Here is a 57,671-nt window from a genome sequence, read left to right on the forward strand (position 1 = left end):
CGTCGCCACCACGCTGATCGGTGTCGGCGGCTGACACCCGCCGCGTCAGGCCTGGGGCCGGCCGCAGAGGCGCTCCACCGCGAACGCCCGCGCCTCGGCCTGCAACTCCCGCTCCGCGTCCAGCTGCCGCAGCAGCAGATCGAGCAGCCGGTCGTCGCCGGGCGCCTGGAGGAACTCCAGGACCGCCCGCTGGAAGGCCCCGCGCAGGGTCGACGGCATCGCGTCCGACGCGTCGAAGCAGAGGGCCCCGGCCCCGTCGAACAGATCCATGATCTTCTCGGTGGCCGGGGTCGGCCGGCCGCCGGAGCGGCGGGCGCCGGGAAAGAGCGGACGCTCCGCCGGGCGCGCGGCCCGGGCCCAGTGCGCGCGGGTCCGCGCCGAGGTCAGCTCGTCCAGCAGCGTCCACGCCTGGGGGCTGGGCGCGAAGACGGCGGCCATGTCCCCCGAGACCTCGAACACCTCCCGCTCCGGCAGCCCCGGGACGAACGCGGCGGTGCGATAGGGCAGCACCTCCCGCCCGTAGTGCCGCTGGATGAAGGAGCCCTGGTGCTCCTGGGCGCAGCCGCCGCCGTTCAGCAGCCCGCGTCCCCCCTTGCCCTGGAAGTGGGTCGAGACCGCCGCCGGGCCGGTGTCCGGGCCCTGCCGCAGCAGCAGCTCCCGCCAGTCCCGCCACGCCCGCCGCACCCGGGGATCGGTCCAGGCCAGCGAGCCGCCCGCCCACTCCTCGTACACCCGGGGGCCCTGCCGCTGGAGCAGCAGATCCTCGATCCAGTCGGTCCCCGGCCAGCCGGAGGTGGGCCCGGAGGCCATGCCCAGGCACCAGCGCCGGGTGTTGGCGTCCGGCCTGCTCCACACCAGGGACTTGAGGTCCACCCGGACCGGCACCCAGTACGAGCGCTGCCGGGGCTCGCCGTCCACGCCCCGGAGGGCGAGCCGGGGCGCCCAGGGGTCGATGGCCTTGGACGCCAGCCGCTCCGGCAGGGGGTGCGCGGAGCCGTCGCGGGCGTACTCGGCCAGCTCGCCCATGCCGTTGAGGATCGCCACGTCCGGCGGCGAGTCGGTGCGCAACTGGGCCACCAGCGTCTCCCGGAGGGACCGGGTGCCCTCGTACACATACGGGACCCCGGTCCGCCGCTCGATCCGGGCGAGCGCCGCCAGGAACGGCTTCTCCTCACCACCGGTCCAGGGGCCCAGGACCACCAGGGCCCGTTCCCGGCCGCCGGGGGAACAGCCCGTCGGCAGCAGCGCGGCGCCGGCGAACAGGGCGCAGGCCAGCACGGTACGGAGGACAGCGCGCGCGTTTCTCACATGCTCCGCCAGAGGATCGTGAGGTGTCTGCGGTTGTAGAGGAAGAGGGTGATGCCACAGCCCAGGGCCCCCGCGGCGCCGGGCACCAGGGCCAGTGCGGTGGTACGGGACCAGGCCGGGGAGAGGGCGGCGTCCCGCCGGAGCGCCAGCCGGTGCCGCTCGCCCTCGATGGTGCGTTCGGCGCGGATCCCGAGGTCGATCTCGCTCCGGATGCCGCCCGTCGCCCGGCCGCCCGCCCCGTCGGCCCCCGGCGTCGAGGTGTTCCCCGGTGTCGAGGCGTCCCCGCCCTCCCGGTCGGCCGAGACCGCCGAGAGGACCGTCATCGCCTCGCCCGCGTACCGCTGGGCGCGCAGCTCCCCGGCCACGCCGTGGCCGAGCATCGCGGCCACGACCAGGACGGGCAGGCCGCACACCGCCAGCTGCACGCTGTGGAGCCGGAGCCGGCGGCGCAGAAAGTCCAGGGTGCCGGCGAGGACCAGGACGAAGGCCACGGTCAGGGCCAGTGCGGCGAGCCCGGCCGTCGCCGTCGTGGTGCTCCAGCCGGACAGCTCGGCGGCGTCCGCGCGCAGCTCCCGCTCCAGTTCCCTGATGCGGTTGAGGACGGCGGTGGGGTCGCCGTCCGCCCGGCCGTCGCCCAGCAGGCCCGAGGCGTACTCCAGACCGGCCCGGCGCAGCCCGTCCCGCTCCTGCTGCCCATTGGCCCAGTTGATCCACTCGTTGTACGAGACGACCAGGCCGGCGACCACCCGGATCTCCTGCTCCTGGGAGGTGCGCAGGGCGCCGGTCTGGGCTGCGTTGCTCAGGCTCTGGGAGGCCTCGGTGAGCAGGGAGGGGTAGCGCTCGCCCAGCCCGACGAGGGCGGTCTGGCGCAGCGGCCGTCCATCGCCCGCGCCGAGCCGCCGCTCGGCCTCGTACCGGGCCAGCGGCAGGGCGACCCGGGCATGGGTGAGTTCGGCCAGGGCGGGGGCGTAGCGCTCATGGAGCCGCTCGGTGCGCTGGTGGAGCGCGAAGTGGGCGAGGGAGCCGAGGGCCAGCAGGGCGAGGGCGAACAGGGGGAGCAGTACGGTACGGGCGAGCAGGAAGCGGCCGGTGGGGCGGCGGTGGCCGGGCGCGTGCCCGGCGGAGCGGTGCCATACGGCGCGTGCGGCGCGGGTCCAGGGCCGGGCGCGGCGCCCGGGCTCGGCGGACGGCGGGGGAGGAACACCGCCCACCGGTGCCGCCCGCTCCGGTGCCGCCTGCTCCGGTGAGGTCCGCTCCGGCGCCGGTCCGTTCGGCGGCTCCCCGTCCGGCGGTGACCCGGAGGCCGGTCCGGCGTCGGTCCCGCCGGAGCCGGAGCCGGAGCCGGAGCCGGAGCCGGAGCCGGAGCTGTTGCCGTTGGCGCTGGTGTTGGCGGGGCCGTCGGCCCGGCCGGCGGATGATTCCTGGGCCTCGCTCATGCCCGCTCCTCCCGCCGCGCCCCGCTCGCCCCGCCGAACGGCCGGCGTCGGCGGCGCTCGCCGCGCCGGTGGTGGCGGATACCGGCGGGCCGGGTCAGATACGCGTTGTCCACCAGGGCCTCGGCCAGCCGCCGCCGCTCCCCGCCCGAGGAGAGCGCCACCTGTTCGTACAGGCGGAGGTAGCAGACGGCGAGCTGCTCGCGCAGCTCACGCTCCGACCCCGGAGCGGTGGCCGGTTCGGGCGACTCGGCCAGCTCCCGCTGGAGCCGCTCCAGCGGTCCGGGCCCGGCGGGCGCCGCCGCCCGCTCCCCGGCCCCGTGCTTCCCGGCACCCCGTTCCCCGGCTCCGGACTCCCCGGCACCCGGTCTTCCGGCACCCGGCGCACCGGGGAGCGCGAACCGCCCGGTGAGCCGGCGCCGCCACGGCCGCCGCGGCGCCGGGGGCACCAGCCGCAGCAGCAGCTCCAGCAGATCGGCGCGGAGCCGGTCCTGGGCGAGACGGTCCGTCAGCCCCTCCCGCGCGCAGAGCCGGTGGAGCGCGCCCCAGGCCGCCGCGACCGCAGCCACCGCCGGCGGGGACCCGTCGGCAGGCGGGTCGGCGAGGATCCGCACCATGGCCGTCCGTGCCGCCGTACGGTGCCGTGAGTCCGGCGGCACCGCCCGCAGCCGCTCCAGCGCCTCCCCGGTCTCACCGGCGGCCAGATGGATCCGGGCCAGCCCGAACGCGGCGCCCCCGAGGGCGCGGTTGCGCTGCCACACCGCCTCGTACTGGAGCCGTGCCGCGTCCGCCCCGTCCAGCATCTCGTGGCAGTAGCCGAGGGCGAGTTTGGGCGCGTACTCACCCGGGAGCGCCCGGTCCACCCGGTCGAAGCGGGTCAGGGCGGCCGCCACATCGCCACGGACCAGCAGGAGCAGCCCATGGTGCCAGTCCAGCCGCCAGTCGTACGGGGCCAGCCGCCCCAGCGTCTCCTCGGCCCGGCCCAGCTCCCGCTCGGCCGCCGCGCACTCCTTCTCCGGTCCGGCGCCCCCGGGGTGTTCGCAGGCGAGCCCCAGATGGAGCCGGCAGCGCAGCAGCGACCGCTCGGGGGAGTCCCCCCAGTCGCCGCTGAGCTGGAGCAGCCCGGCCGGGTCGTCGTAGGAGGTGCGCTGGAGCTTGGTGCAGTTGGCGTCGTCGGGGTCGGGGTGGGGGACCGGCAGCCCCATCGCCACCTCCACCGGGCTCGGCGGCCGGGCCGTCAGCCGGCGTTTGGCGGTTCCCCCGGAGCGCCACTGCTCCAGCGGCGGGGCCTTGCCCAGGTCCCCGTCGAGGGCCGCGGGGGCGGTCGCGAAGAGCTGGGACGGTTCGAAGGTCTCCTCGCCGACGCGCCGTGAGCGCAGCTCCCGCAGCACACCCCAGAGCTGGAGCCGCATCTCCGCCGCGGTGGCGAAGCGCCGCTCCGCCGTGTCCGCCCCGGCCCGTTCGAGGACCCGGCGCAGCGCGGTCGGCTTGCCCTCCGCCGGGCCGGGCACCCGGGCGAAGAGGGCCCGCAGCACCTCCCCGACCGCGTAGAGATCGGCGGCCACCGTCACCCGGCCGAACTCCTCCTCGGGCGCCGGGTGGGTCACCGGCCCGTACTCCCCGATGGGGCGCACCCCGGCGACGTCGATCAGCTTGATGCCGTCGCCGCAGTGGACCACATTGGTGAGCGAGAGATCCCCGTAGACCAGCTCCCGTTCGACATGGAGATAGGTGAGGGCGTCGAGGATCCGCAGACCGTAGGCGGCGATGAACTCGTACACCCGTTCGTCGCCGAAGGGGGGTACCCGCCGTGCGATCTGCTCCGCGACCCAGGCGAGGGTCGCCCCGTCCGCGAACTCCATGACGATGAACATCGCCGTGTTCCGGGGGTGGTCGGGGTGACGGGCGTAGTTGAAGACCTTGATGATCGAGGGGTGGTTCAGTCCGACCAGCCGCAGCCGCTCCCGCAGCGCGGTCTCGGTGGCGTGCGGGTCCGCCGGGTGGCGCACCCCCTTGAGGGCGACCGCCCGGTCCTCCAGCATCTGGTCACGGGCGAGATACACCTGTCCGTAACTGCCCTGGGCCAGCCATCCGATCACCCGGTACTGCTGGTGGAGCTTGTCGCCGGGGCGCAGCGGGGACTCCGTGCCGTCGCCGGGCGGCGCCCCGGCCGGGACCAGGCCGTCGGGGTTGTCCGCGGTGACCTTGGGGAGGTCGGTGAGGCCGTCCCCCGGGTCCAGCACCACATACCGCCGGCCGCGCCGGGAGCCGCCCGCACCCGTGTGCCGGTACTCCGCCGTGGCGGGCGCCTCCTCGATCCCGGTGTGCAGCCGGCAGAGCGTGACCAGGGACGGCACATCGATCGGCCGCCCGTGCCGGCGGACCCCGGCCAGGAGCCGCCGCCGGTCCCGGGAGAGCCGAGGGTCGCGGGGGTCCAGGGCCCGCAGCCGCTCCTCCACGCTCCACAGCAGACGGTCCGGCCACTCGGGGTCGAGGAGTTCCGCGGTGACCCGGTCCAGGAGCGGGGAGTCCGGGTCGCGCAGGACGAGCAGCAGTCTGCCGCCCCGGCCGTGCAGCAGCGCCGTGAAGAGGGGCAGCAGTCCGGCCCCGGCCCCGGCGGCGCGGTCGGCCGAGAGGAAGACCGCGGTGAGCGGCGGGGCCTCGGCGCTGATCCGGGCCAGCAGCGCCCCGGTGTCCCCGTCCGGCCCACCGGTGTCCCCGCCCGGCGCGCCGGATCCCTTCGCCGCGGTACGGGTGTCCGGACCGCTGTCCAGACCGCACCGGGCGGCGGTGAGGACGGCCAGCTCCCCGAGGGTCCGGCCGGTGGCGTCGACCGCGAGATCGATCGAACCGACGCGTGGCCCCGGCCCGGTGGCCGGTACGGTCCGGTCCGGGGCGCGTTCCCGGTCGGCGAGGTTGACGGCGGCGTGGACGGCGGCCAGCGCGTCCCGGTCGTCGTCGGGGGCGAACAGCAGCTCCACATCCTCCGTGCCCCGGCCGGGAAGCCCCCCGGTGTCACCGCCGGACCAGTCGGCCAGCGCCCGCAGCAGCCCCAGGGCGCCCCGGGCCCCCGGGGCGGCGGTGAGCGGCGGGATGGTGTCCGAGACCGCCACCACCCCCGCCACCAGCGTCTCGCGTGCCCCGGCGGGCAGCCGGCGCACCAGGCTCTCGGCCGGGATCAGCCAGGAGTCCTCCCGGTCGGCGCGCGGCCCGCCGTCCCGGGGGTGGGCCAGGATGCCGATGACCCGGCCGGTCCGGCCGTGGACCACCCCGCCGCCGCCGAAGCCCCGCCGGAAGGGGCCGGCGCCGACCTCCGGGTCGATCCGCACCCAGCCGGGTGCCCCGCCGGTCCCGTCGGGGCCCCGGAGACGGCCCGGGATCTCCTCGCCCTCCGGCAGCTCCCGCGGATGGCCCACCACCCGGACCGGCTCCCCGGGGGCGGGTGCCTGACGGTGCAGCACCACGGGGGGTACGGGGGCGGGGGCGGCCAGCCGCAGCAGTACCGCGCCGTCGCCGTCCGGGCCGGGGACCACATCGGCGGCCAGCGGCTCCAGGGCGCCTGGCAGGGCCGGGAAGTCCGCGTACACCCGGGAGAGCCGGCGGCGCTCCGGGCCCCGCGCGGCGGGCGGCACCGGCTCCGGCGCCAGGACCCGGGCACAGGTGAGCACCAGGCCGCCGGGCAGCAGCACACCCGTCCCGATCGGCGCCCCCCGCTCGCTGCCGCGGAACAGCCGTACCCGCCAACTCCCGTACCCAGGCGATGAGTCAGCAGTTCCCCCGTGCTCCCTCATGGCCCAGAACCATAGCGCCGTCCGGGGGTGTTCCGTCCCCCTTCGGCCGGAATGGGGAGGGGCATCCCGGGGCCATTTCCCGGTGATGGGCGGAACCGGCCCCGACGGCGGTACCCCTGGGGCCGCCGAGGCTCCGGGGGTACCGGGATGCCGTCCGTCGGCGCCGGGGACGCCGTCCGGAGGTGGCGCCCGGACCGGCTGTACGGAGCGGGCTGTACGGAGCGGGCGTCCGAGGGCGCCGTCCGGGGGCGGACTGCGCCCGTACCGGTCCGTCCGGGAAGACATGAACGCCCGGCGAACCCGCTGAACAGCCTCGTACATGTAGAAATGACGCATGGCGGGAATCCAGGGTTCCTCTGCACGGCCGTCGGGCGATCCACGGCGGCCGTCCACCGACCGGCGCACGGGCGCACGCGCCCTGCTGGGGCTGCGCAGCGTGGTGGGGCAGCTGTTCGTCCTGCAACTCGCCGTGGTGCTGCTGCTCGCCGCGGGCGCCGTCGCGCTGCTGCTGGTCATGGCCCGGCAGGAGGCCGTCCAGGAGGCCGGGAGCCGCTCCCTCGCCCTCGCCCAGGGTCTGGCGGTCGCCCCCGGGAACGCGGCGGCCCTCCAGGTGCCCGACCCCACCGCCGTCCTGCAACCCATCGCCGAGGAGGCCCGCAAGGGCGCCCATGTCGACTTCGTCGTCTTCCTGAACCGCCGGGGCATCCGCCTCACCCATCCCCTGCCCGACCGGATCGGCAAGCACACCTCCACCCGGATGGCCCCCATCCTCGCCGGGCGGACCGTGGTGGAGGAGTGGCGCGGCAGCCTCGGCCCCCAGGTCCGCGCCTATGTCCCCATCGAGGACCGGAGCGGCCGGGTCGTCGGCGCGGTCGGCGCCGGGGTCACCATCGCCAGCGTCCACTCCGCCGCCGCCGAGAGCCTGCCCCTCGTCCTCGGGGTGACCGGCGGCGCGGTCCTCCTCACCACCGGCGGCGCGGCCCTGCTCAGCCGGCGGCTGCTGCGCCAGACCCATGGCCTCGGACCCACCGAGATCACCCGGTTGTACGAACACCATGACGCGGTCCTCCACTCGGTACGGGAGGGCGTCCTCATCGTCGACCCCGCCGGACGGCTGCTGCTCGCCAACGACGAGGCCCGGCGGCTGCTGGACCTCCCCCCGGACGCCGAGGGCCGCGAGGTGACCGCCCTCGGCCTGCCGCCCGGCATCACCGACCTGCTGGCCTCCGGCCGGGAGGCGACCGACGAACCCCACAGCGCCCGGGACCGCACCCTCGTCATGAGCCAGCGGCCCACCAAGGGCCCCGCCGGACCGGCCGGCCGGGTCGCCACCGTCCGCGACACCACCGAACTCCTCGCCGAGGCCGACCGCGCGGACGCCGCCCAGCGGCGCCTCGACGTCCTCTACGACGCGGGCGTCCGCATCGGGACCACCCTGGAAGTACCGCGCACCGCCCGCGAACTGGCCGAGACCACCGTCGGCCGGTTCGCCGACTTCGTCACCGTCGACCTGGTCGAGGCGGTCCTGCGCGGCGAGGAACTGCCCGGCACCGAACAGGAGGTCCGCCGGGTCTGTGTCGTCGGCATCCGCGAGGGCGCACCCCTCTACCCGGAGGGCGAACTGATCCGGCTGGTCCCCTCCACCCCCCAGGCCCGGGGCCTGGCCACCGGCGCGACCGTACTCGAACCCGATCTGCGGCACGCCCCCGGCTGGAGCGCCCAGGAACCCGACCGGGCCCGGCAGATCGTCGCGTACGGCATCCACTCCCTGATCACCGCCCCGCTCACGGCCCGCGGGGTCCTGCTCGGCGTCGCCAGCTTCTGGCGCTCCGACCGGCCCGAACCCTTCGACGCCGACGACATGGCCCTCGCCGACGAGGTGGTGGCGCGCGCCGCCGTCTGCCTTGACAACGCCCGCCGCTACACCCGCGAGCACACCATGGCCGTCACCCTCCAGCACAGCCTGATGCCGCGCTATCTGCCGGTGCAGGAGGCCGTGGAGGTCGCCTACCGCTATCTGCCCGCCCAGGCCGGTGTCAGCGGCGACTGGTTCGACGTCATCCCGCTGCCCGGGGCCCGGGTCGCCCTGGTCGTCGGCGATGTCGTCGGCCACGGACTGCACGCCGCCGCCACCATGGGACGGCTGCGCACGGCGGTCCACAACTTCTCCGCCCTCGATCTGCCGCCCGACGACATCCTCGGCCATCTCGACGAACTCGTGGGCCGGATGGACCAGGAGCACACCGCCGACGAGGACGGTCCCGATGTCACCGGAGCCACCTGTCTGTACGCCATCTACGACCCGGTCGCCGGGGAGTGCGCGCTGGCCCGCGCGGGCCACCCGCCGCCCGCCGTGGTCCACCCCGACGGCCGGGTGGAGATCCCCGACGTACCCGTCTCGCCACCGCTGGGCACCGGCAGCGGACTGCCCATCGAGACCGTGACCCTGCGGCTGCCCGAGGGCGCCCGGCTGGTCCTCTACACCGACGGCCTGGTCGAGAGCCGCGAGCGGGACATCGACACCGGGATCGCGCTGCTGCGCACCGCCCTCTCCGGAACGGCCGGCCAGGACCCCGAGGAGACCTGCCGTGCCGTGCTCGCCGCCCTCCCCGGCAGCCAGCCCCGCGACGACGTCGCCCTGCTGGTGGCCCGTACCCGCCGGCTCGACCCCTCCCGGATCGCCAGCTGGCGGGTCCCCTCCGACACCGCCGCCGTCGCGCCCGTACGCGCCGAGTGCGCCCGTACCCTCCAGCGCTGGGGTCTTGAGGAGATCTCCTTCACCAGCGAGCTGATCCTCAGCGAACTCATCACCAACGCCGTCCGGTACGCCACCCAGCCCATCACCGTACGGCTCATCCACAGCACCTCGCTGATCTGCGAGGTCTTCGACGGCAGCAGTACCTCGCCCCATCTGCGCCGGGCCGCCACCACCGACGAGGGCGGCCGTGGGCTCTTCCTCGTCGCCCAGCTCGCCGAACGGTGGGGCACCCGCTACACCTCACGGGGCAAGGTGATCTGGACCGAACAGACCCTGGACGGGGCGCCCGCGCCCGGCGGGCCCGACCTCACGGACGCGCTGCTCGACCAGTGGAACCTCTGACCCGGCCCGGACCGTTTCCGACCGTGCCCCGGGGCCGGGCCTCCGGTCGCGGGCCGGACGACCCCGGAGAAGAATGGTGCCGGTACGCACGGTAACGACAGCGGCGGGTGGCGGGCGGTGTACGGCCGTGCCGCGCACGCCGAAGGGATGATCGCGGTGACGACTTCGCCCTTCGGGTCCGGCGACCCGTTCTCTGATCTTTTCAACCGTTTCTTCGGCATGAGCCCGGCGGCATCGCCGCCCGCCGTCCAGCGGGTGCCCATCGGACGGCTGCTCAGCGACTCCGCCCAGGAACTCCTGGCGACCGCCGGGGCCCGCGCCGCCGAGGACGGTTCCGACCTCGACACCCCCCATCTGCTCTGGGCCGCCACCCGGGTCCCGGCCGGCCGGCAGGCGCTCCAGCGGGCCGGGGTCGACCCCGACCGGCTCGCCGAACAGGTCGGCCCCGGCCTGCCCGGCGGCACCGGCGACGGCGAGCCCGCGCTGACCCCCGCCGCCAAACGCGCCCTGCTCGCCGCTCATGCCCGCTCCCAGGCCGTCGGCGCCTCCTACATCGGGCCCGAACACATCCTCGCCGCCCTCGCCGACGACCCCGCCGCCGGACCCGCGGGCGGTCTGCGCCCCGCCGCCCCCGGCCCGGGAGCCCGGAGCCAGGGAGGCCGGGGCGCGGCGCCGGGCGCCCCCGACCGCACCGCCGGCGGCGAAACACCCACCCTGGACGAGTACGGCCGCGACCTCACCGACGAGGCCCGCGCCGGCCGGCTCGACCCCGTCGTCGGCCGCGCCCAGGAGATCGAACAGACCGTCGAGGTGCTCTCCCGGCGGACCAAGAACAACCCCGTCCTCATCGGCGACCCCGGCGTCGGCAAGACCGCCATCGTGGAGGGGCTCGCCCAGCGGATCGTCGCCGGAGAGGTCCCCCGGGCCCTGCGCGACCGGCGGGTGGTCTCCCTCGACCTCGCCGGGCTCGTCGCCGGCTCCAAGTACCGGGGGGAGTTCGAGGAACGGCTCAAGAAGGTCATCGACGAGGTCACCGCCGCCGAGAAGAGCGTCGTCCTCTTCATCGACGAACTCCACACCGTCGTCGGCGCGGGCGGCGGCGGGGAGGGCGCCATGGACGCCGGGAACATCCTCAAACCCGCGCTCGCCCGGGGCGACCTCAGCGTCGTCGGCGCCACCACCATCGACGAGTACCGCCGGTACATCGAGAAGGACGCCGCCCTCGAACGCCGCTTCCAGCCGGTCATGGTCCCCGAACCCACCGTGGCGGAGACCGTCGAGATCCTCAGCGGACTGCGCGACTCCTACGAGGCCCACCACCAGGTCCGCTTCACCGACGAGGCGCTCGACGCCGCCGCCGCCCTCTCCGACCGCTATGTCAGCGACCGCTTCCTCCCCGACAAGGCCATCGACCTCATGGACCAGGCCGGGGCCCGGGTGGGCCTGCGGAGCGTCGGCACCCCCGCCGGAACCGTCGACCTGGAGGACCGGCTCACCCGGCTGCGCCGGGAGAAGGACCAGGCGGTCGGCTCCGAGGAGTACGGGCGCGCCGCCGAACTCAAGGACCGGATCGCCGGCCTGGAGGAGGAGCTGGACCGCTCCGGCGGGGAACGGGAACAGAGCGCGAGCGTCACCGCCGAGGACATCGCCGAAGTGCTCTCCGCCCGTACCGGCATCCCCGTCTCCCAGCTCACCGAGACCGAGCGCCACCGGCTGATGAAACTGGAGGACGCCCTCCACGAGCGGGTGATCGGCCAGGACGAGGCCGTGGTCGCCGTCTCCCAGGCGGTCCGCCGGGGCCGGGCCGGGATGGGCGACCCCGACCGCCCCACCGGCAGCTTCCTCTTCCTCGGCCCCACCGGCGTGGGCAAGACCGAACTCGCCAAGGCCCTCGCCGAACTCCTCTTCGGCGACGCCGACCGCATGGTCCGCTTCGACATGAGCGAGTTCCAGGAGAAGCACACCGTCTCCCGGCTGGTCGGCTCGCCCCCCGGATACATCGGGTACGAGGAGGCCGGCCAGCTCACCGAGGCGGTGCGCCGCAAACCGTACAGCGTCGTCCTCTTCGACGAGGTCGAGAAGGCCCACCCCGATGTCTTCAACCTGCTGCTCCAGGTCCTCGACGACGGACGGCTCACCGACGCCCAGGGCCGGACGGTCGACTTCCGCCACACCGTCGTCATCATGACCAGCAATATCGGCTCCCAGCGCATCCTCGCCCACCACGGCGAGGTGGACGAGATCAGGGACGACCTGATGGGCGATCTGCGGGCGCACTTCCGGCCGGAGTTCCTCAACCGGGTGGACGAGGTCATCGTCTTCCACGCCCTCACCCGGGCCGACCTCATCCATATCGTGGACCTGCTGCTGGAGGGGACCCGGCGCCGGCTCCACGCCCAGCACGTCGGCTTCGAGATCACCGAGGAGGCCAAGGAACGGCTGGCCAACCTCGGCTACCAGCCGGAGTTCGGGGCCCGCCCGCTGCGCCGCACCATCCAGAGCGAGCTGGACAACCGGCTCTCCACCATGCTGCTCGACGGGACGCTGAGCCCCGGTGACACGGTGCTCGCCGAGGTACGGGACGGTGAGCTGGCGGTGTCGCTGAAACCCGGCACGGAGACCGCCACCTCCGGGACCTCCGGCACTGCCGATGGCTCCGACACCTCCGACGCGCCCGAGGGGGAGCCGCCGGGCACCTGACCGCCGGTCAGCGGGGCGCGGGACGGGCGGTCAGCGGGGCGCGAGACGGGCGGTGAACCACTCCTCGGCCGCGCGGGCCACCCGCTCCAGGGCGCCGGGCTCCGCGAAGAGATGACCGGCACCCTCGACCACCAGCAGCCGGCCCCCACCGCCCAGCCGGGCCAGCGCCCGGCGGTTGAGGTCCAGCACCTCGGGGTCGGCGCCCCCGACCACCAGCAGCGTGGGGGCCCGCACGGCGGCCAGCCGATCGGCGGCGAGATCGGGCCGCCCGCCCCGGGAGACCACGGCGGCACAGGGGGAGCCGGGCTCGGCCGCCGCCCGGAGCGCGGCGGCGGCCCCGGTACTGGCGCCGAAGTACCCGACCGCCAGGGAACCGAGGCCCGGCCGGGCGAGCAGCCACCGGGTGGCCTCCGTCAGCCGGTCGGCCAGCGTCGCCACGTCGAAGACCAGGGCCCGGTCGGCCGCCTCCGCCTCGGAGAGCAGATCGAACAGCAGGGTGCCGAGACCGGCCCGGTTGAGCCCGTCGGCCACCGCCCGGTTGCGCGGACTGAACCGGCCGCTGCCCGTGCCATGGGCGAAGAGCACCACCCCGGACGCGCCCGGAGGCAGCGCCAGGGTCCCGGCGAGGCGCGCCGCCCCGGCGGGGATCAGCACCTCCGTCCGCACCGCTCCGCCGCCCGGGTCCCGCTCCGGGCCGCCGGCCGCCGCCCTGCGCAGCGCGGCGACCACCTCGTCGTCCCCGGTCTGGGTGAAGTCCGTGTAGAACTGGCCCACCGCCGCGAACTCCGCCGGGGTCTCCAGCGCGATCAGCTCATCGGCCTCACCCGCGAGCCGGTCCGTCCACTCCGGCGGGGCGACCGGCACCGCGAGCACCACCCGCCCGGCGCCCCGGGCGCGGACGATCCGGCAGGCGGCCCGCGCGGTCGACCCCGTCGCCACCCCGTCGTCCACCACGATCACCGTCCGGCCCGCCAGCGGTTCGGGGGGCCGCTCGCCCCGGTAGCGGTCGGCGCGCCCGGCGAGGACCGCCCGCTCCCGCTCCTCCACCGCCGCCACCTCGGCCCGGGTGACCCCGGCCCGCCGGACCACCGGGTCGTTGATGACCCGTACCCCGTCCTCACCGATGGCGCCCATGCCCAGCTCGGGCCGGGAGGGCACCCCCAGCTTGCGCACCAGGCAGATGTCCAGCGGGGCGCCCAGCGCCTCGGCCACCCGGGCCGCGACCGGGACACCGCCCCGGGGCAGCCCCAGCACGACCGGGCGCAGCTCCCGCAGACCGGCGAGGCGCTCGGCCAGCCGCCGGCCGGCCTCGTCCCGGTCCGCGAAGAACGGAGGGTCGGTGTGATGCATGGGCCGCCTCCACGCGGGGGCGGCCCGCGGGATCCGCCGCCCGTGACGCCGTCCCCCGCGATCATTGTCCCCCAGCGGCCCCGGGCAGGCAGCCCGGAGCGGCCGGGCCGGACTGCCCGACCGGGGCCGGTGGGACGGCGGGGCGGGTCCGAGCCTGTGACCGCCGGTCACAGGATCAACGGATGACTGGTTCCCGGCCGGTGCCCCGCCCACGATGGACCCATCGCGCGGGATGGCGACCACCCAGCCCAGGAGCCGCCCCGGAGCCATCTCCCTCCCGCCCTCACCATCGGTCCGCGGCTCCTCACCCATGCCCGAAAGGCAGTGAAACCCCCGTGACCGCTCCACCGGAACCCGCCGCACCCGAGACCTTCGACCGTCTGCGGTACGCCGGGGTCTTCGCACTGCTCTTCCTCTTCGGCACCGAGACCTTCCTGGTCTCCCCGCTGCTGCCGTCCATCGCCGACGACATCGACGTCAGCGAGGCCGCCGCCGCCTCCAGCGTCACCGCGTACGTCCTGGTCTACGCCGTGTGCGCGCCCTTCCTCGGGCTGCTCAGCGACCGCTTCGGCCGCCGCCGCACGCTGATCGCCGGAGCCGTGCTCTTCCTGCTCTCCAACGCCATCGCCGCCGTCTCCACCGGGCTCACCCTGCTCGTGGTCTCCCGCGCCGTCGCCGGACTCGCCGCCGCGGCGGCCGGACCCGCGATCTGGGCCCATATCGCCGAGACCGCCCCCGACGCGGTCCGCGGCCGGGCCCTCGGCCTCGGCATGGCCCTTTTCTCCTGCGGCCAGGTCATCGGCGTCCCGCTGGGCGCGCTCCTCGCCGACGCGGCGGGCTGGCGCTCCGCCTTCCTCGCCATGGCCGTCGCCACCGGGGCCGCCCTGCCGCTGCTGCTCCGTCAGATCCCCGCGAGCCGCCCCTCGCCCGCCCGCGCCGGCGCCGCCCGGTCCGTGCTCGCCGCCTGGGGCGATCCGGCGCTGCGCCGCGCCCTGATCGTCAACACCGTCTTCCACACCGCCAACCTGGGTGCCTATACCTTCCTGGGCGCCCTGCTCGACGACCGCTTCGGGCTCTCGGTCACCGAACTCGGCCTGGTCGGTGTGCTGGTGGGAGTGGGCAGCGTGGCCGGCTCCCTGCTCGGCGGACGGCTCGGGGACCGTGCCCGGGCCCGGGGTGCCGGGGCGGGATCGGTCCCCCTGCTGCCGCTGTGGGCGGCGATCATGGCGGCGGGCATCGCCCTCACCGCGTACGGGCCCACCCTGGTGGTCGCGCTCGCCGGTGTGGTGCTCTGGTTCGTCGCGAGCGGTGGCTTCGTCACCGATCAGCAGACCCTCGCGGGCACGGTCGACCCCGAACTGCGTGCCACCTCCAGCGCCTGGCTGACCTCCACCATGTACGCGGGGACCGGCGTCGGCGCCTGGACGATCGGGCTCTTCGCGGATGTCGCCGCCGGCACCCTGGTCGTCGGTACCGGTTTCGCGCTGCTCGCGGCCGTGGGCGCGCTCGCCGTCACGGTGGGCGGCCGCCGGGCCGCTGCCGCCGCTCCGGTGACCGGCGGCCCGGCGGCCGATGAGCGTGCCGGTGAACCCGTCGGTGGGCGACAGGTGGCCGACGGACCGCAGGCGGACCGGCCCGTCGACCACGGCTGACACCACTGACCGACCGGGTCAGCCCGCCCGCCGGTCCCCCGCCCGCCGTACCGGCCGCAGCGGGCGGGTGGCCAGCCCGGTCATCCGCTCCCGGTCCGCCTCCCCGACCGGGGTGAAGAGCAGCACCAGCGCGCTGGGGTCGTCCACCGGGTGGAACGACGACAGCGCCAGCTCCACCCGTCCCGTACCGGCCGGTTCCACCGTCACCGCACGGGCCGTCAGTTCCGCCACCGAATGGCATCCCCACCAGTGGCGGAACTCCGGCGCGTCCCGGTCCAGATGCCCGTACACCTCACTGGTCCGGGGATCGGTGAGGGCCCGTCCGGCCTGGGCGCGGAAGTGCTGGAAGACATTCATCGCCAGCGGCTCCCAGTCGTGGAGCACCGTCCGCAGCCGCCGGTCGGCCACCATCAGCCACATCAGATTGCGCCGGTCGGCCGGGACCGAGGCGGGGTTGCCCCAGAGCGCGCTCCAGGCGGCGTTCCAGCAGACCAGGTCGAAATGACGGTCGAGCAGCGCCGCCGGGCTCGCGGGCCAGGAGTCCAGCACCGGGCGGACCGCGGCGGCCAGGGTGCCGCCGTCACCGTCGCCGGGTCCCGTCGCGGGGTCGTGGTACCCCGCCAGCCGCATGGCGTGGCGCTGGCCCGCGGCGTCCAGCCGCAGTGCCCTGCTCACCGCCGCCAGCACCTGCCGGGAGGCGGTCACCCGGCCCTGCTCCAGCCAGGTGTACCAGGCCAGACCCACGCCGGAGAGGGAGGCGACCTCCTCCCGGCGCAGCCCCGGGGTGCGTCTGCGGGCGGTCGCCACCAGCCCCACATCGGAGGGTTTCAGCAGCTCGCGGTGGGCCCGCAGAAAGGCGCCCAGCTCGGTGCTGGGGGCGGGAGTTGAGGTCATCGGACACGTCTCCTCGATGGCCGGTGGGGAGCGGACATGGGGCGGGGGCGGGACGCCGGGCCAGCGTAGCCCGGCGTCCCGCCCCCGCGGTACGGACAGCGCCCCGCCGGCCACGGCCGGCGGGGCTCGCGTCAGCCGCCCGTGCGCGGGGTCAGCCGCCAGAGGCGGACCGGCATCTCACTCACCCGGCCCCGTTCCCGCTGCCGCCGCCAGGCGCTCTCGCCCACCGCGGTGAAGAACTCCGCCCGCCGCTCCGGGGCGACCAGCCGGGCGTAGTAGTCGCCGAAGGTGGCCGCGTGGAAGTGCTCGTACTGGCCGGCGTCCGCCACCGTGACCCGGGCGGAGCGCTGGACCCCGGACTCGATCCGGAAGTGACGGCCCAGCAGTTCTTCCAGCTCACCGGGGGTGCGGGTGCGGACCGCGATCGGCAGGACCCCGCCCTTCGCGAAGAGTTCCGGCACCGCTTCCGGCGCGGTGCCGAGCGCCGTGAGCGTCTCCCGTACGATCTCGTCCTCCCCGCCGAGCCCGTCGCCGTCCCGGGCCGGGTGGTACGTCGTCAGCAGAAAGCTCCCGCCGGGGGCGAGGCGGTCGGCGATCCAGGCGAAGATCCGCTCCTCGTCCGGGTAGAGCCAGTGCAGCACCGAGGTCATCGTGATCACATCGGCCCGCTCCGGCACGGCGGGCGGGTCGGTGAGATCCGCCGGGAGCAGCCGGACCCTGGGGCCGTGGGCGGCGAGGCGGGTGCCCGCCTCCGCGATCCGGTGCTCGGAGCGTTCCAGCCCCACGGCCAGCCGCAGCGAGGGGAAACGGGCCAGGGCCTCCTGGAGCAACTGCCCGATGCCGCTGCCCAGATCGAAGAGGACGGCGGGCTCCCCGTCGACCGCGTCGAGCACCCAGTCGCGGTCGAGGACCTGCCGCAGGGTGCTGGCACGGTCGTAGCCGGCGAGGGTACGGGCCTGGTCCTCGGTGGCGGGGGCCTGAACGGAACTGCCGGTCACGGGCGGTCCTCCTGAGCGGGAGCGGGGGCGGGAGCGGATTCGGTACGGGCGGGGGCCGCGGTGCCGGGCTCCGCGGGGGCGGTGGCGGGGGCGCCGATGAGGGACTGGATCCGTTCCCGCGCCTCCCGCTGGTCGTAGCGCTTGTAGAGATTGATGCGGTTACGGGTGAGGTCGCCGCGGTGGACCTCCTCGTAGAGGTGCTGCCGCTGGCCGAAGGCGTCCCCGGTGAGTTCCCAGGCGAGCCGGAACAGCCGCGACTTGTGGTCGGCCCCGATGTCCTTGCCGCGCATATAGCGGTCGAGATGGGGCCGGAGCCGGGGGTGGGCCAGATCGTTCTCGGTGGGCTGCATCAGCAGCCCCGACGCCCCGATCCGGCGCACGATGTCGACGGCGCTCCCGGCGACCTCCGCCGACCAGACCCGTCCGGCGGCGGTGTCCCCGGGCGCCAGCAGCCCGCTGTCGGTGACCCGGGCCCGCGCCTCGGCCGCGTCAAGGAGCAGTTCGGTCAGTTCCGCGTACCCCGCGAGCCGCCCCAGGTCCTCCTGGACATTGCGGAAGCCGTCCACCCCGATGGACTCGGCGACCAGGGTGGCCGTCGCCAGCAGCGCCCGCAGCCGCTCCCGGTAGCGGACATGCCCGATGTACGCGCTCCACGCGTTGATCCGGCCGAGCCCCTCCCGGGCGAGCAGCCCGTCCCGCAGCAGGAAGACGCGGTCCCAGGGCACGGTCACATCGTCGAAGAAGAGCATGGCGTCCTGCTCGTCGAAGCGGGCGCCGATGGGATGGGAGTGGCCCCAGGGTTCGCCGCCGAGCGGCTCCCGGCACAGGGTGATCAGCCCGGGGGTGTTCAGCGGCAGCGCGAACCACACCACGAACTGTTCGCCGCGCCGCTGGGTGAAGGAGGCGGAGAGATAGACCAGCACCTCATGGGCGAGCGGGGCCAGGGTGGTGAGCTGTTTGGCGCCGCGCACCACCACGCCCCGGTCGTTCTCCTCGACCACCCGCAGGGCGAGATCGGGGTCGTCCACGGGGTCGGCCGACCGGTCGATCTGCGGGTCGCCCAGGGCGTGCGAGAGCACCAGGTCATGGGTGGCGCAATGGCGGTACCAGGCCTCCGCGTTGGCCCCCGCGCCGGGCCTGGCCCGCTCCAGCCGGTGGCGGAAGTCATGCACCCCGACGGCGATGGAGGCCATGAAGGCGGGGGAGCGGCCGTGCTGGCCCAGCGACTGGGCGTGCCAGAACTCGGCGCTGCGGCGCTGGGTCCGCAGCTCCTCCAGGGTGCGCGGCGGCTGGTAGCCCCGGGCGAGCCGCAGCCCGCTGTCGGGGTCCTTCCAGGTGAGCAGGGAGCGGTGGGCGGGGTCGTGCTGGAGGTCCAGCAGCCGGGCGATCTCATCGACGGCGGGCCGGAAGGCGGGGTGGTCCGCCGGGTCGGTGATCCGCTTGCCGTCGAGGTACAGCTCGCGTCCGTCGGAGAGCGAGGCACGGTAGCGGTCACCGGTGAGCAGCCCTTCACCGAGCAGGGATGCGGGCGGTTCCGGTCGGGTCATTCACGGGCTCCTGTCGGGGTCATGGGCGGGTGGTGCAGTCGGCGGTAGCCGCCGTCGTGGTAGAGCAGGGGGTCGCCGGGGCCGCCGCCGGAGCCGATGACCCGTCCGACGAGGACGGCGTGGTCACCGCCGGGGAGCACGGTGTGCAGCCGGCAGTCGAACCAGGCGAGGCTCTCCTCCAGGACCGGCGCCCCGGTGTCGTCGCGCATCGGCGCGTGGGTGAAGAACCCCAGGGCGTGGCCGGCCCCGGGGGATGCGAACCGCCGGGCGAGCGCCTCCTGTCCGGCGCCGAGCACCGATACCGCGTACCGGCCGCTGGCGCGGGCCGCGACGGCGAGCGGGCTGCGGGCGGCGACGGCCACACTGATCAGCAGGGGGTCGAGCGAGAGGGTGCAGAGCGAGGACACGGTCTTGGCGTAGACGTCCTCGCCGGACCGGGTGGTGAGCACCCCGACCCCGGTGGTCCAGCGGCGGGCGGCCTCCCGGTAGGCGTCCGCCCCGGGCCGCTCGGCCGTACCTCCCCGGGGCCGGGCGGCGGCGATGGTCCCCGGGGGCGGTGTCGCCCCGCTCATCGCAGCCCCACCCGGTAGGCGCGCAGCCACTCGTCCACCTGGACGAGATGGTCGAGACCGCCGACCGGATTGGGCGCGGTGCGCGGGCTCGGCAGCGGGCGGCCCTCGGCGAGCGCGGTGCGGACCAGCTCCCGGTCCACCAGCTCGAAGACGGGCGCCTGCCGGTCGGCCAGCAGCTCCTGGGCGCGGGCGGCCAGCACCTCGCCGTAGCGGACGGCGGGTGTCGAGGGATAGCCGCTCTTGGGCCGGTCGGTGACCTGGGGCGGCAGCAGATCGCGGACGGCGTCCCGCAGCAGTCCCTTGGGACGGCCGCCCGGGGTCCGCAGCGCCCAGGGCACCTGGGTCACGTACTCCACCAGGCGGTGGTCGCAGAAGGGGACCCGGACCTCCAGGCCGACCGCCATGCTCACCCGGTCGACCCGCTCCAGCAGCGGTGGCAGCCAGCGGGTGAGCGCCAGATGGAAGACCTCGCGCAGCCGCCGCGCCCCGTCGTCCTCGCCCGCCAGCCGGGGGGCGCCGGCGAGGGTGCGGCGGTACTGCTCGGCGGTGTACTCGGCGGGCCGCACCTCGGCGGCCACCTCCGGCCGGAGCAGGGCCGCCGGTGTGGTGCGGCCGTGCAGCCAGGGGAAGGTGCCGGAGGCCAGGGCCGCCGGGTCGTGGAAGTAGGGGTAGCCGCCGAAGATCTCGTCGGCCGCCTCGCCGGAGAGCGCCACCGTCGAACGGCGCCGCACCTCCCGGAAGAGCAGATACAGCGAGGCGTCCATCTCGCCCCAGCCGGGCCGGTCGCGGGCGCGCAGCACGGCGTCCCGGGCGTCCAGCAGATCGTCGTCGGGGATCACCACCGAGGTGTGCAGGGTGCCGATGTGGTCGGCCGCCGCCCGGACGAACGGGGCGTCGGCCCCGGTGCGCCAGGCGTCGGGGGCCCGGTCCGCGCTGCCGGGGAAGTCCACCGAGAAGCTGGTGATCTTGGACTGCCCGGTGCGTTCCGCGGCCAGTGCGGCGAGGGCGGTGATCGCGCTGGAGTCCACTCCTCCGGAGAGCAGGGAGCAGAGCGGTACATCGGCGATGAGCTGGCGTTCCACGGTGTCGGCGAGGAGTTCCCGTACGGTCCGCAGGGTGGTGGCCGGATCGTCGGTGTGCGGCCGGGCCCCCGGGGACCAGTAGCGGGTGGTCCGGGTGGCGCCCCGGGTCACCGTGACGATCTCGCCGGGCAGCACCTCGTACAGCCCCCGGAAGAGCCCGTGCCCCGGTGTGGGCGCGGCGGGCAGCGCGAACAGCTCCGCGATCCCCTCGGTGTCGAGTTCGGCCCGGAAGCGGGGGTGGGCGAGGACCGCCTTGGGCTCGGAACCGAAGAGCACCCCGGTGGCGTGCGGATGCCAGAACAGCGGTTTGACGCCGAGCCGGTCCCGTACCAGCGACAGTTCCTGGCGCGCGGTGTCCCACAGGGCGTAGGCGAAGATGCCGTTGAGCCGGCCCGGTGCGTCGGCGCCCCACTGGAGGTGGGCCCGGAGCACCACCTCGGTGTCGGAGCGGGTACGGAAGACATGGCCCAGGGCGGTCAGCTCCCGGCGCAGCTCGGGGTGGTTGTACAGCTCCCCGTTGTACGAGAGGACCGCGCGCGGCCCGGTGCCGGCGGTGTCCGGGGTGTCGGCGAGGGGCTGGGCGCCGCTGTCGGGGGCGATGACGGCGAGTCGGCGGTGGCCCAGGGCGGCGTGCCGGGAGAGCCAGATGCCCGAGTCGTCCGGACCCCGGCAGGCCAGGGTCGCGGTCATCGCCCGCAGGGTCGCCTCCCGGTGCCGGTCGTCGGGGCCGTCCGGCGCCCAGTCGGTCCAGCCGGTGACTCCGCACATCAGGACTCCTCGGGTGTGTCGGGGGCGGTGGCCTCCCAGCGGCAGCCGTGGCCGGTGGGGCCGGTGCGCAGCTGGTGGACGGGGAGATAGCCCTTGGCGCGGATATTGGAGCCGATCGCCTCGGTGCAGTAGGTGCAGGGGGAGGCGAGGGTGAGCCGGACCCCGGCACGGCGGGCCTGCTCCCGGTAGTCCCAGATGGCGCAGTGGGTGATGGTGAGCGCGGCGTGGCGCACGGGGCCGGTGGGGGCGGCGGTGCCGTCGAACTCGTACTCCGAGCCGTAGAGTTCGGCCTGGCGGGCGATGCGGTGGACGGGGTCGGCGGCGCCCCGGCCGTGGTCGGGCTCGACCCGGCGGTGCACCTCCGCGTTGGACCGGGCCCAGTCGGCGAGGACGGACTCACCGAAGCGGGCTATGAGGAAACGTTCCATCAGGGCCTGGCCCCGGAAGAAGAGGCGCTGCCACTCGCTCGCGGGGGCGGAGCGGGGATCGGGCAGATCGGCGAAGAGTTCGGCCTGGAGCGCGAACCACTCGATGAGGTGCTCCTCGTCGCCGACGGAGCCGAGGAGGGCGGTGAGGCCCGCCTCGGCCTCGTGCAGCCGCCGGCGCCAGAGCGCGGAGCGCTCGGTGTCCGGCATGGCGCGGTAGACGTTCCGGGACGGCTCCTCCGGCTGCGGGGACCCGGGCCCGGGGGCGCCGGGAGGAGCCAGCAGCGAGGTGCGGACGCCGGGTGCGGCGGGCGGTTTCCGGGGCTCCGGCGGCGGTGCGGCGGGCCCGGGCCCGGACCCGGGGCCGGGTCTGGACCCGCTCTCCGGCGCGGAGCGGGAGGACCCTCCTTCGGGCGGTTCGTTCATGGGGTCTCCTGGTGCGCGTGAGGGTGCGGCGGATGCGGGAACGGGCGGCCCCCCGGTCCCGTCGTCCACGCTAGGAGGCGGGTCCCGCGCCCCAGAAGCCACGAACGGAGTCGGTGGCGGAGACCATCAGCCCACCCCGGATGCTCCGAAGGTCGCCCCGGGCGCGGTGCGTTCCCCGGGGTGTACGGGGCCTGCGCATCCGCCGTGTCGGTGTCGGGCCTCGGTGGCACGGCCGGTGCGTGGTGCGGGAGCCGAGCGCGCCCGCCGGGGACGGCGCCCGCGGACCGTGGCCGAGGGAGGTCGACCGCCCCGGTCGATGGCGGTCCGCCGGGCGACGGCCCGGACCCGTGCCGGTACGGGAGCCTCGGACGGGGTACGACACCTGGGCCCTCGGGGCCGGTCCTGAGCCCTTGCCCGGAGTGCCCGGCCGCCCGAGCGGTCGGGATTGTGGACCCCGGCCGCTGACGGACATCGGTACGGGCGGGGCCGCCCACGGGTGTGTGCCGTTTGCGCGGGTCCCTTCCACCGGGCGGGGCGGACTTCCGTCGCACGGGCGCCGGGCGACGCGCCCGGGAACCGCCCCGGAGCTGCGCTTTTCCGGCCGGGGCCGATGACCTCCGGGGGAGTGGGGACCGGCGCTGCCCTCCCGGGGAGGGCAGCCGTCCACGCGGGCGTCCACCGCGTGGAGCCGCCCGCACGAGGGCCGGGCCGCTATCGGGCCGGCCCGGGTCGTCCCCGGGGGGTCGCGCCCGGGCACGGGCTCTTCCGCCCGGGGCCGGGGCACGCCGGGTTCGGGTCCGTGGTGTGGTGCTGTCCGGACGGGGGCGGGCGACACGGGACCCGGGCCGGGCCCCTCCGGCTGCGGGCACCGGGCCGGAGCGCGGGATCGGGTCGGCAAGGGATGCCCCCGGGTCCCGGCGCCGGGTCTTCCCGCTCCGGGCGGCGGGGCGCGCGGTGTTCGGACGGATGCGGGCGACCCGGGTCTGGGCCGGAGTGCGGGAGCCGGGTGCGGTGGCGGGTGGTGCGGGCTCACGTTGGCGGGGCCCGGGTCCCGGCGCCGGGTCTTGCCGCCCCGGGGCGGTACGTGGTCCTGGGACGGAGGATGGGGCCGACCCAGGGGCGGCGGCCGGTGGTGTGCGCGGGAGTTGGGGGCCCCGGGCTCCGGCGCCGGGTCCTCCCGCTCCAGGTGCGGGGCGTGCGGGGCCCGGGTGTCTGCCGTGGAGCGCCCGGGCGGGTGTGCGGGCGCCCGGGGCCGTGCCGGGGCCGTGCCGGGGTGCGGTCCGGCACGGCTCTCCCGGCGCGGGCAGGCCCCGGGCCCGGGTGGGCCCGGGGTGGGGTCAGGGTCTTCCGTTCGGAGCAGGCTGGATCGGGGAGCGGGGTCGGGTCAGCCCGCCAGGCCGTGGCGGTGGGCGTAGAGCGCCGCCCGCAGGCGGTCCGACTGCCCCGTCTTCCGCATCGCCTGCGTCAGATGTTTCTTCACCGTCGCCTCGGCCAGCGCCAGCTCCCGCCCGATCTCCGCATTGCTCAGCCCCCGCGCCAGCTGCGCCAGCACCTCCCGCTCCCGCTCCGTCAGCCCGCAGTGCTGCGGCGGTGGCTCCGCCGCCTGCCCCGCCAGGCTGGCCGCGTGCACCGGCGCGGGCGGCGGCGCGGGCAGGAAGACGGTGCCCCCGCCCGCCGCCAGCGATACCGCGCCGATGATGTGGTCCTCCGGCAGATCGAGCGGAAAGCAGCCACTCGCCCCGGCGAGCAGCATCCGGCTGGCCTCCGTGGTGCTCTCGGCCCGCCGCAGCAGCAGGACCCGCGCTCCCGCGTGCCCCTGCGGCCCCCGCAGCCGTACCACCGAGGCGAGATCGTCCGCCAGCGGCGCCCGCCCGCCGAGCAGCACCACATCCGGCCGGACCCGCCGTACCGCCTCCATCGCCCGGTCCGGGTCGCCGGAGCTGCCCACCACACTGATCCCCGGCACCGGAGCGAGCACCCCGCGCAGCCCCGCACGGGCCACCGGATGCCGCTCCACCAGCAGGACCCGGGTGGTGGACACGGCCCGGGGCCCCGCGTCCGGGCAGAGCGGATGACCGCAGACGCACCCCACCGGGGCGGGCAGACGGTAGCGGCCGGCCGGCCCCGGCTGCCGCTCGTCGGCGAGCAGCTGATGACCGGCTATCAGATCCAGCGGATTGTCTATCTCACTGTGCAGGGCGCGGGCGTCCCCGGCCGGATCGATCAAGCCGCACGACGGATTTCCGCTCGCTGTCCCGGCCGGCGGACGGGGCAGCGGCAGCGGGACGGCGGCGGTCCCGGAGACGGGTTCTCGGAAGCGGTACGGCATCGCGTGGTTCCCCTCGGACACGATGGTGACACCGGACTCCTCCGCGTATCCCTGACCTGCCATCAGGCCGTCGTGACCTGGGCGTTCTGGGGGAGGGGACAGGCCCGGCAGGAAAGGAGGAGAAGGCGCTGCTGTCCGATGGTGAAGGTCAGCCGGTGGAGGTCAGCGCCCGGCGATGGCGGGACAGGTCTCGTCGAAGCACCTGCGGTGCCACGAGCCACAGATACCGACCAGTGTGAAGTCGGTTCTTCGCCAAAGAGCCATAAGCCCAGCTTAGTGAGGGCTTCAGGGGACGGTCAACGCCGGTCGCCGTACAACTGTCCGCCCCGACGTGCTACCCGGCCGTGCGGATCCTATGACCGGAAGTATCCCCCAGGAACGCCTGCCTGGCTCCGGCCGGGCGCCGTACCCCATCCTTCGACTCACCGCCCGGACCGGCCCGCCGGGAAAGGTTCCGTGCCGCTGGACCGCCCCCGGCGGCTCCCCGTGGCACCGGAGCACCGGCCGTTCCCGCGCCGGGGCCCACCGCGCACCGCGACGCCGAGGCACCGCCCGGCCCCCACGGCCCCGCGCCTCCCGGACCACCCCCTCCCGTTCCATGGAAGGAACCCGACCATGCCCCGCCCCCCGAGCCCGCCCACCGCCGCCCGCCCCGGCGCGGCCCCGTGCAGGCCCGGCGCATGACGCGCTATCTGCTCCGCCGGCTGCTGCTCGCGGTGCCCACCGTGCTCGGGGTCACGCTGGTCGTCTTCCTCGCCGCCACCCTGGTCCCCGGCGACCCGGTCACCGCCTTCCTCGGCCCCGGCGCCCCGCCCGCGGCGCGGTCGGAACTCACCGAACGGCTCGGCCTCGGCGAGCCCGCCCCCGTCCGGTACGCCCGCTGGCTCGGCCATCTCCTCCGTCTCGACCTCGGCTTCTCCGTCTCCGCCCAGCGGCCCGTCGCCGAACTCCTGCTGCCCGCGGCGGGACAGACCCTGCTGCTGGCCGCCGCCGCGTTCACCCTGGTCGTCATCGGCGGAGTGCTCCTCGGCACCGTCGCCGCGCTGCGCCCCACCGGTCTGCGGGGCAGGTTCGCGGGCGGCCTCTCCACCCTCGCCGTCTCCGCGCCGCAGTACTCCGTCGCCCTGTTGCTGATCGCCGTCTTCGCGGTCGAGCTGCGCTGGTTCCCGGCGGGCGGCACCCACAATGTGCTCGGCCCCGGCGGCACCGGGGACCGGCTCGCCCATCTCGTGCTGCCCGCCGTCGCCGCCGCCCTGGTCCCGCTCGGCCTCACCGCCCGGGTCTTCGGCGCCGCGCTCGCCACCGTCCACACCTCGGACCTCGCCGACGGACTGCGCGCCCGCGGACTGAGCCGTACCGCCGTACTGCGGCACTCGCTCCACAACGCGTCTCCCGCCCTGCTCACCATCGGCGGACTCCAACTCGCCTATCTGCTGGAGGGAGTCGTCTTCGTGGAGACCCTCTTCTCCTGGCCCGGACTGGGACGGCTGCTGTACGACGCGCTGGCCGCCCGGGATCTCGCCCTCGTCCAGGGCGGGGTGCTGCTCATCGCCGTCGCCTTCGTCGGCATCAACCTCGCCGTCGACACGGCCCACGCCCTGATCGACCCGAGGATCAGGAGCGCCCGGTGAAGCCCTCCACCGCCCCGGCGGCGCTCCCCGACCCCGGAAAAGCCCCCGAAAAGGCCCCCGGAGAAGCCCCCGGCAACACCACCGCAAGGCGCTCCCGTGGCGGCCTCGTGCCCGCCGCGCTGGCCGTACTGCTCTGCCTGATCGCGCTCGTCGGACCCTGGCTGCCGCTGCCCGACCCCACCGCCGGCACCCTCGACGACCGGCTGCTGGACCCCGGCAGCCCGGGACACCCGCTCGGCACCGACAGCCAGGGCCGGGACATGGTCGCCCGGCTGATCGCGGGCGCCCGCCCCTCGCTCCTCGGCGGGATCGTCCCGGTCGCCGTCGCCGCCCTCGTGGGCACCGCCCTGGGCGCCGTCGCCGGACTCGGCGGACGCCTCACCGAACACGCCGTGCTCCGCACCCTCGATGTGCTCTACGCCTTCCCCGGCGTGCTGCTCGCCCTCACCGTCGCCACCGTGCTGGAGCCCGGACTGACCACCACCGTCATCGCCCTCTCCCTCGTCCTCACCCCCGCCGTCGCCCGGGTCGTCCTCACCGAGGTGCGCCGCATCCGTACCGCCGAATACCTGGAGGCCGCCCGGGTCAGCGGAGCCTCCCGTACCGCCGTCCTCCTCTTCCAGGTCGCCCCGGTGATCGCCCCGGTCGTCCTGGTCCACTGCTCGTCCCTCATCGGACTCTCCGTGGTCTACGCCGCCGGCCTCTCCTTCCTCGGCCTCGGCACCCCGCCCCCGGCCGCCGAATGGGGCGCCATGCTGGACGAACTCCGGCCCGTCCTCCTCACCCACCCCGAGGTCGCGGTGCTGCCCGCGCTCACCGTCCTGTTCGTGTCGGTGGTCTTCAACACCCTCGGGGACGCGCTGCGGCGCCGCACCGGGGACCACGCCACCCCGGCCCCGGAGACCGTCCGATGACCGCCCGCCCCCTTCCCCGGACCACCCCCGCGTCCACGGCCGGAACCGGGCCCGGCGGCCCGCCCGCGCTGGAGATCACCGGCCTCACCGTCCAGCACGCCGGCCCCGCCGGAGCGCCCCCCGCCGTCGACGGAGTCTCCCTGCGGATCGACCCCGGAGCCGCCTTCACCCTCGTCGGCGAGTCCGGCAGCGGCAAGACCACCGTCGCCCGTACCGTCCTCGGGCTCACCGCCCCCGGGGCCACCGTCACCGGCAGCGTCCGCGCCGACGGCACCGAACTCCTCGGACAGGACGAACGGAGCCTCTCCCGCATCCGGGGCCGCCGCATCGGCTATGTCCCCCAGGACCCCACCGGCTCCCTCGACCCGCTCCGCCGTATCGGCCCCCAGCTCACCGAGGTCCTGCTGCGCCATGGCGCGGCCCCCGGACGGCGCGCCGCCCGCGACGCCGTCCCCGCCCTGCTGGCCCGCGCCCAGATCACCGACCCCGAACGCGTCGCCCGCAGCCGGCCCCATGAACTCTCCGGCGGACAGCGGCAGCGTGCCGCCATCGCCCTCGCCGTCTGCTGCGGGCCCGCGCTGCTCGTCGCCGACGAACCCACCACCGCCCTCGACCCCCTGCTGCGCGCCCGGATCCTCGACCTCTTCACCGCCCTGCGCACCGGGACCGGCCTCGCCCTGCTCTTCATCACCCACGATCTGACCGCCGCCCGGCGCATCGGCGGCCGGGTCGCCGTCCTGCGGGCGGGCCGGATCGTGGAGACCGGCGACACCGCCGATGTCCTGCGCGACCCCGGCCACCCCTACACCGCCGAACTCGTGGCCGCCGCCGCACCCGGCGCGGTCCGGCGGAAGGCGTCCGCCGCACCCGGAGCCGGCCGATGACCGCCCTGACTCCGCTGACTCCGCTGACCGAGCCGACCGTAACCCCCCGTCCCCGTACCGGGAGCGAGCCCATGACCGCACCCCTTCCCGCCGGGGACGAGCGCCCCCTGCTCGCCCTCACCGATGTCACCCAGGAGTACCCCGGCACCGGCTCCGCCCCCGCCCGGACCGCCCTGCGCGACATCCGGCTGGAGGTCCGCCCCGCCGAGACCGTCGGCCTGGTCGGCGAGTCCGGCTCCGGCAAGTCCACCCTCGCCCGGATCGCCCTCGGACTGATCCCGCCCACCCGGGGCACGGTCCGCTTCGACGGTGAGGACCCCTACCGGTGGCGGGGCCGCCGCGCCCGCCCCGCCCGCGCCCGCCTCCAGTACGTGCCCCAGCACCCCTACGGCTCCCTCAACCCGGCGCTCCCCTGCGGCCACGCCGTCTCCTTCGCCCTGCGCGCCCGGGGGGTTCCCCGCCGGGACCGCCCCGAGGAGACCGCGCGACTGCTGCGGCTCGCCGGACTCGACCCCGCGCTCGCCACCCGCCGCCCGCGCGAGCTGTCCGGCGGACAGCTCCAGCGGGTCGCCCTCGCCCGCGCCCTCGCCACCGGCCCCGCCCTGCTGATCTGCGACGAACCCACCTCGGCGCTGGACCCCCGGGTCCAGGCCCGCCTCCTCGACCTGCTCGGCTCCCTCCAGGAGAGCCAGGGCCTCGCCTATCTCCTCATCTCCCACGATCTGGCGGTGGTCCGGCGGCTGGCCCACCGGGTCGTCGTCCTCCGCGACGGCCGGATCGTCGAACACGGCCCCGCCGACCGGATCTGGGAGACCCCCCGACATCCGTACACCCGCGCCCTGCTGGCCGCCGGGGACCCGGACCGTTCCCCTGTCCCTGGTGACCCAGAAGACCCGGAGGCACTGGAGGCCCCGGAGGCACTGGGGACACCGGAAACCCCAGAGCACCCGAAGGCCCTGAAAACCCCGGGGAACACCCCCGTACCGCTTCCCACCATCTGACCCACCCCGCGCCCCGCGCACCCAGAGGACACCCATGACGCACCGCCCCGAGCACCCCACCGCACCCGGCCACCGGCCCCGGCGCGCCCTCCCGCGCCGCCGGGCCGCCGCGCTCGTCGCCGCAGCCGCACTGCTGCTCACCGCCCCCGGCTGCGCCACCGACCCCGGGACCCGGCCCGCGAGCGGCAAGGGCGGCACCCTCGTCATCGGCTCGACCGGGAAGCTCCCCAACACCGACACCCTCCTCGGCGGCGCCGGATTCGAGGGGAAGCGGCTGGTCAGTTTTCAGCTGTACGAGGGCCTCACCCGCTACGACCTCTCCCGCACCGACGCCGCCCCCGAGATCACCGGCGCCCTCGCCACCTCCTGGAAGGTCGCCCCCGACCGCCGCACCTGGACCTTCCAGCTCCGCAAGGGCGTCACCTTCCACGACGGCACCCCCTTCGACGCCCAGGCGGTCGTCTTCAACCTCGACCGCTACCTCGACAAGAAGAGCCCCCACCACACCGACGCCCTCGGCGCCGCCGCCCAGGAGTACGCGGGCAGCATCGCCTCCTGGCGCGCCCGCGGCACCCACCGCGTCGAACTGGTCACCAAGAAGCCCAACGGCCACTTCCCGGACGACCTCGCCCATGTACTGATCGCCAGCCCCTCCGCCGTACGCTCCGCCGGAACCACCGGACTCACCCGCCGGCCCGTCGGCACCGGGCCGTTCTCCTTCGCCTCCCAGCGGCCCGGCGAGGAGATCCAGCTCACCCCCTACCGGCGCCACTGGCGCGGCGCCCCCCGGCTGGAGCGGCTGATCGTCAAGGCCCTCCCGGACGCCGCCGCCCGTACCGCCGCCCTGCGCTCCGGCTCCGTCAACTGGATCGAGTACCCCCACCCCGACGACCTCGCCGCCCTCAAGGCCGACGGGGCCCGGATCCTCACCAACCACTACGACCACCTCTGGTACTGGATCCTCGACACCGAAAGCGGACCGTGGAAGGACCCCCGGGTCCGCCGCGCCGCCAACTACGCCATCAACCGCGAGGCCATCGCCGAGAAGCTGCTCCACGGCACCGCCGACCCCGCCTACCAGGCCGCGCCCCGCTCCACCCTCGCCTACGACAAGGCCGGCGACCGCTACGGCTACGACCCCGCCAAGGCCCGCCGACTCCTCGCCGAGGCGGGCCGGAAGGACGGCTTCCGCGCCTCGGTCACCGTCCCCACCGCGGGCTCGGGCAATCTGCTCCCGGTGCCCATCGCCGAAGCGCTCCAGCGCGACCTCGCCGCCGTCGGCATCGAGGTGGAGATCCGCACCACCGACTGGTCGACGCTGATCGCCGCCGAGGCCCGGGGCGAGGTGGCCCGCGGCTCCGACGCCATCGCCCAGTCCACCACCCTCTTCCAGTCCGAGGCGCTGCTGCCGCTCTTCATCGGCAGCGACAGCACCTTCTGGACCGGCGGCTACGGCAACGCCCGCGTCGACGCCCTGCTCGCCTCCGCCGCCGCCTCGCCCGACCGGGCCGTACGCCAGCGCGCCTACCGCGAGGCCCTGACCCAGGTCACCCGGGACGCGCCCTGGCTCTTCGTCGTCAACGACCGCAACCCCCGGGCGCTCGCCCCCTCCGTGCGCGGCCTGGTCCAGCCGCAATCGTGGTTCCTGGACCTGACCACCGTCCATGTCACCGCCTGACCCGTACCACCCCGTACAACCGCACGTCACCCCGTACCCGCCCAGGGCCCCGTACGCCCCCCAAGGAAGGACGGCCGGTTCCATGACCGCCGAGCAACCCCCGCACCACCCCCGCACGGCGACCGGCGGCACCCCGCCGAACTGGGGCATCACCCTGCCCCTGCCCGGACTGACCATCGACCGTCACCGCTTCCTGGTGGAACGCCTGCCCGACCTCGGCTACACCGATGTGTGGAGCGCGGAGGGCGGCGGCACCGACGCCTTCACCCCGCTGGCGGCCACCGCCACCTGGTCGCCCAGCCTGCGCATCGGCACCGGGATCGTCCCCGTCCACACCCGGGGCCCCGCCGTCCTCGCCCAGACCGCCGCCACCCTCGCCCAGCTCGCCCCCGGCCGGCTGCTGCTCGGCATCGGATCATCCGTCCCCGCCCATGTCACCGACATCAACGGCATCCCCTTCGACGAGCCCTTCAAGCGGACCCGCGATGTGCTGCGCTTCGTCACCCGGGCGCTGCGCGGCGAGTACATCGCCGGTGACTTCGACACCTTCTCCATCACCGGCTACCGGCTGCCCCATCCGCCGGCCGAACCCGTCAAGGTCATCCTGGGCGCGCTGCGGCCGGGCATGCTGCGGCTGGGCTTCAACGAGGGCGACGGGGCCATCACCAATCTGCTCTTCCCGGACGACGTGCCGAAGGTGCTGGACGCGGTGGGCCCCCAGCCGCCCGGCAAGGAGCTGGTGGTGAAGGTGTTCGTCTGCCCCACCGAGGACACCGCGTACGCGCACCGGGCGACCCGGCCCTTCCTCGCCTGGATCCTCAACCGGGAGCCCTACCGCAAGTTCCATGAGTGGCTGGGCCATGGCGAACTGCTCCGGGAGTGCCACGCCGCCTGGTCGGCGGGCGACCCCGAGGCGGCCCAGAAGGCGCTGCCCGACGAGGTGGTCGACGGCCTCTTCATCAGCGGCTCCCCCGAGGAGTGCCGGGAGCGGATCCTCGCCTACCACCGGCCCGGGGTGACCACCCTTCAGCTGTATGTCTCGCTGCCGCCGGATGAGTTCGCCAGCCGGGCCCGGCTGCTGGACACCCTGGCGCGGCTGGGACCCGCCGCCCGCTGAACGGGCCGCCCGAGGGCGCGCCCGGAACCATCTGTGCAGGGAACGAGGACGGAGTGAGCATGGAACTGGATCTGCGGGGCGGGATCCGCGCCGCCCCGGTCGCGGGCGCCACCCCCGGGGAGCGGCAGGCACTGCGCTTCGCCCCGGACCCGCCGGAGCGCGACGCCGACCCCGCGCATGTGGCGAGGACCGCCCAGGAGAACGAGGAGGACGGCCTGGACAGCGCCCTGGTCACCCAGTCCAGCTCCTGGCCCGACCCCTGGCTGGTGGGGGCGTGGGCGCTCGCCGCCACCAGCCGGCTCCGGATCGCCGTCGCCCACCGCGCCGGGATCACCGCCCCCACCTCGGCGGCGCGCTCCCTCGCCACCCTGGACCGGCTCTCCGGCGGCCGGGTCTCGGCCCATGTGATCGTCGGCTCCAGCGACACGGATGTCGCCCGCGACGGCGATCTCCTCACCAAGGCGGACCGCTACCGCAGGGCCGGGGAGTATCTGGAGCTGTTCCGGCGCGGTCTGACGGAGCGCCGGGGCTTCGACCACCGGGGCGAGTTCTACCAGGTGCGCGACGCCCGCCCGGGGGTGTGGCCGAGGCCGGGCGGCGAGCTGATCTCCTTCGGCGGGTCGTCGCCCGAGGGGGTACGGCTCGCCGCCCGGTTCGCGGAGGTGTACGCGGTCGCCCCCGGGCCGCTGCCGACCACCCGGCGGCGTATCGCCGAGGCCCGTACGGCGGCGGCCGAACACGGCAGGACCCTGCGTATCTGGCGCCATGTCACCCTGGTCCTCGACCGGACCGACGAGGCGGCGGCGGAGCGGGCCCGCCGGATCGGCCGGGACGCCATCCGGCTGGCGACCGCCCCCGAGTCACGGGGCCGGCGGGACGCCGTCCAGCTGGACCGGGACCGCGAGCGCGGACTCACCGGCCCGGACCGGAGCGACCAGGAGCGGATCACCGCCTATGTCCGCCGCTCCCTCGCCGGGGCCTTCGTCGGCTCGCCGGAGACCGTCGCCGAACGGATCGGCAGACTCCGCGCGGCGGGCGTCGACATCGTCCAGCTCGACACGGCGGTCGAGACCGACCAGGACCGGGATCTGCGCCGGGCCCTGATCACCCGGCTGCGCAGCGGCTTCCTGCCGCCCCCGGCCCGTGGCGGCCGCCACCCCCGCCAGGGCTGGTGAGCCGCGGGCGGCGGCCGGTCCGGGGGCCGGGCTCAGGACGGCCCGGCCCCCGCCGAAGGGCCCCGGAAGGTACGGCGGTAGGCGTGCGGGGTGGTCTCCAGGGTCCGCAGGAAGTGATGGCGCAGCAGGGCGGCGGTCCCGAAGCCGGTCCGGCCGGCGATGGTCTCCACGGTGTCGTCCGTGGTCTCCAGCAACTGCTGTGACAGCAGGATCCGCTGGCGCAGCAGCCATCGGTAGGGCGTGGTCCCGGTCTCCTGCCGGAAGCGGCGGGCGAAGGTCCGGGGCGACATATGGGCCCGCTCGGCCAGCCCCTCCACGGTGATCTCCCGGTCGAGATGGTGCTCCATCCAGGCCAGTACCGTGCCGACGGTGTCACAGCGGGCGGACGGCAGGGGCCGTTCGATGTACTGGGCCTGTCCGCCGTCGCGGTGCGGCGGTACGACCATCCGCCGGGCGACGGTGTTGGCGACCCGGGGGCCGTGCTCCTGCCGCAGGACATGGAGGGAGGCGTCGATGGCGGCGGCGGTCCCCGCCGAGGTGATCACCGGCCCCTCCTCGATGTAGAGCACCCCCGGGTCGACGATCGCCCGGGGGAAGCGCTCGGCCAGCGCGCGGGCATGGCGCCAGTGGGTGGTGCACCGCCGTCCGTCGAGCAGCCCGGCCGCGCCGAGGACGAAGGCGCCGGTGCAGACGCTCAGCAGCCTGGCCCCCCGGCCGGCCGCGTGGCGCAGCGCCGTCAGCAACTCCTCCGGATAGGCACGGGTGGGGTAGTCGCCCCCGGTGGGCAGGGCGATCAGATCGGCCTCTTCGAGCCGGTCGAGCCCGTGCGGGGTGGCGATCTCGAAACCGGCGTGGGTGCGCAGCCGGGGTCCGGCGGCGGAGACCACGGCGAAGTCGTAGACGGGCAGCCCGTCGTCGCTGCGGTCGTGCCCGAACACCTCGCACAGGACGCCGAGTTCGAAGGGGTGGACCACATCGAGCAGGACGACGGCGACATTTCTCAGCATGGTCGCAGTGTGGCAGTAATTCGATTCCCGATGACAGTCCTGCCACTGCCGGGCGGGGGCCGGGGCGGCGAGAGTTGACCGCATGACCTCTTCCACCGCACTCAGCTGGATCGTGCTGTCCGGCCTCGCGCTGCTCCTTCTGTCGCCCTCGCTCGCCGGGCACCTCCGGGACCGCCGGATCGACCGGCAGCTGGGGGAGGCGGAACGGCGGCCCCATGACCCGGTGCCCGGGCCGGGCACCCGGGCCGCCCGGTGGGACCCGGGCGTCCAGGAGTGCCCGGCCGCGCCCGTACGGCTCCCGGCGCGGACCTGACCCCCGTACGGCTCCCGGTGCGGGACCGACCCCCGGACTGTTTCCGGCAAGGGGATGACCCCGTACCGTCCCGGCCCGGGTGGCCCCGGGGCGCGGCCGCCCGGGAAGGTCCCGGACGGCCGTACCCCGGGGGGTGTCAGGATCCCGACAGCTCCTCGCGGACCGTGCGGGCCGCGCCGACCAGGTTCTCCAGGGAGGCCCGGGTCTCGGTCCAGCCACGGGTCTTCAGACCGCAGTCGGGGTTGACCCAGAGCCGCTCGGCCGGGATGGCCTTGAGGCCGGTGCGCAGGAGGCGGGCGGCCTCCTCCTCGGACGGGACCCGGGGCGAGTGGATGTCCCAGACACCGGGTCCGGCCTCACGCGGATAGCCATGGGCCGCCAGCTCGTGGGCGACCTGCATATGGGAGCGGGCCGCCTCCAGGCTGATCACATCCGCGTCCAGGTCGTCGATGGCCTGGACGATGTCGCCGAACTCGGCGTAGCACATATGGGTATGGATCTGGGTGCCCGGCCGGACACCGGCGGTGGTCAGCCGGAAGGACTCGGTCGCCCAGTCCAGATAGGCGCCGTGGTCGGCGGCCCGCAGCGGCAGGGTCTCCCGGAGCGCCGGCTCGTCCACCTGGATCACCGCGGTGCCGGCCGTCTCCAGATCGGCCACCTCGTCGCGCAGGGCGAGCGCGACCTGGCGGGCGGTCTCGCCGAGCGGCTGGTCGTCGCGGACGAAGGACCAGGCCAGCATGGTGACCGGGCCGGTCAGCATCCCCTTCACCGGACGGTCGGTGAGGGACTGGGCGTACGAGGTCCAGCGGACGGTCATCGGCTCGGGCCGGGAGATGTCCCCGGCGAGGACCGGCGGCCGGACATAGCGGGTGCCATAGGACTGGACCCAGCCCTGCTGGGTGGCGAGATAGCCGGTGAGCCGCTCGGCGAAGTACTGGACCATGTCGTTGCGCTCGGGCTCGCCATGGACCAGGACATCGATCCCGGTCTTCTCCTGGAACGCGATCACCTCGGCGATCTCGGCCCGGATGCGCTCCTCGTACCCGGCGGTGTCGATCCGTCCGGCCCGCAGATCGGCCCGTGCAACGCGCAGTTCGTCGGTCTGCGGGAAGGAGCCGATGGTGGTGGTGGGCAGCTGCGGCAGCCCGAGGCGGGTGCGCTGGGCGACGGTCCGCTCGCCGTAGGGCTGGGAGCGGCGGCCGTCCGCGTCGGTGATCGCCCCGGTACGGGCCCGGACGGCCGGGTCGCGGGTGATCGGGGAGGCCGCGCGGGAGGCGAGCGCGGCCCGGTTGGCGGAGAGTTCGCCCCGGATGGCGTCGGTGCCCTGGGCGAGGCCCTTGGCCAGGGTGACGATCTCGGCGGTCTTCTGCCGGGCGAAGGCGAGCCAGCGCAGGATCTGCGGGTCGATGTCGCGTTCGGCGGCGGCGTCGATCGGGACATGCAGCAGCGAGCAGGAGGCGGCCACATCGACCCGGTCCGCGAGCCCCAGCAGGGTGCCGAGGGTGGCGAGAGACTTCTCCAGGTCGTTGACCCAGATATTGCGGCCGTTGACGACTCCGGCGACCAGCCGCTTGCCGGGCAGCCCGCCGACGGCGGCCAGCTTCTCCAGGTTGGCGGCGGCGGCCTCGGTGAAGTCGAGGGCGAGACCCTCGACGGGTGCCTTGGCGAGGACCGGCAGGGCCTCGCCCAGCTGGTCGAAGTAGGAGGCGACCAGCAGCCGCGGACGGTCCGTGAGGGCGCCGAGATCACGGTAGGCGCGGGCGGCGGCGTTCAGCTCCGCCGGGGTGCGGTCCTGCACCAGGGCGGGCTCGTCCAGCTGGACCCATGCGGCACCGGCGGCCCGGAGATCGGCGAGGACGGCCCCGTACACCGGCAGCAGACGGTCCAGCAGGGTCAGCGGGTCGAAGTCGGCGGCCACCCCGGGGGCGGGCTTGGCCAGCAGCAGATAGGTGACCGGGCCGACCAGCACCGGCCGCGGGGTCAGCCCGAGCGCCAGGGCCTCGGTCACCGCCGCGACCTGCTGGGTGGAGTCGGCGGTGAAGACCGTGTCCGGGCCCAGCTCCGGCACCAGATAGTGGTAGTTGGTGTCGAACCACTTGGTCATCTCCAGCGGCGCCACGTCCTGGGTGCCGCGGGCCATCGCGAAGTAGCCGTCGAGGGCGTCGGCGGCGACGGCCGCCCGGTGCCGCTCGGGGATCGCGCCGACCATGACGGTGGTGTCCAGCACATGGTCGTAGTACGAGAAGTCGCCGGTGGGCACCTCGTGGACGCCGGCCCCGGCGAGGTCGCGCCAGGTGGCGGCGCGCAGTTCGGCGGCGGTGGCCCGGAGGGCGTCGGCGGTGACCCGGCCCTTCCAGTAGCCCTCGATTGCCTTCTTCAGCTCCCGGTTCGGGCCCTGACGGGGGTAGCCGTACACGGTGGCCTGTGCTGCCGCGGCTGCGGACTTCGGTGTCACGGAGATCTCCTTCGCGAGATGAATCCCTGAGATCCCGGGGACGGGACGAGAGCGCGAAGGGGTGACGGACCGGACGGGCCCGTGTGCGATGGCACGGTCCTCCGTCTGGTGTCGCCGACCCGCCCTCGAGGTCACCGGGATATCCGCGCGCGGAATCGTCCGCGTGCGGGCAACGGGCAGGTCTTCGGACTCGCGGGCACATCCACCGGGGACCGGCGGACACCTACTGGCCGTCGCTTCCCAGATCCCTGTGGACCCAGTGCGTATGACGGCGGTCGTTCCCACTCACCGCTGCGGGGCAGTCCCGGATTCCCACCAGGTTCCCTCTTACGACGCAGCCCGTCTGGCGGACGGGGCGAACCAGCTGCACCGGTCAGCTTACGGTGCCGTTTCCCCCAGCGGGGAGCCATGTCCAGAATGCGGATGATGTCCTGTGGGGGAACCGCCGGGTCGGGACCGTGCTGCTTGGATGGGCCCATGAGATGGGATCATGAAACCGGTGCGGCCCTCCTGGTCGAGCTGGAGAACTACTACGACACGGTGCCCCGTTCCAACGCGCGGGCCGAGGAGCTGGGACCGCTCACCCTCTTCGTCCGGGAGGGCGCGGGCTGGCCCTACTACGCCCGGCCCACGCTCACCGGCCCCGGCTCGGTGACGGCTGACGTGGTGGCGGTCGGCGCGGTGACGGCCGACGCGGTGGCCCGGGTCCGGGCCCGCCAGCGGGAACTCGGCGTTCCGGAGAGCTTCGAATGGGTCGCCGAGACCACCCCCGCCCTGCGCGCCGCCGCCGAGGAGGCCGGACTCACCGTACGGGAGCACCCGTTGATGGTCCTCGACCCGGACCGGGCGCCGGCCGGGGTACCGGAGACCGGCGACGGTGTACGGGTACGGATCCTGGAGCCCGGCGACCCGGCGCTGCCGAGCGCCCTGGCCGTACCGCACCTGGCCTTCGCCGAGCCGGGGACCGCGACCGGCCCGGCGGGCCCGCCCGAGCTGGCGGCCGCGGTCCGGCGGGCGGCGGCCGACGGTACGACGGCCGCCATGGAGGAGCGGATGCGCGCCGGACGGGTCCGGATCGCCGCCGCCGTCACCCCCGAGGGGCTGGCCCTCTGCTCCGGACAGCACCAGCCGGTCGGGCCGGTCACCGAGGTCGTCGGCGTGGGCACCCTGCCCTCGGCCCGCCGCCGGGGCCTCGGGGCCGCCGTCACCGCCGCCCTCGCGGCCGACGCCCGCGCCCGGGGCGCGCACACCGTCTTCCTCTCCGCGGGCGACGAGGAGATCGCCCGTCTCTACGCCCGCCTCGGCTTCCGGCGGGTCGGCACCGCGCTGATCGCCGAAGCGGATTGACTGACCGGGGCCGATGAGTTCCGGCGCCCCGGACGGTCGGAGAAGAGAGGGGCCGAAGGGGTTCGGCCCCCAGGACACCAGGAGTGTGCGTGATGCCGCGGATCATCCCCAACCTGTGGTTCGACACCCAGAGCCAGGAGGCCGCCGCGTTCTACTGCGCGGTCTTCCCCCGTTCGAGGATCACCCGGGTCACCCACTACGGCGAGGCCGGACCCCGCCCGGCGGGCCTGGTCCTCACCGTCGAGTTCGAACTGGACGGACAGCCGTACACCGCGATCAACGGCGGCCCGGAGTTCACCTTCACCGAGGCCGTCTCGCTCCAGATCGACTGCTCCGGCCAGGCCGAGGTCGACCACTACTGGGAGCGGCTGACCGCCGACGGCGGCCAGGAGGGGCCGTGCGGCTGGCTCAAGGACAAGTACGGGCTGTCCTGGCAGGTCGTCCCCCGGGAGCTGGAGGAGCTGCTCCACGACCCCGACCCGGCCCGTGCCGACCGGGCCATGCGGGCGATGCTCACGATGGGAAAGCTGGAGGTGGCCGCGCTCCGGGCGGCGGCCGACGGCGACGGCTGAACCGCGCCCCGTACCGTACCCCCGCCGCCCATGGATCCGGGCGGCGGGGACCACGGCACGGTACGGGGTACCGGGCACGGGGTACGGCGTACGGGGGGTACGGGGGTACGGCTCACCCCTCCGCGCGGTGCCCGTCGCAGCAGCCGTCCCGGAGCATCTGGTCCACCACCGCGCCCCAGCCGCCCTCCGGCGCCCGGTGCCGGGGAGCGGGACGGGTGAACGCCTCCTCCAGCGCCCTCCGTTCGTACAGTCGGCCGCCCCGTACGGCCCCCCGGATCCGGATCAGTGTGTCGAAGTCCTCGAACGGATCACCGTCCACCAGGGTCAGATCGGCCAGCTTGCCCGGCTCCACCGTGCCGAGCCGGTCGGCGACCCCGAAGGCCCGCGCGGGGGCGGTGGTCACGGTGGTCAGGATCTCCGCCGCGGAGAGTCCGTACCGGTGCAGCGCCCGCATCCCCATATGCAGATGGAGCCCTCCCGCGGTGAGCGGCGCGTCGGTCCCCAGCAGCACCCGCCCGCCCTCGCGCAGCACCCGCCGGTAGACACCGACCTCGCGCTCCAGCACCGCCAGCTCCTGCGGCGACGGCGGGCGGGCGGCGAGGGCGTCGACGGTCGCGATGTCCCACGGCGGCATGATCGACCGTACCCGCGCGTCGTCCGCCACCGAGGGATCCGCCCCCACCAGCGGTGTCGCCGTGAACGGTGTGGCGATCAGATCGAAGCCGCCCCGGGTGTAGACCTCCCGGGTGTCCTGGTGGGTATGGGTCCCGGCGGTCGCCCCATGGCCGTACTCGGCCCGCTCCGTCGCCAGCAGATGGGTGGTCATGTCCTGGCCGCACTGCACCCCCTGGGAGCAGAGATGGCCACCGCTGGGCACCCCCAGACGGTCATGGGCGTACCGGACCGCCTCCTCCATCAGCCCGTACGGCGCCCGCACATAGGTCTTGACGAAGTCCCAGTCCAGCTCCGCCGCGCGGGCCAGCGAACGGGCGAAACCGGCGCGGGTGCGGTGCGCCCTGCCCATGCTGTAGCCGACCCGGGAGCCGTCCAGCAGCTCCCCGGTGGCCAGCAGCCGGGGGGCGGCCAGCAGACCCGCCGCGATGTCCTCCCGCAGCCGGGCCTGTTCGTACGCGAACCCGCCCAGCGACACCGTGGTGGTGATGCCGTACGCGAGCCACAGGGCGCCCTGCCGGGCCCCGTAGGTGTACTGCCAGGGATGGACATGGGCGTCCCACAGCCCCGGCAGCACCGTGCCGCCCGAGGCGTCGACATGGCGCGCCGCCCGCCGCCCCGCCCGGTGCGGCTCGACCGCCGTCACCCGCCCCTCCCGGATCAGCACATCGACATCGGCGCGCGGCGCCGACCCCGTACCCGCCCAGAGCAGACCCGCGTGCACCACCGTGTCGACGGGGGCGGGACGCCGGTAGCTCAGGGAGACCGGCACCGTCCGGGGCGCGCCCGAGACCTCGCCCGAGGCGTCGAGGGCGAGCAGCCGCAGCCGTCCCGACGACTGGTAGAGCAGGGTGCGGGAGTCACCGGACCAGGAGGGGTGGTCGGCGGGTTCGTCCGTCAGCATCCGGGGCGGCCCGGTGGGCGCGCCGTCCCGCCCGACCGGCAGCAGCCAGAGCGCGGACTCGCTGACCAGGGCCATCCACCGCCCGTCGGGCGACCACACCGGGCCCGAGGCGTACCGGTCGGAGAGCGACGCGTGGGGCGCCGGCCCGTACAGCCGCGCGGCACCGCTCGCGGTGTCCACCACCCGGATGAGATTGAGCCCCTCACGGAAGCGCTGGTTGAGCCGGTTGCGGTCGCAGAGGGCGAGATGACGGCCGTCGGGGGACCAACTGGGGCGGCCCGGGAGCCCGCCACCGCCCAGCGGCGCCACCAGGACCCGCTCCGTCCCGGCGGCGAGATCCCGTACCACCAGATTTCCCGCCATGTCCAGGCAGGCCAGCCGGGTGCCGTCCGGGGAGAGCACCGCATGCACCCGGCCGCCCGGGGCGAGCACGGTCTCCCGGCCGCCGGACAGCTCCCGGCGGCGCACCCCGTTGAGGCCGTCCCGGTCGTCCGTCCAGATCAGCGCCCGCCCGTCCGGGGACCACACCGGGCCCTGCACATAGGCGGTGGGGGAGCCCGTCGCCACCTTGCGCGGGACGCCCCCGCCGATCCCCACCACCCACAGGGAGTTGAGCGCGGCGAAGGCGATACTCCGCCCGTCGGGGGAGAGCTGCGGCAGATGGATCCCCCGGACCGGGCGGGACCGCTCGGCCTCCAGCCGGGGTTCCTTGCGCCGGTACCGGGGCCGGTCCAGCGTGAGGACGGCGTCGAGGGGGATCTCCTCGCCCCGGGGGTCGTGGTGCGGCCGGATCACCCGGAACCGGCCCGCGACGGTCAGCAGCAGCCGTTCGTCGTCGATCCACCGGGGCGGCACGGTCGCGATCTCCCCGTCGACCGGCACCGCGCGGCCGTCCACGAACAGGGTGATCGCCTCGTACCGGAAGGGCCCCGGCACACTGTGCAGCCAGGCGGTGCGGCCCGCCGGGGAGATCGCGGGGACCAGCAGACTGCCGGTGGTGACCGTGGTCTCGGTGGTGACGGGGCCGCCGGTCGCGGGGACCGCGGCGAGGGTACGGGAGACCAGGGCGGAGCCCGTGACCCGCCCCCGGACGAAGAGCACCCGGGCGCCGTCCGCGGACCACACCGGGTCGAAGTCCTCCCAGGGGGCGTCCTGTCCGGGCCCCGGCTGGTCCGGGAGGCCGGTGAGCCGGCGCAGCCCGCCGTCCGCCACCGACACCGACCAGATCCGGTACGGGCTGCCGGTGACCGGGTCGCCGCCGCGCTCCGAGGAGAAGGCGATGCTCCGGCCGTCGGGGGACCAGGCCGGTGCCCGGTCGTCGAAGGGGCCGCCGGTGAGCCGGCGCAGCGCGGAGCCGTCCGCGTCCATCACCCAGATGGAGAACGAGCCGCCGCGATAGGCGCTCATGGCGACCCGGCGGCCGTCCGGGGAGAGGACGGGCCGGGTGGGCTCCAGATCGGGCGGTGTGAGCGGGACGGCGGGTGAGCCGTCCCGGGGCACCGACCACAGGATGTTCTGCACCTCGGCGACGATCCGGTCCCCGCCGTGGGCGGCGGTGGCGGCGCCGTTGGTGGCCTCGGTGAACCGCAGCCGCACCGCGGCCGCGCCCGCCGCCGCCGGAGCCCCGGTGGGCGGGGCCGCGAGGGCCCGCGCCGGTCCGGGGGTGAGCAGGGCACCCGACACGGCGGTGCCGGACGCGGCCTTGAGGAGGTTTCGCCGGGGGAGGGGGCGGTGGGGTAAGGATGAGGTCACGGGCGATCAGCTCTCCTCGGTGTGGGGCCGTGGTGCCGGGCGTGATCGCCATGGTGCTGCGCCCGGTGACCACCCCGCAAGCAGCCCACGCCGTGTCCCCGCGTCCCGTACCACCGTCCCCCCGGCCCCCGCCCGCTCCGGTCCACCCGCTCCCACCAGGGGTTCGGCCCCGCCGACGGGGCGTCGGCCGGCCCGCTCCCGGCCGGCCCTCACGGGGGCGGTACGGCCCGATCGTCCGTGCCGGGCGTGGGTATCACGCGGTGTCACCCGTCGCGGCCCCCGGCCGCAGCATCGCGGCGATGGTCAGCGGGCCGGTGGTGAGGTGCCGGAGCGTCAGAAACCCGAAGCGGTGGTACAGCGTCTCGTTGGCGGGGTCCGCGGTGGTGAGGAAGACCCCGCCGGGCGCCGGGAGGGTGTCCAGGACATGGTCGAGGAGGAGCCGTGCCGAGCCCCGTCCCCGCTGCTCCGGGAGGACGCCGAGGAACTCCAGGGTCCATGCCCCGGGCGGCGCCTGCGGTTCGGCGGCCCGCAGATAGCGCAGCGTACGGGCGGTCGCCGTGGGGCCGCAGTGGCGTACGGTCCCCAGCGCCCAGCTCGCCCGGGCCCGGAGCGAGGGTTCGGTGTGCGGGGGTGTCAGCACCGCGGCGGCGACCGGCTCCCCCGAGGCGCCGCCGAGGACGGTCCGCCGCCCGCCGGGCAGGGTCGCCTGGGTGGCGAGGGTGGCGGCGAACCACCGCTCCCGCACGGCGCGGGAGTCGCCGCAGATCCAGCGGGTGGCCGGCTCCCGGGCGAACGCCGGTGCCAGGACGGCCCGGCAGACCTCGGGCGACGCGGAGTCGTCCAGCAGGGGCCCGCCGTCCGGGTCAGCCATCGGTCCGGCCCAGCGGCGCCTCGGGGACGAGATGGCAGACCAGCAGCTTCAGATGGAAGAGCGGCGCGAACCAGAGCAGGGCGAGCGGCACCGACAGCCAGAACAGATTGACCAGGACCGCCGCCGTCCAGACCGTGACCGCCACCGGCCGGGCGAGCGGGACGGGGGAGTACTCCACCGCCACCGCCCCGGCGAGCAGCAGCGCGGCGTTGCCGAGGACCCAGCCGAGGTCGCCGTCCAGGACCACCAGGCCCAGCACCGCGAGATGGGCGAGATGGGCCCCGACGAAGAGGAGCCGTGCCCGGCGGGTCCCCGGGGCGGGGCGGTGGTACCACCGCTTGGCCGCGTTGGTCGCGTTGGTGATGATCCCGCCGATGAGGTCGAGACCGGCGAGGACGACCACGATCAGCTGCACGGTGGACCAGGATTCACGCAGCCCGGAGCCGGCCGGCGACCAGAGCCCCGCCAGGAGCAGGGCCGCGCACAGGGCGCCGCCGCCCATCTCCACCGCGCTCTCGGCGCGGGTCTTTCCCGGCCCCATGAACCGTTCCAGCCGGCCCGCCATGCCGTCCGGCGTCGGGGGTATCTCCCAGTCGACGGTGTGGGCGGAGGGTTCAGCGCGCATCGCCGGCCTCCCGCGGTTCCGGTCCCCAGAGTCCGCGCAGCAGGCTCCACACCGGGGCGCGGTCGGGCTCGCCGCCCGCCGCCAGGACGGTGAGCGCCCATGCGTCCGCCGCCCGCAGCACCCCGGCGGTGGCCGAGGCCATCAGTTCGGCGTCGATGTCGGTACGGATGATCCCGAGCCGCCGTCCGTCGGCGATCAGCGCGGTGAACCAGCCCCGCCAGGCCGCGCCCTCCTCCTGGGCGAGCGCCGCCCCGGCGAGGGCCAGATCGTCGGGGTGGTCGCCCAGGTGCCGGGCCAGCGCGTCCGTACCCGTCTCCAGCCGGGCCCAGAAGGCGTCCCGGTCCGGGGCGGGGGACCAGCCGCCGAGGGTCCTCAGCAGCCGGGCGAGGACATCTTCGAGCACGGCCGTGAGCAGATCCTCACGGCCGTCGAAGTAGTGGTACGCGGCGGTCTTCGACATGCCCGCCGCCTCGATGATCTTGTTGTACGAGGCGTCCTGCGGGCCCTGTTCGGCGAAGTGCCGCCGGGCCACGGCCAGGATCGCCTCCTGGCGTTCGGGTGGCAGGCGGTGGAAACGGGGAAGGGGAGGAGTCACGAGAACGAGTGTACGCACCGAGAGGGTGTACCGCTAGTACACCCCGGCGGTTTCCGTTACGCCCCAGGGGTTTCCGTTACGGGAGTGCTGTGTCAGGCCGCCCGCCATGCGTCGTGGTACTGGATGTGCAGCGTCGTCGTCTCCCCCCGGCGGGTCCGCCGCAGCCGGTGGGGCGCCGCGTCCAGCTCCGCGCAGAGATGGACGGGCCCGTCCGCCCCCGGGGTGCGCTCCGCCGTGGTCAGCTCCCGTATCGCCGCCCCGGTGCGGCGGAAGGCGGTGGCACTGCCGATGACGAACACCGTGCCCGCCGCCCGGGCGAAGCCGAGATGGTCCCGGAACTCCCGGTCGTACAGACGGGGTTCCGGCTCCGCGTCCGTCGGCGGCAGATCGCCCGGCGGGAGCCGTACGGTGTGCGGCACCCCGGCGCCCAGCCGGGCCCGCACCGCCTTCCACCGGGAGGGGGGAAAGCCCAGCCGGTGGTGGACCAGCACCAGATCGAGCGGCTCCGCCGACTCGCCCGGCGCCAGGGGCAGCCCCGGGGGAGCGGCGTTCCCCCGCATCGGCAGATGGATCAGCGAACGGGGCGAACGGGCCGCCAGCGCCCAGGCGACGGCGAGCTGGTGCGCCGCCTCCCCGTCGGCGTACAACTCCGCCACCTCCCGCTCATGGAGATGGGCCCCGGCGGCGGGCCGGTCCGGGCGCACCACCCGGTACGTGTCGGCGCCCAGCCGCACCCGGTGGATTCTCATACGGTGTCTCACAGGCCGGGACCCTACGCGGCGCCCGTGCCCCGGCCCACCGGATAAATCCGCTCATCCGCGCCGGGCCCGGCATCCGCTCACGGCCGCCGCTCCGGCCCCGGCCGGCTCCGGTCAGCCCCGGTGGTCCGCCGGGTCCCACACCCGGGGGCAGGAGCGGCACTCCAGCATCCCGTTCAGCCGGTCGTCGCTCACCACCGTCCTGACCCGGGAGCCGCCGCAGCCGGGACAGCCCCGGCCCCGGCGACGGGCCCAGCGCGGGCGGGGGCGCCAGGTGGAGAGCGCCCAGGCCGTCGCCACGACGACGACGCCGAGCGCCAGCAGCAGAACGGGACCGAGCATGGGCATACCCCCGTGTACGGACAGGTGTTCGGCGCATCGTAGCGGCACGGCCGGGGCCGGGCGGGCCCCGGTCCCCACCGGACGACCGGGCCGTCTTCATGGACCGACCACGAGGTGTTCACCTGGCAAACAAGTGGGCCGGTTACGTTCGTGATCATCACCCGGCGCGACCGTGCGCCTCCCCGACCGCACCCCGAGGGAGTTCCCATGTTCCCAGGCAGCAGCGCCCGGACGGGGAACATTGGGCTCTGGGGTGCCCTGCTGGCCGCTCTGCTCCTCGCCGCTCCCGGGGTGTTGGCACCCGCACACGCGGCCGCCGCGCCACGGGCCGTCTCCGAGGCCCCGGGCTGTGTCGAGGCGGAGCGGCCGAAGGAGGAGTCACCCCGCCACCGGGTCACCGAGCGGGCCCGGTCCCGGCGGCGGCCGCCCCGGGGGCGGGCCCCGGCCGGACCCCGTGCGCTCCCCACGCGTACGCCCGTACGGCCCCGGTCGCGGCCGGCCGGCGCCCTGCCCTCCCGGGCCGGGGCCAGAATCGCGTACCTCCAGGTCTTCCGCTGCTGAGCGGGCCCGGACGGATCCGCGCACGCACTCCGCGCTGCCGTCCTCCCCCACCCCCCACGGACAGCACGACGCGCCCCCGCTCGGGGCGCGCCAGGAGGAACCGACTTGCAGACCTTCATCGACCACGCCCGCTCCTTCGCCCGCTCCGCCGACCGCTCCCACGAACTGGCGGAGCTGGCCCGGGGCCAGGCGCCGCAGGCCCTCTTCATCACCTGCTCCGACTCCCGCGTGATCCCCTCACTGATCACCGGCGCCCGCCCCGGCGAACTGTTCGAACTGCGCACGGCGGGCAACATCGTCCCCCCGTACACCCCCGGAACGCCGTCGTCCGAGGCGGCGACCATCGAGTACGCCATCGATGTGCTCGGCATCCGTGAGGTGGTCGTCTGCGGACACTCCCACTGCGGCGCGGTCGGCGCGCTGGTACGCGGCGACGATCTGAGCGCCGTGCCCGCCGTACGGGACTGGCTGGCCCACGCCGCCGGCGCCCCGGGCGCCCCGGACGCGGCCGACGCCGACGACCCCGCCGTGGCCCGCGCGGTGCACCACCATGTCCTGACCCAGGTGCTGCGCCTGCGCTCGTACCCGTGTGTCCGGCGGCACGGGGTCCGGCTGCACGGCTGGTACTACGAGGTGCACACCGGGACCGTACTCGCCCACCGGGGCGGCACCGACACCTTCACCGCCCTGTGAGCGCCGCCGTGACCGCCCCGCCGGGGAAGCGTCCCCCGGGCCGATTCCCGAGCCGATTCCCGAGCCGTTTTCCCGTACCGCGCCAGGACATCGCCGCCTCGCTGGTGGTCTTCCTGGTCGCGCTGCCCCTCTGTGTCGGGGTCGCGGTCGCCTCCGGCGTCCCCGCCGAACTCGGCCTGATCACCGGGATCGTGGGAGGGATCGTCACCGGGCTGCTCCCCGGTTCCACCCTCCAGGTCTCCGGCCCCGCCGCCGGGCTGACCGTCCTGGTCTTCGAGGCGGTGCGCGAGCACGGTCTGCCGATGCTCGGGGTGATCGTCCTCGCCGCCGGAGTGCTCCAGCTGGTCATGGGCGCCCTGCGGCTGGGCCGCTGGTTCCGCGCGATCTCGGTCTCCGTGGTGGAGGGCATGCTCGCGGGCATCGGACTGGTCATCATCGCGGGGCAGCTGTACGCGGCGGCCGGCCAGGAGGCCCCCGCGTCCGGCCCGGACAAGCTGGCGGGGCTGCCCTCGGCGGCGGCCGCCGCCCTCGGTGACACGGCGGGCCCGGCCTCCCTGGCGGTGGGCGCCGGGACCGTGCTGGTCCTGGTGGTGTGGGGCAGGCTGCCCCGCCCGGTCCGCGCCGTCCCGGCCGCCCTCGGCGCGGTGGTGCTGGCGACCGCGGTGTCGCTGGTCTGCTCGCTGCCGGTGGCCACGGTCGAGGTGCACGGACTGCTCGACGCCGTCCGGCCGCCGGGCGCCGACGCCTTCGGCGGGCTGCTGAGCCCCGCGGTCCTCGGGACGGTGCTCGCCTTCGCCCTGATCGCCTCCGCCGAGAGCCTCTTCGGCGCCGCCGCCGTCGACCGGCTCCACGACGGGCCGCGCACTCGCTACGACCAGGAGCTGATGGCCCAGGGCGCGGGCAACACGGTCTGCGGCCTCCTCGGGGCGCTGCCGATGACCGCGGTCGTCATCCGCAGCTCGGCCAATGTACGGGCGGGCGCGCGGACCCGCGCCTCCCGGGTGCTGCACGGGGTGTGGCTGCTGCTCTTCGCCGCCGCCCTGCCGGGCGCGCTGGCCCTGATCCCGCTGCCCGCGCTCGCGGGTGTCCTGATCCACGCGGGCTGGAAGCTGTTGCCGTTCGGGCGGTTCGGCGCGCTGTGGCGGGACCACCGGGGCGAGGCGCTGATCCTGGTCGTCACGGCGGTGTCGATCGTCCTGGTGAACATGTTCGAGGGGGTGCTCATCGGGCTGGCGCTGTCCGTGGCCAAGACGGCGTGGGAGACGTCCGCGGTGCGGCTGCGGATCCTCGATCCGCGGACGGCCCGGGACCCGGGGGCCACCGGCCCGATCCGGGTCCAGCTCAGCGGCAACGCGACCTTCCTGCGGCTGCCGAAGATCCTGGACACCCTGGAGGCCCTGCCGCAGGGCCGGCCGGTGGAGCTGGATCTGACCCGGCTGCACCATGTGGACCACGCCTGCCGGGTGGCGCTGGAGAACTGGGCCGCCCGCCACGCCGCCCCGGACACGGCCCCGGTCCGGGTGACGGAGCCCGCGCCGGTGACCTGAGCCCTCCGTGCCGTCGGCGGAGCCCCGCCCGTCGTCCTGGGGCGGGGCTCCACCGCGTCCGGCGCGCGAGGACGGCGAACACTCCGCCGCCCGGACCGCCCGGACCGCCCGGACCGCCCGGACCGCCCGGACCGCGAGGCGTCAGGACCAGGCGCCCGCCGCCGCCGTGCGGGCGGCATAGCTCTCGAAGTCCCGGGGTTCGCGCCCCAGCACCCGCTGGACCCCGTCCCCGGGCTTGGTGTGGAGGCCGGTGCGCAGCCCCTCGAAGAGGGTGTCCAGCTCATGGACGAACTCCTCGGGGAGGTCCGCCCCGCGCAGCTCCGCGCGGTACTCCGCCGGGGTCAGCTCCACGAAGTCGACCGGCCGCCCGGCGGCCCTCGCCAGGATCTCCACCGCTTCCCCGAAGGCGACCGGACGCGGCCCGGACAGGTCGTAGCTCTCCCCGTGATGGCTGTCCGCATGGCCGTCCGAGGTCAGCAGCGCCGCCGCGACCTCCGCGACGTCCTCGGTGTCGATGAAGGGATCGGGCACCGAGCCGGTCGGCAGGGCCAGCCGCCCAGCCCGGATCTGCGGACCCCAGATGGCCGGGTCGTCGAAGTTCTGGTCGAAGTTGTTCGGCCGGAGGATCGTCCACCGCGCACCGGAGGCCCGTACGGCCCGTTCGGCGGCGGCCATGCCCCGGAAGATGGTCGTCGGCAGCTGGTCGATCCCGCGTCCGGACAGCACCACGAAGCGCCGTACCCCCGCCTGTTCCGCCTGCTGGACGAAGTCCGGCACCGGCTCCGGATCCCCGGGGGCGACGAGATACACCGCCGCCGCCCCCTCCAGCGCGGGCGCCCAGGTGCTCCGGTCGAACCAGTCGAAGCGGGTCCCGCCCCCACGGGAGGCGGCCCGTACCCGCCGTCCCGCCTCCCGCAGGGTCCGGACCAGGGGCCGGCCGGTCTTGCCCGTACCGCCCAGAACGAGAATCGTGTCGTCGTCATGTGTCATGACGGAGAGTCAACCGCCCCACTGGGAGCAGGCCCATGCTCCGCCGTCCGGGGAACATGTCCGATCGTCCAGGCTGTTGGGGGAGCATGGACCCGTACGACGAACTGCTCCGCGGCATCCGCACGGACGGCGCCGGCCTCAACAGGCGGGAACTGTCGCCGCCGTGGCGGCTGCCGCTCCCCGGTGACGCGGACCTGACCCTGGTCGCACCCCTCCACGGCGAGGGCTGGTTCACCCCCGGCGACGGCGGGGAGTCGCGGCCCCTGCGCGCCGGTGACGCCCTGGTCGTCCTGGGCCCCGGGACCGCCGTCCGCGCCGACCGGCCGCCCGTCGCGGTCCTCACCGACCGGCCCCCGGCCGCCGGAAGCCCTTCCGCCGCTCCCGCCACGCTGGTCATCGGAACCTACCGGGTGGGCACCGAGGTGGCCCGGCGGCTGCTCGCGGTGCTCCCGCCGGTGCTGGTGATGACCGGTCGCACAGGGGGAGACGACAACTGCTCTCCCGTCCTGGGCTTCCTGGACTCCCAGGCGGGCGGCTTCCCGCCGGCGCAGCAGATCGTCCAGGACCGGATGCTCGACTGGCTGCTCGTCTGCACCCTGCGGGAATGGCTCGACCGGCCCGGCTCCCCGCCGCCGGGACCGCTCGGCGCGCTCGCCGACGACATCGTCGGCCCGGCCCTCCGCGCCCTGCACGCCGCGCCCGAACGGCCCTGGACCCTCGCCGCCCTGGCCGCCGAGGCGGGAGCCTCCCGCACCACCCTGGCCGAGCGGTTCGCCCGGCTGGTGGGCCGGCCGCCCCTCACCTATCTCACCGACTGGCGGATGGCCCTCGCCGCCGATCTGCTGAGCGGGTCCACCACGACGATCGCGACCGTCGCCCGCCGGGTCGGCTACGCGGACGCCTTCGGCTTCAGCTCGGCGTTCAAACGCGTCCACGGCACCAGCCCCAGCGCCTACCGTGCGGGCGCGGCCGTTCACTAATCTCGTGCCCCATGAACCACCGGCGACGCAAGAAGCTCTCCCGACACCTCTTCGCGGCGATCCTGGGCGGCGACGTCCCCCGGGCGCGAAGGTTGCTGCGTGCCGGAGCCGATCCCGGCCTGGCCGACCGGGACGGCGCCACGCCCCTCTACACGGCAGCCGTGAACGGCGAGGCCGGCATCGTCCGGCTGCTCCTGGCGGCCGGTGCCGCCCCCGACGCCGAGAGCAGCGGACCCGGTTCCGAGGGCACCCCCCTGTGCGCGGCGGCCTGTTGGGGGCATACGGAGTCGGTACGCGCCCTGCTGGCGTACGGCGCCGATCCCCACCGCCGCGAGGACCAGGGCACGGGCCGCACCCCCCGGGAATGGGCGCTCGGCGGCCCCCACCCCGCGACTCTGGACCTGCTCACCGCCGGGGGCGCGCCCTCCTGAGCACGGGCCCGCCCGCCCCTTCCCCTGGCCGCCCGGTGGCTTCAGCATGGACACGCCAGTGAGGGCCGGCCTTCCCGGCCGGTCCCGCGCCCCGCCCCTGAACCATTCTCGACTCCTCAGGAGGCACAACGGTGTTGTCCTTATGGTCCTTATGGCCCTTATGGCACGGCCCCCGGGCCCGCGGCAGGACATCGGCGCTCACCCTGGCCGGCGCGGTCCTGCTCACCCTCCTCGGCACCACCACCCCGGCGACCGCCACCGCCCCGGCGACGGTCATCGACCCGGGGCCCGGCACCACCATCGTCGGAGGCGGGAACACCACCGTCGACAAGGTGCCCTACACGGTCTCCCTCCGGCGCGGCTCCACCCCCTTCTGTGGCGCGGCGATCGTCGGCGTCGGCTGGCTCCTCACCGCCGCCCACTGTGTCCACGGCACCCCGCCCGACGCCCTGACCGCCCGCGCGGGCAGCACCTACACCACCAGTGGCGGCACGACCCGCCGGATCACCCGGATCATCACCCACCCCGGCTTCGGCGCCGCGCCCCTCCGCGACGACGTGGCCCTGCTCCGGCTCGCCGAACCGCTGCCGCTGGGCCCCTCGATCCGCCGCGCCCCGCTCGCCGCGGTGACACCGCCCGCCGGGACCACCGTCCGGGTCTCCGGCTGGGGCGCGCTCTCCGAGGGCGGCCCGAGCCCCGCCCATCTCCAGTCCGTCGAGGTCCCGACCGTGGCCCGCGCGGACTGCGAGCGGGCGTACGGTCCGCTCGCCCCCGGCGCGCTCTGCGCGGGTCTCCCCCAGGGCGGCAAGGACGCCTGCCAGGGCGACTCGGGCGGTCCCGCGGCCACCCCCGCCGGGGTCCTCGTCGGCATCGTCTCCTCGGGTTACGGCTGTGCCCGGCCGGGCTACCCCGGGGTCTACTCCGATGTCGCCCGGTACCGCGCCTGGGTCTCAGGCCATACCGGAATCACTCGCTGACGCCGTCCGGGAGCCGGTGGGCGGGCGGCGGTCGGGGCGGCCGAGACGGACCGGGACACCCGGTGAGTACAGCACGCTCACCGGCTCCTCCCTCGGTGCGGGCAGCCCCGCCGCCGCCACCAGACCGTCCTGGCACTCGACCAGCCGCGCCCGGTACAGCGGCCAGCGCGGATGGTCGTTCGGGAGGAAGGCCACACCGCCGGGGACGGCGGTGTGCAGCCCCCACCGGGCGGTCAGGAAGTGCTCCAACTCCGTCGGCTCCTCGATCCGTTCGCCCCGCCGCACGGCGAGCCGGGTGCTCGCGCCGCGCGGTCCGGGCCACCGCCGGGAGCTGGTGTAGACGACGGTGTCGCCCCTGTGCCGCAGGGACATCCGGGACCACACATACGGCAGCCGGAACCCCGCCCGTCCCATGACCACCGGCAGCAGCCGGGAGGCGTCCATCGACCGGAACACCACCCCGCGCCGGCCGTGGGAGTCCACCGAGTAGAGGCGTACGTTGGTCTCCGGGAACGAGCCGAGATAGGGGACCCCGGGCAGGCGGAACCAGCCGACGCGGTGCATCCGGAAGGCGACCAGACCGACATAGGTGGTTCCCTGGAAGACATCCGGAACGGTCCCGGCCGGCAGCAGCCCGGCCACCTGGCCGGGGTCGACGGCCCAGTGGACAAAGGCGAGATCCAGCCATGACTGGGTCAGTAGCGGCCTGGCTATCCTGGCGGGGGCGTCCGGCCCTATGGGGCCCGGCGCGCGCTCTGTGGTCGACATGGCGTCAGCATGGCAGAGCCCCGGTCACCCCCCCCGTCCGGAGCCCCGCAGGGCCCGAAGCACCGCGGGATCCCGAGGCTCCGGAGGGCCCCGGGGCGTCATCTCCCCGTACCGGCGCGGCCGTTCCGCTCACCACTCGTCCGGGCAGTACGGCGCCGGGGCGGGCGGCAGCAGCGCGGTCAGCCGCTCCCGGGCCGCCGTGTCCGGCACCGACAGCAGCCCGCAGAGCAGCGCCTGTTCGACGGTGAGATACCGGGCCACCAGCGGCCCCCAGGCCAGGGCGGCGATCCGTACCGCCGGGGCCGACTCCCGCTCCGGCACCGGGACCAGCCGGAGCACCGGCCCGTCCCGTTCGACCTGCCAGGGGCCCCGGTTCCACGGCCCGAGGTCGTCCGCGACGGTGAGCCGCAGCCCCTCCGCCGCCGCGGAGCCGGGCCCGGCGGGCAGGGTGAGCCGGGAGGTGTCGACCACCCGCAGCACCCGTCCGCCGACGACGGTACGGGGCTGGAGCGCCCGGGGTTCGCGGACGACGGTCGACAGCGGGTCGTCCACCGGGGCGTCCCAGCGGAAGGCGGGCGCGGTGGTGTGGTTGGAGAGAAAGCCGAGGAGCCCCAGATAGGCGCCGGGGGTCAGCGCCGCCAACTCGTCCACGACCAGGGCGAGATGCTCGTACCGGTTCTCCCCGACCGGTCCGGTGTGGGTGTGCCGGTAGCGGACGTACCCCTCGGCCGTGCCGTCGGGCCCGCGCCACAGGGCGGTGTCCCGGCGCACATCCGAGGGGCCGGGGCGCAGCAGCGCCGCCCACTCCGCCCCGTCCCGGAGCAGCGCGCCGAAGCGGCCGGCCGACCAGGTGCGGTGCAGCCGGTCCAGTTCGGCGACGGCGGGGGCCAGTTCCGCCTCCCCGGCGGCGGGGTCGTGGATCGGGCGCAGCTCCCCCGGGAGGCCGCTCCAGCGGTGGACGGCGGCGCACGGTCCCCAGCCGAACCCCTGCCACCAGCGGGGGATGGCGGTCTTCCAGCCCGCCAGGACCAGTCCCTGGTCGCGCAGGATCCCCAGCATCCGTTCGGCGAACGGGACGAGGAGGCCCCGGCGGCGCATCGCGGGATGGGCGCTGATCATGCCCTGGATCGCGAGGGGGACGGGGAGCCCGAAGAGGCAGGCCGTCGCCGTCTCCCAGCGTCCCACGGCGGCGAGGGTGTCCCCCCGGCGCACCGTGAAGACCTGTTCCGGCGGAACGCCGTCCAGCAGGGCGCGGGCCCGCTCGTCGGTGCCGAAGGAGTACGCCAGCAGCGCCACCGCCGCCTCGTACTCGCTCGCGCGCAGGGGGCCGGCGTCGAAGTCGCTCACCGTGGTTCCTTCCCGTCGTCGTGGCAGGAGGCCGTACCGGGGCCGGGGCCGGGTCCGGGTCCGGCGGTCGGGGGGCCGGCGGTCAGAGGGGCGGGGGCCGGCGGGCGCGGCGGGCCGGGCAGCCGTGCGGCGAGCGCGGGCAGCGGGCCGACGGCGGCCAGCCCGGCCGCCCAGATCAGACAGGTCACCACCGGGGGGAGGGACATCACCGGCAGGATCCCCAGCGGGGGACCGACCAGCAGGGCGGCGGTGTACGAGGCGGAGATCACCGCGGTCGCGGCGGTGTAGCGCTCGGCGCCGACGGCCGTGTACACCAGTGGCTGGAAACAGGCCCCGAAGGCACAGGTGGTGACGGCGAAGAGCAGGGTCGCGACGATCAGCAGGGCGGTACGCGAGGCACCGGTGAACAGGGAGGCGGCGGCGAGCAGCAGATGCCCGGTGCCGCCCGCGGCGCCGGTCAGCGGCAGCCGGCGGGTGGGCCCGACCCGGCTCAGCAGCCGGGCGACCGGCAGGGTCCCGGCCACCGTGCCGCCCATCAGCAGCCCGACCAGCAGGGTCATCATCCAGGGCGGCTGTTCCAGCCGGGCCATGAAGAGCAGCGGGACGGCGGTGTCCACCAGGGCCATACCGAAGAGGACAAAGGCCAGATGGGCGCCGAGCAGTCCGGCGAAGGGCCGATGGCGCAGCAGGGCGGTGCTCGCGCGCCGTGTGCCCGACGGGGGGACGGGCAGCCCGGGGAAGCGGTCCCGGCGGCGGAGCAGCAGGGCGGCGAAGGCCAGGAAGGTGGCCGCGTCCAGCAGGAAGACCAGCGGGTCCGGGCCGCCGGGGCGGGCCGCCGCGACGGCGGAGAGCAGCACCCCGGCCGCCAGACCGGTGTGGTTCGCCATGGCGCGGGCCGCGAAGGCCCGCGCGGGGTCGGCGCCGCGCTCGGCGGCCACCAGCATCGGGGTGAGACAGGTGTACGCGGCGCCCGCGCCGGCGCCGCAGAGCGCGGCCGACACCAGGGCGGTGCCCGGCCCCGGCGCGTACGGCAGCCAGCCGATGCCCAGGGCCTGGGCGGTCAGGGCCAGGGCGGTGACGGGGGCGGCGGGGTGCCGTCGTACGGCCCGCAGCGCCGCCCAGGGTCCGGCGGCCCCGGCGCCCGCGAGGACCAGGAAGTAGCGGGTGATCGCCCCGGGGCCGCCGTCCCCGTCCCCGTACAGCACCACCGTGACCAGGACCAGGGTCAGCCCGCTGCCGAAGGAGGAGAGGGCGTGGCCGCCCACGAGCAGCCGGGTCTCCGGCCGTAGGGGCCCGCCGGGGCCCGGCCGGCTCACGCGAGCAGGGAGCGGGCGACGGTGGCGAGCCGGTCGCCCTGGGTCCGGAGCATCTCCGGGTCGGCGAGTTCCTCGGCGGCGAGCACGACCAGACAGGCGAGGGTGTCGACGGCATGGGCGCGGATGACCCGGGCCGAGGGGAGCGCGGGCACCCCGGCCCCGGTGGGGGTGGCGGCCGGGCTCTGCCGGTAGCCCTCCAGAAAGGCCGGGGTGAGCAGCCCGTACGCGTACAGCCGCCCCAGTTCGGCGGCGGGCGGGCCGATGAGCGCGTTGGACAGATCGAGCAGGGCGGTGATCCGGGTGCCCCGGAAGCAGAGGTTCTCCGGCCGCAGGTCCATATGGAGCACCCGGGTGCCGGTGGCGGCGAGGCAGGCGCTCCGCAGGACCGGTTCCACGAGGTGGGGCGCGGGCAGCGGATGGTGCAGGGCGGCCCTGCGATAGCGGACCAGCGCCCGCCGGACCAGGGCCTGGGCCCGTCCGGCCGTGCGCAGCGCGGCGAGATCGGGCCCGGGGGCGGGCCGCAGCGCGTGCAGGGAGCGGGCGACCCGTCCCAGCGAGCGCTGCTGTCCGGTGCCGAGGGCGGTGACCTGGTCGTGCTCGATGTACTCCATGAGCATCCAGGAGGGGACGTCCCCGGAGCGGCGGCCCCAGCCGTGGAGCCGGGGCACCGGCACTCCGGCGTCGGTGAGATGCCGGTGGAGCGCCACCTCGCCGGCGATCACCTCGGCGAAGTCGGTGTATCCGTCGTAGCTGGTGCGGGTGGTCTCCAGCAGGGGGATCCGCAGCGCGTACCGCCCTCCCGCGACCTCGGCGCGCAGGACGGCGAAGTCCATGCCCTGCCGCCAGGGGGTGATCCGGCAGGGGCCGGTCCTGAGCGCCGCCTCCACCACGGGCCGCAGCGCGGGCACCCGGGAGGCGATGTCGGGCTGGGGGCGGAGCCGGAGTCCGCCGCTGTCGTCCGGGCCCTGACCCGCTGTCATGCCGGTACCACCGGGGTGCCGGTGGGCGGGGAGTCGGTGCGGAACCCGGGGACGGTGGCCTCGTAGACGGCGTGCACCGCCTGCCAGCTGTGTTCCCGGTCGCGTTCGGAGAGCCAGGTCTTGTCGTCGGACTGCTGGTCGCCGTTGCCCCGGTCGCGGGCGGGCAGTCCCAGATCACCGCGTTCGTTGCCGTGCTGCACGGCGAGCCAGCTCACATTCACGGCGGGGATGTGGGCGGCGTTACGGGTGATCCACTCCACGGTCCCGGTGTAGTCGGCGCCGGGGATGCCCAGGATGAGGTTGGGGACCACCGGGATGCCGAGTCCGGCGGCCAGCTCCAGGGCGCGGTCGGCATGGCGCATCCGGAAGGGTTTGCGGAGGTGCTTCAGCCAGCGGTCGTCGCAGATCTCCAGGCCGAACTCGATGTACCGGACGCCCATCTCCCGCCACTCCTCCAGATATCCGTCCCGGCAGGCCAGGGAGGGCGGGGTCTGCACGATGAAGCCGGCGAAATCGGGGTGGTCGGCGGCGAGCCGCTTGCCGACATCCCCCAGCGAGCGCCAGTTCCTGGCCTCCCCGAAGGACTTGTCGTCCACGAATACCAGTTCGAAGGAGAGCGGGTCGAGGGCGTCGGCGTCGCGCAGTACCCGGTCCTCGGGGGTGAGCGTGACCGTGGTGGGCACGGTGCAGAAGGCGCAGCGGAAGGAGCAGCCGCTGCTGAGGCTGAAGCGGGGGATGCAGCGCATCCCCGTGAAGAGCCGGTAGTCCTGGGTGGCGGAGGTGCGGGCGCCGGGGAAGACGGAGGGCAGGTGCGGGAGCCCGGCCAAGTAGCTCACATGGGGATGGTGGGCGAAGTCGAGGGGGTCGGTGTAGCCGCCGAGGACGATCGGCCGGTCGACACGGTCGGCGAAGTCGCGGACATAGGCGAGGCTGGTGTCCATCACGGAGAAGAGGAAGGCCGTCCCGGGGGGTGAGTCACGGCCCAGGGCGACCAGTTCCTCCTGGTCGGTCGCGATGTACACGGATTTCCTGTACGCCTCGTCCGGGAGCAGACCGGCGATGACCGGGATCCAGTAGGGGATCTCCATGAAGTGCGGCGGGAGCACATACCCGGGCATGGTGGCGTACGCCTCGCGGTAGTACCGTCGCATGAGATCGTGGGGGGTGAGCAGCTGATCGCTGAACTGGACGAACGTCACGTTCACGGGCATCGGGCAACCGCCGTTCAGGGGGCTGTCTGCGGACCGCTCTCCCCAGCGGACACGGATGGCGGGCGCCCGTGGTTCATTCCTTCCCCTGGTTCATACCGCTCCGTGGTTCACACTGCTCCGTGGTTCGGGCGCCGCCTGGAGCGGTGCGGACCCGGTCCGGTGGGCGAGGAGGGTCGCCACCAGATCACGGCGGCTGCGTACCCCGGTCTTGTCGAAGACCGACTTCAGATGCTCCTGGACGGTGTACGGGGAGAGCCGGGCCATCCGGCTGATCTCCGCCGTGGAGTGGCCGCGCAGCACCAGCGCCACGATCTGGCCCTCCCTCGGGGTGAGCCCGTGGGCGGCCGTGATCAGCGCGATGTGCTCGCCCGGACCGGCCGGTTCGACGGCGACGGCGACCCGGGTGGGGCCCTCTCCCGTCAGCCGCCAGGCGTGCAGCCGGACCCGGACCCGGCCCCGGGTGTGCGCCCAGGAGGTGAGGGACCCGGGGGAGCCGGGGGCGCGCACCGCCGCGGCGACCGCGTAGAGAGCGGGCGGAAGGGTGCCCTCCGCCCATCCGTCCGGTCCTTGCGCACCACGGCTGTCCTCGTCGGCGCAGTGACCGTGCGGCTCCCTCGTGTCCGCCGGGCACCCCTCGCCGGGCGCGGGCAGTTCGCCCAGCCAGATCCCGGCCGTGGGGCTGGACTGGACGACGGTGTACTCCTCGTCCAGCAGCACCAGCGCGGGGGCGGGCAGCTCGGGGCCCGCCCCGGGCGCGGGCTCAGCGCACCGGGCCCGCTGGGTCAGATGCAGCCTGCGGAGGATGTCCCCCAGCGGCTGGACGAGCGACCGGGCCACGGTCCTGGCCTGCTCCCCGGGCGGCGGGTCGTCCGGGCCGGTCCC

Annotated in this window: 46 protein-coding genes and 1 riboswitch (2 of these 47 cut by a window edge); of the genes, 20 read left to right on the plus strand and 26 right to left on the minus strand. The window is 75.3% G+C overall.

Features of this window, described 5'->3' with window-relative positions:
* A protein-coding gene (locus ABT354_RS17630) for a phytoene desaturase family protein (protein WP_351494587.1) crosses the window boundary here: on the plus strand, nt 1-34 show its final stretch. 1,583 nt of this gene lie to the left of the window's left edge; the window shows 34 of its 1,617 coding nt (coding positions 1,584-1,617); its start codon lies beyond the left edge, outside the window; the stop codon is at nt 32-34.
* Nucleotides 35-45: 11 nt separating this feature from the next.
* On the opposite strand, the gene ABT354_RS17635 is transcribed toward ABT354_RS17630, so the two are convergent.
* From ABT354_RS17635 to ABT354_RS17645, 3 genes are read right to left on the minus strand one after another with little or no spacing between them, the layout of a single operon-like run.
* The gene (locus ABT354_RS17635) at nt 46-1,308 is read right to left on the minus strand and encodes an extracellular solute-binding protein (protein ID WP_351494589.1); all 1,263 of its coding nucleotides are present in this window, start codon (nt 1,306-1,308) and stop codon (nt 46-48) included.
* Nucleotides 1,305-2,744 carry a hypothetical protein gene (locus ABT354_RS17640; RefSeq protein WP_351494591.1) on the minus strand — a complete coding sequence of 480 codons (1,440 nt, stop codon included), beginning with the start codon at nt 2,742-2,744 and terminating at the stop codon, nt 1,305-1,307. Before ABT354_RS17640 ends, ABT354_RS17635 begins: the two co-directional genes overlap by 4 nt.
* Nucleotides 2,741-6,430, minus strand: coding sequence for a tetratricopeptide repeat protein (locus tag ABT354_RS17645; RefSeq protein ID WP_351494593.1), 3,690 nt, complete (start codon nt 6,428-6,430; stop codon nt 2,741-2,743). Before ABT354_RS17645 ends, ABT354_RS17640 begins: the two co-directional genes overlap by 4 nt.
* 436 nt (nt 6,431-6,866) lie before the next feature.
* Between ABT354_RS17645 and ABT354_RS17650 the strand changes: the two genes are divergently transcribed.
* Nucleotides 6,867-9,632 (plus strand): SpoIIE family protein phosphatase, encoded by a 2,766-nt coding sequence (locus ABT354_RS17650; protein WP_351494595.1) that lies wholly within the window; start codon nt 6,867-6,869, stop codon nt 9,630-9,632.
* 156 nt (nt 9,633-9,788) lie between these two features.
* Nucleotides 9,789-12,332 carry an ATP-dependent Clp protease ATP-binding subunit gene (locus ABT354_RS17655; RefSeq protein ID WP_502983440.1) on the plus strand — a complete coding sequence of 848 codons (2,544 nt, stop codon included), beginning with the start codon at nt 9,789-9,791 and terminating at the stop codon, nt 12,330-12,332.
* Between the two features lie 30 nt (nt 12,333-12,362).
* Here the strand turns inward: ABT354_RS17655 and ABT354_RS17660 are convergent, their stop codons facing one another.
* Entirely contained in the window at nt 12,363-13,682 is a 1,320-nt protein-coding gene (locus ABT354_RS17660; protein ID WP_351494597.1) for a phosphoribosyltransferase family protein, read from the minus strand.
* Between the two features lie 335 nt (nt 13,683-14,017).
* Between ABT354_RS17660 and ABT354_RS17665 the strand changes: the two genes are divergently transcribed.
* Complete coding sequence (locus ABT354_RS17665; RefSeq protein WP_351494599.1) at nt 14,018-15,334, plus strand: MFS transporter; 1,317 nt, start codon at nt 14,018-14,020, stop codon at nt 15,332-15,334.
* A gap of 18 nt (nt 15,335-15,352) precedes the next feature.
* Here ABT354_RS17665 and ABT354_RS17670 read toward each other — a convergent pair whose 3' ends face one another.
* The 7 genes from ABT354_RS17670 to ABT354_RS17700 form a co-directional block, all read right to left on the minus strand.
* A complete protein-coding gene (locus ABT354_RS17670) occupies nt 15,353-16,228 on the minus strand; it encodes a helix-turn-helix domain-containing protein (RefSeq protein WP_351494601.1) in 876 nt (291 codons plus the stop codon).
* A gap of 131 nt (nt 16,229-16,359) precedes the next feature.
* Nucleotides 16,360-17,226: a class I SAM-dependent methyltransferase gene (locus tag ABT354_RS17675; RefSeq protein ID WP_351494603.1), complete on the minus strand. Its 867-nt coding sequence runs from the start codon at nt 17,224-17,226 to the stop codon at nt 16,360-16,362.
* Complete coding sequence (locus ABT354_RS17680; RefSeq protein WP_351494605.1) at nt 17,223-18,773, minus strand: 4-hydroxyphenylacetate 3-hydroxylase family protein; 1,551 nt, start codon at nt 18,771-18,773, stop codon at nt 17,223-17,225. The genes ABT354_RS17675 and ABT354_RS17680 overlap by 4 nt, the downstream gene beginning before the upstream one ends.
* Nucleotides 18,770-19,345, minus strand: coding sequence for a flavin reductase family protein (locus ABT354_RS17685; RefSeq protein WP_351494607.1), 576 nt, complete (start codon nt 19,343-19,345; stop codon nt 18,770-18,772). The genes ABT354_RS17680 and ABT354_RS17685 overlap by 4 nt, the downstream gene beginning before the upstream one ends.
* Nucleotides 19,342-21,195: an asparagine synthase (glutamine-hydrolyzing) gene (gene asnB / locus ABT354_RS17690; RefSeq protein ID WP_351494609.1), complete on the minus strand. Its 1,854-nt coding sequence runs from the start codon at nt 21,193-21,195 to the stop codon at nt 19,342-19,344. Before asnB ends, ABT354_RS17685 begins: the two co-directional genes overlap by 4 nt.
* Nucleotides 21,195-22,046 carry a hypothetical protein gene (locus ABT354_RS17695; protein ID WP_351494611.1) on the minus strand — a complete coding sequence of 284 codons (852 nt, stop codon included), beginning with the start codon at nt 22,044-22,046 and terminating at the stop codon, nt 21,195-21,197. Before ABT354_RS17695 ends, asnB begins: the two co-directional genes overlap by 1 nt.
* A gap of 1,384 nt (nt 22,047-23,430) precedes the next feature.
* A complete protein-coding gene (locus ABT354_RS17700) occupies nt 23,431-24,438 on the minus strand; it encodes a response regulator transcription factor (RefSeq protein WP_351494613.1) in 1,008 nt (335 codons plus the stop codon).
* A 617-nt stretch (nt 24,439-25,055) separates the two neighbouring features.
* On the opposite strand from ABT354_RS17700, the gene ABT354_RS17705 reads away from it, so the two are divergent.
* From ABT354_RS17705 to ABT354_RS17735, 7 genes are all read left to right on the plus strand, one after another.
* Complete coding sequence (locus tag ABT354_RS17705) at nt 25,056-26,006, plus strand: ABC transporter permease (RefSeq protein ID WP_351494615.1); 951 nt, start codon at nt 25,056-25,058, stop codon at nt 26,004-26,006.
* Entirely contained in the window at nt 26,003-26,920 is a 918-nt protein-coding gene (locus tag ABT354_RS17710) for an ABC transporter permease (RefSeq protein WP_351494617.1), read from the plus strand. Before ABT354_RS17705 ends, ABT354_RS17710 begins: the two co-directional genes overlap by 4 nt.
* Nucleotides 26,917-27,804 carry an ABC transporter ATP-binding protein gene (locus tag ABT354_RS17715; RefSeq protein ID WP_351494619.1) on the plus strand — a complete coding sequence of 296 codons (888 nt, stop codon included), beginning with the start codon at nt 26,917-26,919 and terminating at the stop codon, nt 27,802-27,804. Before ABT354_RS17710 ends, ABT354_RS17715 begins: the two co-directional genes overlap by 4 nt.
* A gap of 71 nt (nt 27,805-27,875) precedes the next feature.
* Nucleotides 27,876-28,805 carry an ABC transporter ATP-binding protein gene (locus ABT354_RS17720; protein ID WP_351494621.1) on the plus strand — a complete coding sequence of 310 codons (930 nt, stop codon included), beginning with the start codon at nt 27,876-27,878 and terminating at the stop codon, nt 28,803-28,805.
* Between the two features lie 34 nt (nt 28,806-28,839).
* Nucleotides 28,840-30,483, plus strand: coding sequence for an ABC transporter substrate-binding protein (locus ABT354_RS17725; protein ID WP_351494623.1), 1,644 nt, complete (start codon nt 28,840-28,842; stop codon nt 30,481-30,483).
* An 82-nt stretch (nt 30,484-30,565) separates the two neighbouring features.
* Nucleotides 30,566-31,600 (plus strand): LLM class F420-dependent oxidoreductase, encoded by a 1,035-nt coding sequence (locus ABT354_RS17730; protein ID WP_351494625.1) that lies wholly within the window; start codon nt 30,566-30,568, stop codon nt 31,598-31,600.
* Between the two features lie 59 nt (nt 31,601-31,659).
* On the plus strand, nt 31,660-32,775 hold the full coding sequence (locus ABT354_RS17735; protein ID WP_351494626.1) for an LLM class flavin-dependent oxidoreductase: 1,116 nt from the start codon (nt 31,660-31,662) through the stop codon (nt 32,773-32,775).
* A gap of 32 nt (nt 32,776-32,807) precedes the next feature.
* Here ABT354_RS17735 and ABT354_RS17740 read toward each other — a convergent pair whose 3' ends face one another.
* The gene (locus ABT354_RS17740) at nt 32,808-33,782 is read right to left on the minus strand and encodes a GlxA family transcriptional regulator (RefSeq protein WP_351494628.1); all 975 of its coding nucleotides are present in this window, start codon (nt 33,780-33,782) and stop codon (nt 32,808-32,810) included.
* An 82-nt stretch (nt 33,783-33,864) separates the two neighbouring features.
* Between ABT354_RS17740 and ABT354_RS17745 the strand changes: the two genes are divergently transcribed.
* Nucleotides 33,865-34,095 carry a hypothetical protein gene (locus ABT354_RS17745; RefSeq protein WP_351494630.1) on the plus strand — a complete coding sequence of 77 codons (231 nt, stop codon included), beginning with the start codon at nt 33,865-33,867 and terminating at the stop codon, nt 34,093-34,095.
* Between the two features lie 136 nt (nt 34,096-34,231).
* Here the strand turns inward: ABT354_RS17745 and metE are convergent, their stop codons facing one another.
* A complete protein-coding gene (metE, locus tag ABT354_RS17750) occupies nt 34,232-36,550 on the minus strand; it encodes a 5-methyltetrahydropteroyltriglutamate--homocysteine S-methyltransferase (RefSeq protein ID WP_351494632.1) in 2,319 nt (772 codons plus the stop codon).
* A 158-nt stretch (nt 36,551-36,708) separates the two neighbouring features.
* Nucleotides 36,709-36,930, minus strand: a riboswitch (cobalamin riboswitch).
* A 97-nt stretch (nt 36,931-37,027) separates the two neighbouring features.
* Between metE and ABT354_RS17755 the strand changes: the two genes are divergently transcribed.
* Both ABT354_RS17755 and ABT354_RS17760 read left to right on the plus strand, forming a co-directional pair.
* Entirely contained in the window at nt 37,028-37,897 is an 870-nt protein-coding gene (locus ABT354_RS17755) for a GNAT family N-acetyltransferase (protein ID WP_351494634.1), read from the plus strand.
* Nucleotides 37,898-37,989: 92 nt separating this feature from the next.
* Nucleotides 37,990-38,469 carry a VOC family protein gene (locus tag ABT354_RS17760; RefSeq protein ID WP_351494636.1) on the plus strand — a complete coding sequence of 160 codons (480 nt, stop codon included), beginning with the start codon at nt 37,990-37,992 and terminating at the stop codon, nt 38,467-38,469.
* A gap of 112 nt (nt 38,470-38,581) precedes the next feature.
* On the opposite strand, the gene ABT354_RS17765 is transcribed toward ABT354_RS17760, so the two are convergent.
* The 6 genes from ABT354_RS17765 to ABT354_RS17790 all read right to left on the minus strand — a co-directional run bounded on the left by ABT354_RS17765 (nt 38,582) and on the right by ABT354_RS17790 (nt 44,988).
* Nucleotides 38,582-41,797, minus strand: coding sequence for an amidohydrolase family protein (locus tag ABT354_RS17765; RefSeq protein WP_351494638.1), 3,216 nt, complete (start codon nt 41,795-41,797; stop codon nt 38,582-38,584).
* A 253-nt stretch (nt 41,798-42,050) separates the two neighbouring features.
* Complete coding sequence (locus ABT354_RS17770; RefSeq protein ID WP_351494640.1) at nt 42,051-42,668, minus strand: GNAT family N-acetyltransferase; 618 nt, start codon at nt 42,666-42,668, stop codon at nt 42,051-42,053.
* Nucleotides 42,661-43,293 (minus strand): hypothetical protein, encoded by a 633-nt coding sequence (locus ABT354_RS17775; RefSeq protein ID WP_351494642.1) that lies wholly within the window; start codon nt 43,291-43,293, stop codon nt 42,661-42,663. Before ABT354_RS17775 ends, ABT354_RS17770 begins: the two co-directional genes overlap by 8 nt.
* Complete coding sequence (locus ABT354_RS17780) at nt 43,283-43,888, minus strand: TetR/AcrR family transcriptional regulator (protein WP_351494645.1); 606 nt, start codon at nt 43,886-43,888, stop codon at nt 43,283-43,285. Before ABT354_RS17780 ends, ABT354_RS17775 begins: the two co-directional genes overlap by 11 nt.
* 92 nt (nt 43,889-43,980) lie before the next feature.
* The gene (locus tag ABT354_RS17785; RefSeq protein WP_351494647.1) at nt 43,981-44,649 is read right to left on the minus strand and encodes a hypothetical protein; all 669 of its coding nucleotides are present in this window, start codon (nt 44,647-44,649) and stop codon (nt 43,981-43,983) included.
* Nucleotides 44,650-44,760: 111 nt separating this feature from the next.
* Complete coding sequence (locus tag ABT354_RS17790; protein WP_351494649.1) at nt 44,761-44,988, minus strand: hypothetical protein; 228 nt, start codon at nt 44,986-44,988, stop codon at nt 44,761-44,763.
* A 207-nt stretch (nt 44,989-45,195) separates the two neighbouring features.
* Between ABT354_RS17790 and ABT354_RS17795 the strand changes: the two genes are divergently transcribed.
* The 3 genes from ABT354_RS17795 (at nt 45,196) to ABT354_RS17805 (ending at nt 47,789) form a co-directional block, all read left to right on the plus strand.
* Nucleotides 45,196-45,549, plus strand: coding sequence for a hypothetical protein (locus ABT354_RS17795; RefSeq protein WP_351494651.1), 354 nt, complete (start codon nt 45,196-45,198; stop codon nt 45,547-45,549).
* A gap of 105 nt (nt 45,550-45,654) precedes the next feature.
* On the plus strand, nt 45,655-46,242 hold the full coding sequence (locus tag ABT354_RS17800; RefSeq protein WP_351494653.1) for a carbonic anhydrase: 588 nt from the start codon (nt 45,655-45,657) through the stop codon (nt 46,240-46,242).
* Between the two features lie 89 nt (nt 46,243-46,331).
* Entirely contained in the window at nt 46,332-47,789 is a 1,458-nt protein-coding gene (locus tag ABT354_RS17805) for a SulP family inorganic anion transporter (protein ID WP_351494864.1), read from the plus strand.
* 141 nt (nt 47,790-47,930) lie between these two features.
* On the opposite strand, the gene ABT354_RS17810 is transcribed toward ABT354_RS17805, so the two are convergent.
* Nucleotides 47,931-48,779 carry an NAD(P)H-binding protein gene (locus ABT354_RS17810; RefSeq protein ID WP_351494655.1) on the minus strand — a complete coding sequence of 283 codons (849 nt, stop codon included), beginning with the start codon at nt 48,777-48,779 and terminating at the stop codon, nt 47,931-47,933.
* Between the two features lie 86 nt (nt 48,780-48,865).
* On the opposite strand from ABT354_RS17810, the gene ABT354_RS17815 reads away from it, so the two are divergent.
* The 3 genes from ABT354_RS17815 to ABT354_RS17825 all read left to right on the plus strand — a co-directional run bounded on the left by ABT354_RS17815 (nt 48,866) and on the right by ABT354_RS17825 (nt 51,167).
* Nucleotides 48,866-49,759, plus strand: coding sequence for an AraC family transcriptional regulator (locus ABT354_RS17815; protein ID WP_351494657.1), 894 nt, complete (start codon nt 48,866-48,868; stop codon nt 49,757-49,759).
* 11 nt (nt 49,760-49,770) lie between these two features.
* A complete protein-coding gene (locus tag ABT354_RS17820) occupies nt 49,771-50,190 on the plus strand; it encodes an ankyrin repeat domain-containing protein (RefSeq protein WP_351494659.1) in 420 nt (139 codons plus the stop codon).
* A 131-nt stretch (nt 50,191-50,321) separates the two neighbouring features.
* Nucleotides 50,322-51,167, plus strand: a complete 846-nt coding sequence (locus tag ABT354_RS17825) for a serine protease (RefSeq protein ID WP_351494661.1) — start codon at nt 50,322-50,324, stop codon at nt 51,165-51,167.
* On the opposite strand, the gene ABT354_RS17830 is transcribed toward ABT354_RS17825, so the two are convergent.
* The 6 genes from ABT354_RS17830 to ABT354_RS17855 form a co-directional block, all read right to left on the minus strand.
* Nucleotides 51,141-51,935: a YqjF family protein gene (locus tag ABT354_RS17830; protein WP_351494663.1), complete on the minus strand. Its 795-nt coding sequence runs from the start codon at nt 51,933-51,935 to the stop codon at nt 51,141-51,143. The two genes, ABT354_RS17825 and ABT354_RS17830, sit on opposite strands and share 27 nt — an antisense overlap.
* A gap of 129 nt (nt 51,936-52,064) precedes the next feature.
* Nucleotides 52,065-53,282 (minus strand): GNAT family N-acetyltransferase, encoded by a 1,218-nt coding sequence (locus tag ABT354_RS17835; RefSeq protein WP_351494665.1) that lies wholly within the window; start codon nt 53,280-53,282, stop codon nt 52,065-52,067.
* The gene (locus tag ABT354_RS17840; protein WP_351494667.1) at nt 53,279-54,598 is read right to left on the minus strand and encodes an MFS transporter; all 1,320 of its coding nucleotides are present in this window, start codon (nt 54,596-54,598) and stop codon (nt 53,279-53,281) included. The genes ABT354_RS17835 and ABT354_RS17840 overlap by 4 nt, the downstream gene beginning before the upstream one ends.
* Nucleotides 54,595-55,578 carry a phosphotransferase family protein gene (locus tag ABT354_RS17845; protein ID WP_351494669.1) on the minus strand — a complete coding sequence of 328 codons (984 nt, stop codon included), beginning with the start codon at nt 55,576-55,578 and terminating at the stop codon, nt 54,595-54,597. Before ABT354_RS17845 ends, ABT354_RS17840 begins: the two co-directional genes overlap by 4 nt.
* Entirely contained in the window at nt 55,575-56,789 is a 1,215-nt protein-coding gene (locus tag ABT354_RS17850; protein WP_351494671.1) for a radical SAM protein, read from the minus strand. Before ABT354_RS17850 ends, ABT354_RS17845 begins: the two co-directional genes overlap by 4 nt.
* 90 nt (nt 56,790-56,879) lie before the next feature.
* Nucleotides 56,880-57,671, minus strand: partial view of a helix-turn-helix transcriptional regulator gene (locus ABT354_RS17855; RefSeq protein ID WP_351494673.1) — the 3' portion only. 435 nt of this gene lie beyond the right edge of the window; only the last 792 of its 1,227 coding nucleotides appear in the window; its start codon lies off the right edge, out of view; it ends in the stop codon at nt 56,880-56,882.

Source organism: Streptomyces sp. NPDC000594 (assembly GCF_040299965.1).
Lineage (GTDB): Bacteria > Actinomycetota > Actinomycetes > Streptomycetales > Streptomycetaceae > Streptomyces.

Bases quoted from the DNA above. Each gene is read 5' to 3' on its own strand.
- ABT354_RS17640 (WP_351494591.1), bottom strand. From the start codon at position 2,744: ATGAGCGAGGCCCAGGAATCATCCGCCGGCCGGGCCGACGGCCCCGCC.
- ABT354_RS17650 (WP_351494595.1), top strand. From the start codon at position 6,867: ATGGCGGGAATCCAGGGTTCCTCTGCACGGCCGTCGGGCGATCCACGG.
- ABT354_RS17660 (WP_351494597.1), bottom strand. From the start codon at position 13,682: ATGCATCACACCGACCCTCCGTTCTTCGCGGACCGGGACGAGGCCGGC.
- ABT354_RS17670 (WP_351494601.1), bottom strand. From the start codon at position 16,228: ATGACCTCAACTCCCGCCCCCAGCACCGAGCTGGGCGCCTTTCTGCGG.
- ABT354_RS17680 (WP_351494605.1), bottom strand. From the start codon at position 18,773: ATGACCCGACCGGAACCGCCCGCATCCCTGCTCGGTGAAGGGCTGCTC.
- ABT354_RS17685 (WP_351494607.1), bottom strand. From the start codon at position 19,345: ATGAGCGGGGCGACACCGCCCCCGGGGACCATCGCCGCCGCCCGGCCC.
- asnB (WP_351494609.1), bottom strand. From the start codon at position 21,195: ATGTGCGGAGTCACCGGCTGGACCGACTGGGCGCCGGACGGCCCCGAC.
- ABT354_RS17695 (WP_351494611.1), bottom strand. From the start codon at position 22,046: ATGAACGAACCGCCCGAAGGAGGGTCCTCCCGCTCCGCGCCGGAGAGC.
- ABT354_RS17700 (WP_351494613.1), bottom strand. From the start codon at position 24,438: ATGGCAGGTCAGGGATACGCGGAGGAGTCCGGTGTCACCATCGTGTCC.
- ABT354_RS17705 (WP_351494615.1), top strand. From the start codon at position 25,056: ATGACGCGCTATCTGCTCCGCCGGCTGCTGCTCGCGGTGCCCACCGTG.
- ABT354_RS17715 (WP_351494619.1), top strand. From the start codon at position 26,917: ATGACCGCCCGCCCCCTTCCCCGGACCACCCCCGCGTCCACGGCCGGA.
- ABT354_RS17720 (WP_351494621.1), top strand. From the start codon at position 27,876: ATGACCGCACCCCTTCCCGCCGGGGACGAGCGCCCCCTGCTCGCCCTC.
- ABT354_RS17725 (WP_351494623.1), top strand. From the start codon at position 28,840: ATGACGCACCGCCCCGAGCACCCCACCGCACCCGGCCACCGGCCCCGG.
- ABT354_RS17730 (WP_351494625.1), top strand. From the start codon at position 30,566: ATGACCGCCGAGCAACCCCCGCACCACCCCCGCACGGCGACCGGCGGC.
- ABT354_RS17735 (WP_351494626.1), top strand. From the start codon at position 31,660: ATGGAACTGGATCTGCGGGGCGGGATCCGCGCCGCCCCGGTCGCGGGC.
- ABT354_RS17740 (WP_351494628.1), bottom strand. From the start codon at position 33,782: ATGCTGAGAAATGTCGCCGTCGTCCTGCTCGATGTGGTCCACCCCTTC.
- ABT354_RS17745 (WP_351494630.1), top strand. From the start codon at position 33,865: ATGACCTCTTCCACCGCACTCAGCTGGATCGTGCTGTCCGGCCTCGCG.
- ABT354_RS17755 (WP_351494634.1), top strand. From the start codon at position 37,028: ATGAGATGGGATCATGAAACCGGTGCGGCCCTCCTGGTCGAGCTGGAG.
- ABT354_RS17760 (WP_351494636.1), top strand. From the start codon at position 37,990: ATGCCGCGGATCATCCCCAACCTGTGGTTCGACACCCAGAGCCAGGAG.
- ABT354_RS17770 (WP_351494640.1), bottom strand. From the start codon at position 42,668: ATGGCTGACCCGGACGGCGGGCCCCTGCTGGACGACTCCGCGTCGCCC.
- ABT354_RS17775 (WP_351494642.1), bottom strand. From the start codon at position 43,293: ATGCGCGCTGAACCCTCCGCCCACACCGTCGACTGGGAGATACCCCCG.
- ABT354_RS17790 (WP_351494649.1), bottom strand. From the start codon at position 44,988: ATGCTCGGTCCCGTTCTGCTGCTGGCGCTCGGCGTCGTCGTCGTGGCG.
- ABT354_RS17795 (WP_351494651.1), top strand. From the start codon at position 45,196: ATGTTCCCAGGCAGCAGCGCCCGGACGGGGAACATTGGGCTCTGGGGT.
- ABT354_RS17810 (WP_351494655.1), bottom strand. From the start codon at position 48,779: ATGACACATGACGACGACACGATTCTCGTTCTGGGCGGTACGGGCAAG.
- ABT354_RS17815 (WP_351494657.1), top strand. From the start codon at position 48,866: ATGGACCCGTACGACGAACTGCTCCGCGGCATCCGCACGGACGGCGCC.
- ABT354_RS17820 (WP_351494659.1), top strand. From the start codon at position 49,771: ATGAACCACCGGCGACGCAAGAAGCTCTCCCGACACCTCTTCGCGGCG.
- ABT354_RS17830 (WP_351494663.1), bottom strand. From the start codon at position 51,935: ATGTCGACCACAGAGCGCGCGCCGGGCCCCATAGGGCCGGACGCCCCC.
- ABT354_RS17845 (WP_351494669.1), bottom strand. From the start codon at position 55,578: ATGACAGCGGGTCAGGGCCCGGACGACAGCGGCGGACTCCGGCTCCGC.
- ABT354_RS17850 (WP_351494671.1), bottom strand. From the start codon at position 56,789: ATGCCCGTGAACGTGACGTTCGTCCAGTTCAGCGATCAGCTGCTCACC.